We start from the raw sequence: 57,671 nt of genomic DNA, 5'->3' as shown, positions 1-57,671 counted from the left end.
AACTTCCTATTGTAATTGGTGCTTTTGAAGCGCAATCTATTGCTATTGCTTTAGAGAAAGAAATTAAACCTCCAAGACCACTTACACATGATTTATTCAAAAACTTTGCCGACCGATTTGACATTGTAGTAAAGCAAGTTATCATTCATAAATTAGTAGATGGTGTTTTCTACTCGAGTGTTATTTGCGAAAGAGATAAAATCGAAGAAATTATAGATGCTCGTACTTCTGATGCTATTGCATTAGCTTTGCGATTTAATGCACCTATTTTTACCTACAAAAACATTTTAGATAAAGCCGGAATTTATTTAAGCATCAATCCGTCGGAAACTACAAATGAAAATCAGGATAGTGACAATATTTTAACTCCAACAGACGCTTACGAGGAAGATGTTGTGGTTCCTGCGGATAACTATTCGGGTTATTCATTAAAAGAATTGTATCAAAAATTAGACGAAGCGGTTCAAAACGAAGACTACGAAAGAGCCGCAAAAATCAGAGACGAAATTTCAAAAAAAGAATCATAAACTTCAGACTTATATATGTATAAATATATTTTTTATGTATTGGCTTTATTTTTAAGCTTTACAACTTCAGCTCAAGAAATTGAGAAAAAATGGCAACTTTCATCTTCAAATAAAGATTATTTAGAGTTAAAAGGTGGCAGCTACGAACTTCACATTTCGTCAGACAGCTTAAAACAAAAAGGAGACTATTTAGTTCAAGATAATTTTATTTTCTTATTTGAAAATGGTTCGGATTCTCCAACAAAACGTTTCGTAATTGAAACCAAAACCGATTCTACCCTTACTTTAAAAAACAGAGGTAAAGCCTATTCTTTTTTCGCATCAAACAAAGCTACCAAAGCCGAAGTAATCAATGGCGAAATCAAACCAAACGAAGGTTTTTCACTAAACAGTTTGTTTAGAGGAATATTAGGAATGTTAGCCTTATTAGGAATCGCTTACATTTTCAGTTCTAACAGAAAAGCCATCAACTGGAAAACCATTGGAATTGGATTAGGCGTACAGTTAATCTTAGCAATTGGTGTTTTAAAAGTAGGATTTGTAAAAACGGCATTTGAATTTGTAGGAAGTTTGTTCGTAAAAGTGTTAGATTTTACCAGAGCAGGAAGCGAATTCTTACTTGGAGGCATGATGAATGTGGATAATTTCGGATTCATTTTCTTATTTCAAGTATTACCCACTATTATTTTCTTTTCTGCATTGACTTCTTTATTATTCTATTTGGGAATCATTCAGATTGTCGTAAAAGGAATGGCGACAGTGTTAACCAAATTAATGAACATTTCAGGAGCAGAAGGTTTATCAACAGCTGGAAATATTTTCTTAGGACAAACCGAAGCACCTTTGATGATTAAAGCCTATTTAGAAAAAATGAACCGAAGCGAAATCTTCTTAGTAATGACGGGAGGAATGGCAACAGTGGCTGGAGGAGTTTTAGCGGCTTACATCAGTTTTTTAGGCGGAAACGATCCTGTATTGCGATTAGAATTTGCGAAACACTTATTAGCTGCATCTGTAATGGCGGCTCCTGGTGCGATTATTATTTCAAAAATATTATGTCCACAAACGGAGTCTGTAAACACAGATGTTGAAGTTACCAAAGAAAAAATTGGTTCTAACATATTAGATGCCATTGCAACAGGAACAACCGAAGGTTTAAAATTAGCAGCAAACGTAGCCGCAATGTTATTAGTTTTCATTGCTTTCATTGCGATGATTAACTACACTTTTGGGAAAATCGGCCTTTGGACAGGCTTAAATGATGTTATTGCAGCAAATACACCTTATAAATCATTCTCATTAGAAACTATTTTAGGAATCATTTTCTCACCATTAATGTGGTTAATTGGAATTGCTAAAGAAGACATGATGTTAATGGGACAATTATTAGGAATCAAATTAGCCGCATCAGAATTTGTAGGTTATATACAATTAGCAGAATTGAAAAACGTAGCTAACGAAGTCCATTTCACTTTCAACAAATCGGTAATTATGGCAACTTATATGTTGTGTGGATTTGCGAACTTTGCTTCTATCGGAATTCAAATTGGCGGAATTGGTTCATTAGCACCAAACCAAAGAAAAACTTTATCAGAATTCGGTTTGAAAGCCGTTTTAGGAGGAAGTTTAGCTTCATTACTATCAGCAACTATTGCAGGAATGATTATAGGCTAATTTGTAACTTCTGACTTCTGACTTCTAACTTCTAACTTCTGACTTAAATATGAAACAATATCACGATTTAGTAAAACACGTATTAAAAAACGGCAACCAAAAAGGCGACCGTACCGGAACTGGAACACTTAGTGTTTTTGGATACCAAATGCGTTTTGATTTAAGCGAAGGTTTCCCAATGGTAACCACTAAGAAATTACACTTAAAATCGATTATTTACGAATTGTTGTGGTTTTTAAAAGGCGATACCAATATCAAATATCTACAAGAAAATGGTGTGAAAATCTGGGACGAATGGGCCGATGAAAATGGTGATTTGGGACCAGTTTATGGCCACCAATGGCGCAATTGGAACAGCGAAGAAATTGACCAAATTACCGAATTAATTGAAACGCTAAAAACCAACCCTAACAGTAGAAGAATGTTAGTTTCCGCTTGGAATCCTAGTGTTTTGCCAGATACTTCGGTTTCGTTTGCGGAAAATGTAGCGAATGGAAAAGCCGCTTTACCTCCGTGTCATGCTTTTTTTCAGTTTTATGTGGCGGACGGAAAATTAAGTTGCCAGTTGTACCAACGCAGTGCTGATATTTTCTTAGGCGTTCCGTTTAATATTGCGTCTTATGCTTTGTTTACAATGATGATTGCCCAAGTTTGTGATTTACAAGTAGGCGAATTCATCCACACCTTTGGTGATGCACACATTTACAACAACCATATCGAACAATTACAATTACAATTATCGCGCGAGTGCCGACCTTTACCAACGATGAAATTAAACCCAGAAATCAAAAATATTTTCGATTTCAAATTTGAAGATTTTACGTTAGAAGGTTATGACCCACATCCTCATATTAAAGGTGTTGTGGCCGTTTAAAAGATATTATGAAAAAAATAGCATTAGCCCTTTTATTTATTAGTTTTTATACCACAAAAACAACAGCACAAGAGTATTCCGAATTATATTCTGACTTAGACAGTATTTCTAAAACAAATGTTGGTTCTAATTTTTACAGAATCTTAAGAATGTTTAATTACGAATACAACCAAATAAATGATTCGTTAACTCAAGAAGAAAGAGTTATTGTTGGGATAATTAAAATTAACAGCAATAAGAAATTTCAATTTGTAACAATTAATGAAGAAAATAAAGACATAAAAGAATTATTAAATAATTTATTTTTAAAAGCTCCACCTTTTCCAATTGAAAATTTTGAAAAAGGTAAAGATTTGGAATACTTAACTGTAAAATTTGATTTAAAAAAATACAATTACGAAGGAATAAAATTTAATGATATTTTAATTCGACAAAGAGAAGAAAACAAAACCAATAGAATTGAGGAATTAGATCTTTATCCTTCATTTGGTAGAAAACCAGAAAAATTTGCAGATAAAGAAAAAGCAATTGAAAGTATTAATGATATAATTAATAAAGTTGTAAGGAAAAATTTTAAGTATCCAGAATATGCAATGGAGAATGATATTCAAGGAAGAACCATTACAAATTTTGTAATTAATAAAGAAGGTGAAATAAGAACTATAATAGTTTATTTTTCACATCCAGTACTTCAAAATCAGGCTTTAAAAATCGCAGAATTTCTACCAACATTTAACCCAGGCATCAAAGAAGGCAAACCAGTATCTGTAAATTACCAATTCCCATTAACTTTTAGATTACAATAACATGAAAAAAACAACCATTTTCTTGTTTATTACATTTCATCTCATAATATTCAGTCAAGAAAAAAATTACGATAGAATCTTTGATGACTGTAAAAAAACTTCCTCTCCTAATTCTTGCATTATGGAATTAATTAGAACTGAAGTTCAATCAGAATATGAAAAATACAGAGAAGAAGCATCGATTTTATATGATTTACAACTTTTGAGAATAAAGTATACAGTTACCAAAGAAGGCAATATGATAATTGAATCTATTGATGGGAAAATTGAAAATTTCAAACATAAAATTATTGAACTATTCAAAAAATTTCCAAAAGTTGAACCCATAACTGAAAACGGAAAACCTCGAGATGCTTTAATGACAACTTCATTTTATTTACACCCAAAAGAAAAATAACATGCTTACCATAATCGCAGCTGCATCCGAAAACAATGCTTTAGGAAAAGACAATCAATTGGTTTGGCATTTGCCAGATGATTTTAAGCGTTTTAAAGCCATCACTTCTGGTCATTATATTGTAATGGGAAGAAAAACTTTTGAAAGTTTCCCGAAACCATTACCAAATCGTACACATATTATTATTACGCGACAAAAAGATTACAAAGTTCCTGAAGGTTGCATAATAGCGAGCAGTTTACATAAAGCAATTGATTTGTGTCCAAAAAATGAAGAAGTTTTCATCATTGGTGGAGGCGAAATCTACCAGCAATCTATCGAAATTGCCGATAAAATCGATTTAACTCGCGTGCACACGACCATTGAAGCCGATACTTTTTTTCCAGAAATCGATACTGACAAATGGGAATTAATCTTCGAAGAATTTCATGCAAAAGACGAAAAGCACGATTATGATTTTACTTTTTTAACGTACGTTAGAAAATAATTTTTTTAGGAACACAGATGACACAGATTTTAAAAATTTTCACAGATTTTTTATATTCCTTTGTGAAACTTCGTGTGAAACTTTGAGATACTTTGTGTAACTAAAACAGATTTTTCAAATTTATTAAATCTGTGTTTCAAAAAATATTTCTTTAATTTGAATTTTGAAGTTGAAATTGAATTTTGAAGTTGTATTTGATTTTTTATCAGTACTTTTGTGTTCCAAAAAATTGCAAGATGTCAAAAAATATTACGCCATATCAAGATTCTGAATTAGGAAAAAAAGAACAGGTTGCTCAAATGTTTGACACCATTTCTGAAAATTATGATGGGTTAAACCGAGTTATTTCTTTTGGAACAGATGCCAAATGGAAAAAGAAAATCTTGAAAATGGTTGCAGCACGTGAGCCAAAAACAATCTTAGATATTGCTACTGGAACTGGTGATTTAGCCATTTTATTTGCCAATTCTTCGGCTACCGAAATCATTGGATTAGATATTTCACAAGGCATGTTAGACATAGGGAAGAAAAAAATAGCAGCACAAAACTTGGATTCCAGAATTCAAATGGTTTTAGGTGATGGCGAAAATGTTCCATATCCTGATAATTATTTTGACACAATTACTGTTGCTTACGGAGTTCGTAATTTTGAAAACTTAGAAAAAGGATTGTCAGAAATTTTAAGAACACTAAAGCCAAACGGACAATTAATTATTTTAGAAACTTCTGTCCCAACAAAATTTCCATTCAAACAAGGCTATGCTTTTCATTCAAAAGTACTATTGCCTTTAATCGGAAAATTGTTTTCAAAAGACAAAACTGCGTACTCATATCTTTCAGATTCTGCAAACGAATTTCCTTTTGGTGAAGCTTTAAACAATATTTTGAGAAAAATTGGGTTTATAGATGTGAAACATCTACCTCAAACATTTGGAGTAGCTACAATTTATCAAGCATCTAAAAAATAATATGAAAAAGTTACTGTTTTTTTTACTTTTTTCACCAATACTTTTGGCTCAGGAAGGCATTTTTAGCAAAGACCCAATTATCAATAAAGAAAATTGGAACAAGCAACGCGTGCACTGGGGATATTATCTTGGATTCAATAGTTTGGATTTTAAATTTGACTACCTTTCCGTAACTGAAGATATTGAAGTTGGCGCTACAACAGGTTTTAATGTTGGGTTAATCGGAAACCTTCGATTAGCAGAATATTTTGATTTGCGTTTTGAACCAGGATTGTACATTACACAACGAAACTTAACTTTCCCTAATATTACTGATAACGTAGACCGATTAAGAGAAGTAAAATCGACTTATATCTTTTTCCCTCTTTTATTAAAATATTCGGCATTACGAACAGGAAACGTTAGACCATATTTAGTTGGTGGAGTTTCTACAGCATTAAATTTAAGTAGTAATGAAGTGGCTCCAGATGACAATTATAACAACCGTTTTAGAATGACCAAATGGACTAATTTTTACGAAGTTGGTTTTGGAATCGATATTTATTTGGAATATTTCATCTTTTCACCTTCAATCAGAGGTGTATTTAGTATGGACGATGAATTAATTCGCGATAACGACCCAAATAGTCCTTGGACAGGAAATGTTCAATCAATGAGAACAAGAGGATTTTTCGTGAATTTCTCTTTCCATTAAGACAATTACCCTCGTTTAAATTCGCTTAAGATAATTGCGGTTGCGGTTGCTACATTCAAGCTTTCCGTAAGTTGTAGATTTCCAAATCTAGGAATTGCAATTCGTTCGGAAACTAATTTTTCTACAGCAACAGAAATCCCATTGGCTTCGTTACCCATTACAATAATTCCTTCTTTTGGAAGTTTCTCTTGATAAATGTTTTTACCATCCATAAAAGTTCCAAAAACCGGTAATTTTGTTTTAGACAATAATGTTTCTAAATTTCCATATACAATATTCACTCGGCTTATAGAGCCCATAGTTGCTTGCACTACTTTTGGATTATAAATGTCAACCGATTCTTCTGAACAGTACAAAGTTTCAATTCCAAACCAATCACAAAGACGAATAATCGTTCCTAAATTTCCAGGATCACGAACATCATCTAAAGCCACAATCAATCCTTTTTCAACAAATGGTTTTGCTTCCGGAATTCTAAAAAGCGCCAAACATGAATTTGGTGTAGACAATGCACTTATTTTTTTTAATTCGGCATCTGTAATGGCATAGATTTTGTCTTTAGAAACGTCAGAAAAATCTTCTTTAGTTGTAAACAAATACACCAACTCAAAGTTAGAATTTAACAATTCTTGAACTACTTTTACGCCTTCAGCAAAGAAAAGTTGTTCTTGTTTTCTATATTTTTTTTGTTGTAAACTCGTTATTAGTTTAATTTGGTTTTTACTAACCATAAAAATTGTATTTTTGACTAACTTTTAAAAAGTGCTTTGAGAAATAATTTATCAAAAATAACATTATTATTTGTAATCGGAACAATAATTTATTCGTGTTCGTTAGTAAAACGAGTACCCGAAAATGAAAAATTATTGACCAAAAACGAAATTTTTGTCAATGATAAATTGATAAAAGAAGAGCGCATCAACAATCTTGTTGTGCAACAACCGAATACAAAATTCTTGAATTATCCGTTTGGGTTAACGCTTTACAATGCTGCAAAACCAAATCCAGATTCCTCATATCAAGCTTGGTTAGAAAGAAAACCGAACAGAATAAAAAGACTAAATCGCTTATTATCTGCTAAACAAGTACAACGACTTGGAAAATCATTTTTTGTTAGTGGTTTGTCGAATTTCATGAAAGAAACTGGAGAAGCACCCGTAATAATAGATGAGAAAAAAGCAACCAAATCAAAAGAGCGCTTAAGCGGATATTACTACAACAATGGTTTTATCAGAAATACAGCCACAATGTCTATCGATTCAACAGGACAAAAAAAAGGAAAAGTTACCTACAAAGTAACTACTGGTAAACCTTACTTTATAGATTCTATCTACAAAAAAACCGAATCTCCAATAATTGATAGTTTGTATTCTACAATGGCTAGCAAATCGTTGATTAAAACCGGAGATCAGTACAATTACGACAATTTTAGCAACGAAAGAAAAAGAATTACGCAACATCTTAGAAACAACGGTGTTTATCATTTTCAAGAAAGTAACGTAAAATACGATGCTATTATTGACGATTCAATTCAAAAACTTAATGTAAATATTAAAATTGAAAATCGTTATGTTAAAGATGGTGATACACTTGCGAAAAAACCGTTTTCTATTTATAAAATTAGTCGCGTAAATATTTTCACAAACAATACTTCTAAAAAGGAACGCAATCAGTTTAATGATAGTACAGCTTACAGAAACTTTAATATTTACAGTGCAGGTAAATTAAAATACAAGCCAAAGGCAATTACCAATGCCATTTTTATTGAAAAAGGAAAGCTTTTTAGTGATAATGACAGAACTCTTACATCAAAATCATTAAGTAATTTAAAGGTATTCAACTATCCAAATATTGAATATATTGAAGACCCAAGCGATAGCACTAACACATCTTTAATTGCCAATATTTATTTAATGAGTAAGCCAAAATTCATTTGGCAACCTTCTATTGATGTCACTACTTCTGATGTACAAGAATTTGGTATTAGTGGTAGAATGGCATTTACATGGAGAAACTTATTTAAAAGAGCAGAAACTTTTGAATTAGCAGCTAAAGGAAATATTGGTTCTTCAAAAGATTTGGCCAACCCAAACAATGTGTTTTTCAACATTTCAGAATACGGTTTTGAAGGCAAACTTAGTTTTCCAAGAATTGTATTTCCTGTTAATACAAGAAAAATTATCAGAAAAGAAATGTTACCAACAACCAACATCAATATTGGTTTAACGAGTCAACGAAACATAGGTCTTGACAAAGAAAACTTAACTGGAGTTATTAATTACAATTGGACACCAAAACAAAAGAATAATTTTCGTTTTGATTTAATCAACATTCAGTTTATTAAAAACTTAAATCCAGAAAATTATTTTAACGTTTACTCTTCTTCATATAACACATTAAACAATTTAGCTCAGATTTACAATGTTGATCCTTCAAATATTGAAAATGGTAATTTAACACCACAAGGAGCAGTTAATTTTATTCAAGATGTAGAAAATGGTTCTACTTCTTTATCTCCAAATGATAACGATTATAATATTGTAAGAAGTATTGGCGAAAGAAGAGAACGTTTAATTGAAAACAATTTAATTGTATCGTCGGGGATTACTTTTTTCAGAAACACTAAAGAAAATTTACTAGATAACAACTTCTATTCTATTAGAACAAAATTCGAATCTTCTGGAAATGTGTTATCACTATTAGCCGACACTAAAAACGAGCAATTAAGTGCTAATGGAAACAAAACTATGTTTGGTATTGAATATTCTCAATACATAAAAGGAGAAATCGATTTTATCAAACACTGGGATTTTGGTAAAAAAAACACACTAGCTATGCGAGCATTTGCTGGTTTAGCAGTTCCTTATGGAAACGCACAATCGATTCCTTTTTCACGAAGTTATTTTTCTGGAGGTTCAAACGACAACAGAGGTTGGCAAGCATATAGTTTAGGACCTGGAAGAAGTGGTGGAGTTAACGATTTTAATGAAGCAAATTTTAAATTAGCATACAGCATTGAGTATCGTTTTAGAGTTGGAGGTAATTTTTACAGCGCAATTTTTGGAGATGTTGGTAACATTTGGAATCTTTTTGATAATATTACAGATGAAAGATATACTTTTAACGGCTTTAGATCTCTAGAAGATCTTGCTTTAGGTTCTGGTATAGGATTACGATACGATTTTGATTTCTTTGTATTCCGTTTTGACTTAGGTTATAAAGCTTATGATCCAGCAAGAGAAATCGGAGATAGATGGTTAAAAGGAGTCAACTTTAGCAAAACGGTGCTAAATTTTGGAATTAATTATCCATTCTAATTTTTTAAATTATTATTTTTGCACATCTATATTAAAAACAATCAACTATGAGTCACAATATTAAACCTGGTGTTGCTACCGGAGACCAAGTACAGGAAATATTCAATTACGCAAAACAAAAAGGATTTGCATTACCTGCAGTAAATGTTGTGGGATCTAGTACTATAAATGGTGTTTTAGAAACTGCTGCTAAATTAAACGCACCAGTTATCATTCAATTTTCGAATGGTGGAGCACAATTTAATGCTGGAAAAGGATTATCAAATGAAAATCAAAAATCAGCTATTTTAGGAGCTGTTGCAGGAGCAAAACACATTCATACTTTAGCAGAAGCTTATGGTGCTACTGTAATTTTACATACTGACCACTGTGCTAAAAACTTATTACCATGGATTGATGGTTTATTAGATGCTTCTGAAAAACATTTTGCAGAAACAGGAAAATCATTATTCAGTTCTCACATGATTGATTTATCTGAAGAGCCAATTGAAGAAAACTTAGAAATTTCTAAAAAATATTTAGAAAGAATGAGTAAAATGGGCATGACTTTAGAAATTGAATTAGGAATTACTGGTGGAGAAGAAGATGGTGTTGACAACTCTGATGTTGACAGTTCTAAATTATACACACAACCTGATGAAGTTGCTTATGCTTACGAAGAGTTAATGAAAGTAAGTCCAAGATTTACAATTGCTGCTTCTTTCGGAAACGTGCATGGTGTTTACAAACCAGGAAATGTAAAATTAACTCCAAAAATCCTTAAAAACTCTCAAGAATACGTTCAAAATAAATTCAACACAGGAAATAACCCAGTTGATTTTGTATTCCACGGAGGTTCAGGTTCTACATTAGAAGAAATTCGCGAAGCTATTTCTTATGGTGTAATCAAAATGAATATCGATACTGACTTACAATTTGCTTTCACAGAAGGAATCAGAGATTATATGACTTCTAAAATTGATTATTTAAGAACTCAAATCGGAAGTCCTGATGGAGCAGATAGTCCAAATAAAAAACATTACGATCCAAGAAAATGGGTTCGTGAAGGAGAAGTTACGTTCAACAACCGTTTAGAACAAGCTTTTGCTGACTTAAATAACGTAAACACACTTTAATTAACAATTGATAATTGATAATTATTAAATTGTCAATTATCCATTATCCATTAAATATATGGCTTGGTTTAAAAGAAAAGAAAAAGGGATTACAACCCCAACAGAAGCTAAAAAAGATGTACCAAAAGGTTTATGGTATAAATCTCCAACAGGAAAAATTGTTGATCAAGACGAATTAGCAAGAAACCTATGGGTTAGCCCTGAAGATGATTATCACGTACGTATTGGTAGTAAAGAATATTTTGAAATTTTATTCGACGATAACGAATTTAAGGAGCTGGACGCTAACTTAACATCTAAAGACCCTTTAAAATTTGAAGACACCAAAAAATATAGTGATCGTTTAAAAGAAGTTATGGATAAAACCAAACTTAAAGATGCTATTCGTACTGGAGTTGGAAAATCAAAAGGAAAAGATTTAGTAGTTTCTTGTATGGATTTTGCTTTTATTGGAGGTTCTATGGGAGCAGTAGTAGGAGAAAAAATTGCTAGAGCAATTGATTATTCTATCAAACACAAAATTCCATTTGTATTAATTTCAAAATCAGGTGGAGCTCGTATGATGGAAGCTGCTTATTCATTAATGCAATTAGCAAAAACATCAGCAAAATTAGCGCAATTAGCAGAAGAAAAAATTCCATACATTTCATTATGTACAGATCCTACAACAGGAGGAACAACAGCTTCTTACGCTATGTTAGGAGATATTAATATTGGTGAGCCAGGAGCTTTAATTGGATTTGCAGGTCCACGTGTTGTAAAAGACACAACTGGTAAAGATTTACCTGAAGGATTCCAAACATCTGAATTCTTATTAGAGCATGGTTTCTTGGATTTTATTTCTCACAGAAAAGAATTAAAAAACAAAATCAACTTATATTTAGATTTGATTCAAAATCAAGAAGTAAGATAAAAACAAAAAATCCCGATTTACATCGGGATTTTTTTTATGATTAAACTTTAACTTAGAAATTATATTTTATTCCTCCATAAATATTTCTACCAGGAGCGTTAATTCCAGATGCAAATACTCTGTATTGTGTATCTAAAATATTTTCAACTCCAGCGAAAAGCGTTCCGCCTTTTATTACTTGGTAACCCAATTTCAAATTATACGTTTCCCATGCTGGCATTCCATTAGCTGGCGCATATTGTGCATTATCCTCACCACTTGTAGAATAATCGCTAATATCTTTCTTGCCATTATACAACATATAACCTTCTAAATTAAGTTTGTTATAAGTATAAGCCAATCCTACTTTTCCAAAATAAGGCGCAATATGATCCATTGGTCTTTGAGAACCATCTTCCACTACCCTACCTAAAGTGTAATTGAAATTAGCACTGAATAATAAATCCGAAACAATAAAAGCACTAAAATTGGTTGAAAAACCAGTAACAAATGCTTTCCCTTTATTTTGATTCGCTTTTACTTGCGCATCAAATCCGTTATAGTTAACAATGCTCTGTCCGTTATAAGTAAAATCATCAGTAACAATGGCATCATACATTCTTGTATAGAAATAAGTACTTTCTAATTTCACTTTTCTGGAATCTGATTGAATTACAATTCCTAAATCTCCAGTAATTGTTTTTTCAGGTTTTAAATCTTCATTTGGAACAACCAAAGTTCCTAATGAACTCGAAGAACCTGGAACCGATTCAAAAACTTTAGCTAAATCATCAATATTAGGCGATCTAAATCCAGTTGCAACATTCGCTTTTAAAGCAAAGTTTTTAGAAGTATTGTGTGTAATTCCTAAAGTTCCACTGTACGTAAAATTGCCTTGAGAAATTTCATCAAATGGTAGTGCAAAAACAGAATTATCAGCAATAGTACTTTTCAATGTTGTATAACCTGCTCTTGCTCCAATATTCCAAAAAGTCTTGTTTGACATTTTTTCATTATACGAAACATAGAAATCGTTACGCATCATATTGTTATCACCATTTGGATAACGTGTATTTATACTAGTTTCAACTCCAGTATTGATGTTCTTAGCATAAGCAGTTGACTTCAACGTTTCGTAATACGATTCAAAACCATAAAACAATTCTCCTTTTGTAAACTTTTTATCCAAATCTAAAGACACCGAAAACATATCTACATTTTCTTCATTATGTTGCAGATTGTAATTATTGAATCTTCTGTTATGACGACTCTCTTTTACATTCTGATATGCAACATTCACTTCTACATCGCTATTTAAAAATGCTTTGTCTTTTTGTAACGAATAAATTGCTAATAATCTCTTTTGAGGACCATAATACCATTCTGCAAACTTCAAACCTGAACTTGTAGTTTCAGTTAATCTGTCATAACGATTGATATCAGAAGTTGTAGAATACTGAAGATTTAATCCGTGTGTAAATCCTGAATTGGTTTTATAAGCCAATTTTTGCATAAAGTTATACTGCTTGTAAGCCGAACCTACTTGCGTATACTTATCGCTATTTACATTTAATTGGTCAATACCATTAACAGTAGAAACGTAGTTTGGTCTTTCGCCAAAATAATCACCATTATGATTTTTCTCTTTACCCATTTTTAAATCACCAAAATCATTGTAGGAGAAAAAAGTTAACGAAGCAAAATTTGAAGTCGCATAGTTCAAATGAAAAGCAAGTGATTTTTCCTCATTTACACTTCCGTATCTTGTATTAACTCCACCAGTAAACTTTTTACCAGCATCATTTAAAAACTTAGCATTTTTGGTTGTCATTGCTACCGCTCCACCAAGAGCATCACTACCAAATAATGTTGATGAAGGTCCGTAAAAAATCCCCACATTTTCCAACATGTTTTCGTCAACTGTAATCACATTTTGTAAGTGTCCTGCTCTAAATATCAGATTATTCATTCTAACTCCGTCAACAGTAAGCAATACTCGGCTTGCTTCAAAACCTCTAATTACTGGACTTCCTCCTCCTTGTTGTGATTTTTGTACAAATAAATTTCCTGAATTTGACAACATTTCAGCTGTGCTTTGAAAATTCTGAAAATCGATTTGTTTTGCAGTAATTACCTCTACTTGATTTGGTAATTGTGTGTACTTTTTAGGTACTTTAGGAGAGATAATTACCTCATTCAATTCAGTAGTTGTAGTATCTTGAGCTATTTGTGAAAAACCTAAAAAAGGCAATAACACAACAGCGTAAAAAATAATTTTATTCATTTTTGAAATATTTCTTTTAAACTTGATTCAATAACAAAATCATTACTATCTAACTCAATAGTAATAAATTATACAAATTTAAGAAAGAAAATTGGGAGGTGGGACTTCGGAATTTGAATATAGACTTTGATAAAAATCGAAATGACTTGAAACTTTAGTATTACGATATTTATCTATAAAAGGGAACCATGAAAAAACAGATTCAAAATAAATCGACTTATAAAATTTGTTTACTAAATCTTGTTTTTCTTTTGACTCAGAATCGTTTTCATAAACCCCCGCTAAAAGTTTATCTAATTTTTTATTTAGTTGTGTTTCTTTATAATCCCACCAACACCATAAATAAATCGAATCGTTTACAACCTTCTTTTCTACTACATCATACATTTCATGATTGTATTCAAATTCTTTAGCATGTTCCCATTCTAACTTTGATTCAGCATCCGATTTAGAAAACTTGAAGAATACCAATTCGCTTTTATCAATACTGGCAATCATGTTCCATTTTACTTCTCTTTTAACTGCACGCTTTTTTTGTTGTAGCCAAGAAAAGGTTACAACTGCGGGTGCTATCAACATAAATAGCAGAAATATACTAATGATTTGCTTTTTCAATTGGGATAATAATCGCCAAATATAGTAAAAATTACATCCCGCTACGGATTGCTTCAACTGGATCTAATTTAGAAGCAGAAATTGCAGGAATAATTCCAGAAACCAAACCAATGAAAGCCGCCAATCCGGAACCTAACAACATATTAGCTGTACTTAATACAAATTCAAAATCCAATGCAGAAGAAAGTATTAATGCAATTACCCAAACCAAAAACATTCCAATTACTCCTCCAATTAAAGAAAGAATAACTGCTTCAAATAAAAATTGAAACAAAATGAATTTATTTTTAGCTCCAAGTGCTTTTTGAATTCCAATTAAATTGGTTCTTTCTTTTACCGATACGAACATAATGTTAGCGATACCAAATCCTCCAACTAAAAGTGAAAACGCACTAATAATCCAACCTATCATGTTCATTTGACCAATAATATTATCAATAAAATCGGTAAAACCAGACAATACATTCATAAAGAAATTATTAATTTCTCCCGTTTTTACACCTCTATGCGAACGTAATTTTTGAGCCAATTCTGCTTTAAATTCTTCGATATCAACTCCTTTTTGTGGTTTAATTAAAATAGCTGGTGTTAATGCTTTATTGTTATCACCATACAATCTTCTTAAAAAATTAACCGGAAAAAAAACGGCAACATCGCCACTATCGCCAAACATTCCTTGACCTTGTTTTTTTAAAACTCCAATAACTGTAAAACGTTGCCCGTATAAACGTACTTTTTTCCCAATAGGATCACTGTTTTCAAACAAACCAGTTGCCACTTCACTACCAATTACGATTACCGGACTTCCAGAATTGGATTCCGCTTCATTGAACAAACGCCCTTTATCTATTTTAACGGGTTCAATATCAAAAAAGTCAGAAGTTGATGGTTTTACACGAATAGAATTAACCGTTTTAGAATCATATTTTATGTTTTCATTTCGAGTAAAAAGGTTGAAAGAAATTTTATCAATATCGTTTACATTTCGCTTAATGTATTCGTACTCTTCATAGGTTACATTTGGAAATTGCTCTCTTTTCCAGCGAGGCACTTCAGAAGGCCCAAATGAAAAACGCATTAAATACACAGTATTCATATCCATATCACTCAAATCTTCCTTGATTTTTTTATCCATAGAATCTACTGCTGCTAACACTGCAATAATGGAAAAAATACCAATAGTAACGCCTAACAACGACAAAAGCGTACGCAATTTATTATTGCGCAATGCATTGAGGGCAAAACTGAAACTTTCTGAAAGTAATCGTAAATATAAAAGCATAATACTGAGCTATTACTAATAAGTAGAGCATTGAGGGAAAATGTTACAGTTGGAGGGAATTTATTTATATTTGAGAAAAAATAATGATTCAAAATGAAGACCTTGTATACAGTATCCTATTTGGAATCATAGGAGTTCTATATTTTGTTATTCATAAATTCTGGAAATCATATAGGGACAAAAACCCAATTTTCCCCAAAATTGAGACAAATACAAAATCAATTGAAAACTGGATGGTTATAATCTTTTTAGCAATTGCTTCAATTTTCTTTTTTATAAAATCTATTATCTAATTTAAAAAATATAAAACAATAAAGTTTGACTTTTTTAAGAAGTATAACTACTTTTGCACCACAAAACAACAACATCTATCTGAGCGCATTTCAGATACAACAACACAACACCATGAACACAACAAAAAAAATTGCTTCGGCATTGATTTCTGTATTTGACAAAAACGGTTTAGAACCTATTGTTAAAGCCCTTCACCAAAACAATGTAACTATTTATTCTACTGGCGGAACTGAAACTTTTATTAAAGATTTAGGCATTCCTGTAGTAGCTGTAGAAGATATTACAGCTTTCCCAGAAATTTTAGGAGGAAGAGTAAAAACGTTACATCCAAAAATTTTTGGTGGTATTTTAAACCGTCAAGACCATGCTGGTGATGTGGAACAAATGAAAGAATTCAACATTCCGCAAATCGATTTAGTGATTGTGGATTTGTATCCGTTTGAAAAAACAGTTGCTTCAGGTGCTGGAGAACAAGATATTATCGAAAAAATCGATATTGGTGGAATTTCATTAATTAGAGCGGCTGCAAAAAACTTCAAAGACACAGTAATTGTAGCTTCTGTTGACCAATATGCGCCATTCTTAAATTTCTATACAGAAAACAATGGTGCAACAACTTTAGAAAACAGAAAATTATTAGCAACTCGCGCTTTTAACGTTTCTTCTCATTATGATTCAGCTATTTTTAACTACTTCAACCAAACACATGAAGAACCAGTTTTAAAAATTAGCGAGCAAAACGGAAACGTATTGCGTTATGGAGAAAACCCACATCAAAAAGGATTCTTCTTTGGTGATTTTGACAAAATGTTTACTAAAGTTCACGGAAAAGAATTGTCTTACAACAATTTATTAGATGTTGATGCTGCTGTAAATTTAATGAACGAATTCAAAAACGACAATCCAACTTTTGCTATCTTAAAACACAATAACGCTTGTGGTTTAGCTACAAGAAACACTATGGTAGCTGCTTATTTAGATGCTCTAGCTGGTGACCCAACTTCTGCTTTTGGTGGTGTTTTAATTGCAAACGGGAAAATTGATGTTGCTACTGCAAACGAAATCAACAAATTGTTCTGCGAAGTAGTAATTGCTCCATCTTACAATCAAGAAGCAATTGACATTTTAGAAGAAAAGAAAAATCGTATCATTTTAATTTTAAACGATATCGAATTACCTCAAACTACCGTAAGAACTTGTTTAAACGGTGTTTTGGTTCAAGATAAAGACAATGTAACTGATACTAAAGAACATTTAAAAACAGTTACTAATGCGGTTCCTACTGCTGAAGAAATTGAAGATTTATTGTTTGCATCTAAAATTTGTAAACACACAAAATCAAACACAATTGTTTTTGCTAAAAACAAACAACTTTGTGCTTCAGGAACAGGACAAACTTCAAGAGTTGACGCATTAAGACAAGCAATTGAAAAAGCAACTTCATTTGAATTTGATTTAACTGGAGCAGTTATGGCAAGTGATGCCTTTTTCCCTTTCCCAGACTGTGTTGAAATTGCTAACAAAGCGGGTATCACTGCTGTTATTCAACCAGGTGGATCAATAAAAGACGAATTAAGTATTAATTATTGTAACGATAATAACATGGCAATGGTATTCACAGGAATTCGCCATTTCAAGCATTAATATTTATTTAACATAAAATAATTCAAACGCATTAAAATAATATTTTTTTTAATGCGTTTTTATTTTAAATTATATCAGATTATTTTCATAATTTTGCTGGTTGAATACTATTATACAAAAAAACGCTAAACCCTTCTTTAATTTATGGGATTTTTTGATTTCATGACCGAGGATATCGCAATCGACCTTGGTACCGCAAACACGCTAATTATTCACAACGATAAAGTCGTTGTAGATAGCCCTTCTATTGTTGCTCGTGACCGCATTACAGGTAAAATTATAGCTGTAGGAAAAGAAGCCAACATGATGCAGGGTAAAACTCATGAAAACATCAAAACCATTCGACCATTAAAAGATGGAGTTATCGCTGACTTTGACGCGTCAGAGCAGATGATTAAAATGTTTATTAAAAGTATTCCTGCTTTAAAGAAAAAATTATTTACTCCTGCACTTCGTATGGTAATTTGTATTCCATCTGGAATTACAGAGGTAGAGATGCGAGCGGTAAAAGAATCGGCTGAGCGTGTAAATGGTAAAGAAGTTTACTTAATTCATGAGCCTATGGCTGCAGCAATTGGTATTGGATTAGATATCATGCAACCAAAAGGAAACATGATTGTAGATATCGGAGGTGGTACAACAGAAATTGCTGTTATTGCATTAGGCGGTATTGTTTGTGACAAATCGGTTAAAATTGCCGGAGACGTTTTCACAAACGACATCGTTTACTACATGAGAACACAACACAATTTATTTGTTGGAGAAACTACAGCTGAAAAAGTAAAAATTCAAATTGGTGCTGCAACTGAAGATTTAGACAGCCCACCAGAAGATATGGCAGTTGACGGAAGAGACTTATTAACTGGAAAACCAAAACGTGTTGATGTATCGTACCGTGAAATTGCAAAAGCATTAGACAAATCGATTCAACGTATTGAAGATGCCGTTATGGAAACTTTATCTCAAACGCCACCAGAATTATCAGCAGATATTTACAATACTGGTATTTATCTTGCAGGTGGAGGTTCGATGTTAAGAGGTTTGGACAAACGAATTTCAATGAAAACCGACTTACCTGTTTATATTGCAGAAGATCCGTTAAGAGCGGTTGTAAGAGGAACAGGAATGACATTAAAGAACATCAACAAATACAAAGGAATTCTGATTAAATAAAAAATAATCCATGCAGCAAATAATTAATTTTATCATAAAAAACAGCTATCGATTGCTGTTTTTGCTGCTTTTGGGTATTTCATTTTCTTTGGTAATTAAATCGCATTCATATCATCGTAGTGAATATGTGAATTCTGCTAACGCTGTTACTGGTGCTTATTACGAAAAAGTAAATGAGGTAAACGAATATTTTAGTCTGAAACAAAAAAACAAAGACTTAGCATCAGAAAACGCATTGTTGAAACAATTGCTTTTCAATAAAAAAGACACCATTTTAACTTCTAAAACACTTTTTAGAAACGACTTAAACAACTACAATGTTGTGGTAGCAAAAGTGGTAAAAAACTCTTTTAATACTCGTGAGAATTACATCACTATCAATTCAGGTAAAAATTCAGGAATTGAAGTGGATATGGGTGTTGTAAACGACAAAGGAATTGTTGGATTAATTGAAAAAACTTCTAATAATTATTCAACGATACAAAGTGTTTTGAATACGAAGTCAAAAATCAACGCTAAGATTAAAAACTCAAATCATTTTGGTTCTTTAATTTGGGACGGAAGTAATGTAGGTTATGCACAATTAATCGACGTTCCTCGATTGGCTTCTTTAAAACATGGCGATTCGATCGTAACAGGAGGAAACTCAGATATTTTTCCTGAGAATATTCCAATAGGAAAAATTGATAAAATTTTCATCGACAAGAAAACAAATTATTATACAATCAATATTCGTTTGTTTAACGACATGACATCACTTGGATATGTTTACGTTATTGAAAACAAAAGAAAAAAAGAAAAAAGACAACTAGAATTAGAAACCACAGCACCAAAACAATAAGTGAACAATAGCATATTAAATAGTATACGATTTGTCGTTTTTTTATTCTTGCAAATTTTAATATTTAACAATATTAATTTGTTCGGATACTTAAATCCGTATCCGTATGTTTTGTTCATTTTGTTATATCCTGTTAACAGCAACAAAAGTGTATTACTATTAGGAAGTTTTGCAATGGGAATTCTATTAGACATGTTTTGTAATTCAGGAGGAATTCACACTATGGCTTCTTTAGTTTTAGCATACATACGTCCTTCGCTATTTAAATTTGCATTTGGATTGAGTTACGAATATCAAACGGTTAAAATTGCAGATAAAATAACACCTGAGAGAATTACACTGCTTTTATTGGCAATTTTTATTCATCATTTTGTTTTATTCTTCTTCGAATATTTCCGATTTGATTTAATTTTCACTATCTTAACTCGCACACTATTCAGTACGATATTTACGTTTATAATAAGTATGCTAATCCTTTTCTTAATCAAGCCAAATAAACGATGAGAAAAATTCTGTTGCCATCCGTAATCATAATTACTTCAATTATTCTGATTGCTAGAATTTTTTATCTTCAGGTAATTGACGAAAATTTAAAACTACAATCCGAAAATAATGCTATTAAAAAAGTATTCGATTTTCCGGAAAGAGGCTACATATACGATCGTAATGGCAAACTTTTAGTTGCCAACCAACCATCTTATGATATCATGGTGGTTCCGCGAGAAATTAAAAATATCGACACTACCGAATTTTGTTCACTTTTACATATTTCGAAAGCTGATTTTATTAAAAAAGTAGAAAAAGCAAAAGTATACAGTCCTATGTTGCCTTCTGTATTCTTATCGCAATTGAACAAGGCAGAATATGCTGCTTTTCAAGAAAAGGAAAGAAAATTTGAAGGTTTCTATACTCAAAAACGTTCACTTCGTGACTATCAAGTTAAAGACGGTGCTAATATTTTTGGTTTTATCACCCAAGTAAACGAAGGTATTTTAAAGAAAAACAAATACTACAACAGTGGAGATTTAATTGGAAAACAAGGAGTAGAACAACAATACGAGGAAATTTTAAGAGGTGTAAAAGGAGTAAAATATTTACTTCGCGATAAGCACAATAAAATTATTGGTCCTTACAAAGAAGGAAAGTTTGACACCATTGCACAACAAGGAAAAGACTTAACCTTAACTATCGATCACGCTCTTCAACAATACGGTACCGAGTTGATGATTAATAAACGTGGAGGAATTGTGGCTATTGAACCAAAAACAGGAGAAATTTTAGCTTTGGTTTCAGCGCCAACTTATGATCCTGCTCTTTTAGTTGGAAGACAACGTTCTAAAAACTACACAGCACTTTATAACGATTCGATTGCAAAACCTTTATACGATAGAGGTTTGCAAGCAACATACCCTCCAGGTTCGCCATTTAAAATTGTAACAGGATTAATTGGCTTACAGGAAGAAGTTATTGACGAACAAACTACTTTTTATTGTAATCACGGATTTAATTTTGGTCGATTCATGAAATGTCACTGTGGTTTGCACACATTACAATTGAACAATGGAACTTATAAATCGTGTAACACCTACTTTGGAAACACGTACAAAAGAACTATTGAGAAATATAAAGATTCGTATTACAGTGTTGATAATTGGGCTAATCACGTAAAAAGTTTTGGATTAGGACAATTTTTAGGAACCGACATGCCTATTGGAGCAAAAGGTTTAGTTCCGGATTCAAAATTGTACAAACGAGCTTATAATGGAGCTAAAATTAGAAGTTCATATATCATTTCAAACTCTATTGGACAAGGAGAAGTTTTAACTTCGCCAATACAATTAGCAAATATGATGGCAGCTGTAGCTAATGAAGGTTATTATTACACTCCTCATATCGTTAAAAAGATTAAAGGACAAAGTTTAGACAAAAAGTACACAACAAAACATTACACTACGATTGATAAACAATATTTCCAACCTATTATCCAAGGTATGGAAGATGTATATAATTTTGGTACTGCATCTGGATTAAAAGTCGAAGGAATTAAAATTTGTGGAAAAACTGGAACAGCTGAAAACAAGATTAGAGTTGCTGGAAAAACGTATCAATTAAAAGACCACTCTATTTTCGTTGCTTTTGCACCTCGCGAGAATCCAAAAATTGCTTTGGCTGTATTTATCGAAAATGGTTATTGGGGAAGCAGATGGGCTGGTCCTATTGCTACTTTAATGATTGAAAAATATTTAAATGGTAAAATAAGCCGAAAAGACTTGGAAACAAGAATGCTAAATGGCAGTATTGAAGACGAATATAGAAAAATTGAAAATATTATTTATCAACGCAAAGTTGATCCAACAAGACTTCAAGATTCACTTAACAAAGTAAGCATAGAAATTAGCGACGCCAAAAAAGAAGAAGAGGAAAATTAGATGAAAAATCAAAGCGTAGGAAATAGAATTGATTATATCAGCATTCTAATATATATTGTATTAGTAATTATGGGCTGGATGACCATATATTCTGCGTCATTACCCTTAGAAGAAACTTCTATATTTGATATGTCTCAAACATATGGAAGACAAATGCTTTTCATTGGACTTACTATTCCACTTATTCTAATTATATTATTTTCCGATGCCAAAATATTTGAGCGATTTTCTTTTATTTTCTATGGAATCGGAATCTTTTTACTACTTGGTTTATTTGCATTTGGTGTTACCAAAAAAGGACAAACCAACTGGTATCAGTTTGGTGGATTTGGTTTTCAGCCCTCTGAGTTTGTTAAAACAGCTACCGCCCTATTATTAGCTAAATATCTGAGTTATTCTCAAATTAATTTAAAATATACCAAACATCAAATCATAGGATTAGCAATAGTAGGTCTACCAGTATTACTAATTTTAATGCAACCCGATGCAGGAAGTGCTATGATTTTTATATCATTGATATTTGTATTAAACAGAGAAGGTTTGCCAAGTTGGTATTTTTTCTCAGGGATCATTGCAATTGTACTTTTCTTTCTTTCTTTATTAGTTCAGCCAATATACCTAATCGCAGTTGTTTTTGTGATAATGTTAATTCACTATATTTTTAACAGAAAAATATCTCGTAATCCAATTGTATACGGATTACTTTATTTGGTCATGGCTGGCTTTTGTTTCTCGGTGAGTTATGTATATGACAGTGTTTTAGAACCGCATCAAAAAGATCGTATTAATGTTCTTATTGGTGATGATGTTGACATGAAGAGAGAAGGCTACAACTTGAATCAATCGATGATTGCAATTGGTTCAGGTGGTTTACTTGGAAAAGGATATTTAGAAGGAACACAAACCAAAGGAGGCTTCGTACCTGAACAACACACCGATTATATTTTTACAACTGTAGGTGAAGAATGGGGATTTGTCGGAAGTGTTGTTGTTATACTTTTGTTTGTTGCGTTATTTCTTCGAATTATTTACTTAGCTGAAAATCAGAAAACAAAATTTAGCAGGGTTTACGGTTACTGTGTTGCAACTTATTTATTCACACACTTTTTTGTAAACATTGCCATGCTGATAAAACTATTCCCAACAATTGGGGTACCACTACCCTTCTTTTCTTATGGAGGATCAAGTTTATGGTCGTTTACAATTTTACTTTTTATTTTCATCAAATTAGATGCAAACAAAGTTAACGAATGGTAGTTTAAAAACTCCAGCCTTTGTAATCTGATTTACTTTCTAATTTTGTTTCGAAGCTATCGTCTAGACTTGGATAAAAATCAATCCCTGTCATCTTTTCAATTTCATCAACTGAAACAACAAATTCATACAATGCTTTATCGGAATTTTTATGTGGAACTAAAAACCCAATCATCTTAGAACCATCTTTTGATAACAACACTTTGTAAAAGTAGTTAGGAACTGCAACATTTTCTTTACCAATAGTTTTTAAATTATCACTTAAAACGCCTCCTGTAACAACATATAAACCATCATTTTTTGTTGCCCAATATCTTGTTTTTTCTTCTAATCGGTTCCAAATACCTGAATTAAATTCATGTTCTTGAGGACTAATATTTGAGGTAAAGAATGTTTCTGAATAATCTTCAAAAGATTCTTTTCTATCTCCAGCCGGACATAAATGTCCTTTATCGTAACCCGAATTTTTATAATTTCTCCAATCAGCAGACTTTGTTTTAACTAAAGGATCTTGCTCAAAAAAAGGCCTGTCATAATTTGCATTTGTAACATCATCTTTGTCCAAGTAATAAGCAACCCATTCGCTTTGTTCATATTCCTCTGAATAAGAAAAAGAATACGTTTTGTGTTTGTAAATTTCCTTTGTAGTTGATGTTGGCAAAAAATCAAAATCACTTGAAATGACTTCTTCTTGATTAACGACTTCTTTTTTTTTCATCTGATTTGAATCATTAACTTCAAATTCTTTACATGAACTTAATAAAGCAAAAGGAATGATATATAATAAACTTTTCATCTATTGGCGCAGTTTTTGTTACCTTTGTAAAGGTAATTTTTAAAACCCATATCATGAAAATAAAATTTTTAATTATTGTAGGTTTATTTAGCTTACAAAGTTCATTTTCGCAAGAAACAGTAATTGATAGTGCAAAAGCAAAACAAGAAACTTTAAAACTAGAACAACAAAAAGCAGAAAAAGAAAGATTAAAAGCTGAAGAGAAACAGATAAAAGAGAATCAAAAAGCAGAAAAAGAACGTCAGAAGGCTATAGACAAAGCAGAGAAAGCTCAAAAAGAAGCTGAAAAAGCAAGAAAAAAAGCAGAAAAAGAATTAAAGAAAGCTCAAAAAGCAATTGCTGAAAGAGAAAGAGCTAAAAAAAATGTAGATAAAGCAAAAGACAAAATTGCTGATAATAAAAAAGATCTTGAAAAAGATAAAGACAAATTAGAAAAGCTTAAAAGAAAAGGAAAACTTACAGCGGAAGAAGAATTAAAATGGAGAGAAAAGATTCTTAAAAAAGAAAACAAGGCTTTACAATTACAAATAGATTTAGAAAAAGCTGAGAATAAACTTAGAAAATTAGATTAAAAAAAATCCCGATTCGTTTGAATCGGGATTTTTTTATGCAAGCTATAATTTAATTCATGCTTAATTTTTGTGTTAGACTTTTTCCTTTAGTTAAGGCTTTTAAGTCATCAATTACATTTAAAGTTTCTGCAATGTAAATGTCTTTTTGCATGTCTTCGTGCCAACGCTCTCTTTTTTGTTTTAATAAAGTATCTTTTTCAAACAAAGCAGTTTCATCTGGTAGAGAATTAAATACATATTTATTATTGTATTCAGAAATGGCTTTGAATTTTTTAATCTTAGCATCTGCAACGCTAATCTCTTTATTAAAATCATTCAAGTTTAAGCTAAAGTCATTTTCATCTTTACGCTCAAAAATCCATTTTGCATTTTCATCAATTAATTTAAATGTAGGATTAGCAGCAATTCTCTTTTTACTGTTTGCTATAATATTATCATAATTGATGTTTATAGACTGGTATTTAGCAGGAGCGATTTTATCCCATGGCAATGCGCTTTCTTCATCTCGCTCACCCATATCTAAATACGCAAAACGATCTGGAAAAACGATATCACTTTTTACACCTTCACGTTGCGTAGAACCACCATTAATTCTATAGAATTTTTGAATAGTCGTTTTTAATGCTCCTAAATCTCCAAAAGAATTTCCTCTAATAAAGTTGTTTAAATCAACCATATTTTGAACGGTTCCTTTTCCATAAGAATGCTTACTACCAACAATAATTCCTCTCTTATAATCTTGGATTGCTGCAGCAAAAATTTCTGAAGCCGAAGCCGAAAAATTGTTAATCATTACTACAAGTGGCCCATCATATTGAACTCTCTTATCTGGATCAGGTAAAATTTCTGGATCTCTTCCAGGTGCTTTTACTTGTACAACTGGACCTTCAGGAATAAACAATCCAACCATTTTAACAACAGTTTCTAAAGAACCTCCTCCATTATCACGTAAATCCATGATAAGTCCGTCGATGTTTTGTGCTTTTAATTTTTCAATTTCAGCAGCAACATCTTTAAAAGCATCGCGGTTTTCTTTGTTTTCAAAACTGATATAGAATTTAGGTAAATAGATAATTCCGTATTTTTTACCATCTTTATTGACAATACTCGACTTAGCGAACGTTTCTTCTGTTTCAACTTCGTCTCTAATAATCGTAATTACCTTAATTGTTCCGTCAACTTTTTTAACTGTCAAACGAACTTCTGTTCCTTTTGGACCTTTGATTTTCTTAACAACATCATCCAAACGCATTCCTGCAATATCAAGTGGTTCTTCTTTTCCTTGACCAACTTTCAAAATCAAGTCTCCAGCTTCTAATTCTTTTCCTCTCCAAGCTGGACCACCAGAAATCAATTCAGAAACTTCAACACCTGTTTCTTTCTTTTGTAAACGAGCACCAATTCCTTGGAAAGTTCCACTCATACTAACATCAAATTTTTCTTTATCATCTGGAGAAAAATAGAACGTATGTGGATCAAAACGCTCAACAATTGAATTTAAATATATAGCAAACCAATCGTCTCTTTCTAATTCTTTCTCTATAAAATCAAAGTATTCATTTAATGATTTTAATGAGCTTTCACGAACTTCTTTTTCAATAGTCGCAAAAGATTTTTCAACGTATTTTGGATCGTCTTTCTTTTTATCTGCTTCTAATTTTTGTTTATCAGTAATAGAAGAAAGCGCAGACAACTTTAATTGTTTTCTCCATCTGTCTTTTAAATCTGATTTGCTTTTACTGTAAGGAAGATTCTCATAGTCAACATTAATATTTTCTTTAATATTAAAATCGAAAGGCTTTGACAAAACTTCCGCGTAAATATCTCTAGATTCCTTCATTCTTTTTAACAAACGATCATTTGTTAAATTAAAAAATATCAAATTCTTGTCTCTAATCATATCATCAATTGATGACTCGTATTTACTAAAATCATCAATATCTGATTGAATGAAAAAACGCTTCGTAGGATCGATATTTTCAAGATATTTTTTATACACTTTCTTTGAAAAAGCATCATCAATTGCAACTGGACTATAATGCGCTCTTTCAAGCACCATAGTTAATAAGTCCAAAAGCAATTTATCTTTTTCTGGATCTTCTTTTTTCTGATTAGGAATAAAACTCCACAGTATTGCTGATAAAGCAGTTACCAACAATATAATCTTATAATTTCTTTTCATAAATTCCACTATTCGTTTCATTGAAAAATTTTCAACTAAATTACACAAAAAATCATGCCATAAGTGTGCAAATTACTATAATTTTTTGTTAAACCAACAAAAACTACACTACAAAAAAAGGGTTTCGTCAGAAATTAATTAATTTAGCAAAAAATGTAAAAAATGACACGACCACTGATACTGGTAACAAATGATGATAGTATTGTTGCGCCTGGAATTAGAGCACTTATAGAAGTTATGAAAGAACTGGGTGATGTTGTTGTAGTGGCTCCTGATAGTCCGCAAAGCGCTATGGGACATGCAATCACAATCAACAACACATTGAAACTTGAAAAAGTACATATCGATAAAGAGTTAGAAAACGAGTATAGTTGTAGTGGTACACCGGTTGATTGTGTTAAAATTGCCGTGAATGAAATTCTAAAACGCAAACCCGATTTATGTGTTTCGGGCATTAATCATGGTTCTAATTCTTCTATCAATGTCATCTATTCGGGTACAATGAGTGCTGCTGTTGAAGCTGGTATTGAAGGAATTCCGGCAATTGGTTTTTCGTTGTTAGACTATAGCTGGGATGCCGATTTTGAACCAATTAAAACTCATGTAAAACAAATTGCAACTGAAGTTTTAAAAAATGGTCTTCCTGAAGGTGTTATTTTAAACGTGAATTTCCCAAAACTGCCACAAAACGAGATAAAAGGAACTAAAATTTGTCGTCAAGCGAAAGCAATGTGGCAAGAAGAATTTGACAAAAGAACCAATCCGCAAGGAAAAGAATACTATTGGTTAACAGGTAAATTTGTTAATTTAGACAAAGGGACCGATACCGATGAATGGGCATTAGCTAACGGATATATTTCGATTGTTCCGGTACAATTTGATTTAACAGCTCATCACGCAATCCAACAATTAAATTCTTGGGAATTATAAAGAAAAAACAAATGAAATACTATATCATAGCAGGAGAAGCCTCTGGCGATTTACACGGTGCTAACTTAATGAAAGCTTTGTATGAAAAAGATCCAACTGCCGAAATTCGTTTTTGGGGTGGCGATTTGATGCAAAATGTAGGCGGAACTTTAGTAAAGCACTATCGCGATTTGGCTTTTATGGGTTTTATCGAAGTGGTTATGAACTTAAAAACCATTTTGAACAACATCAAAATTTGTAAAAAAGACATTGAAGCATTTCAACCTGATGCTATAATTTTCATTGATTATCCAGGATTTAATATGCGAATTGCAACTTGGGCAAAAGAGCGTAATATTCCGACTCATTATTATATTTCTCCGCAAATTTGGGCTTGGAAAGAAAATCGTATTAAAGCGATTAAACGTGATGTTGATCATATGTATGTAATTCTTCCGTTTGAGAAAGATTTTTACGAGAAAAAACATGCTTTTCCGGTTCACTTTGTTGGTCATCCCCTAATTGATGCAATTGCAAGTAGAACAGAAATCTCAGATGAAATTTTTAGAAAAGAAAACAATTTATCAAACAAACCAATCATAGCATTATTACCAGGAAGTAGAAAGCAAGAAATTTCCAAAATGTTATCGATTATGCTTTCTGTTGTGAATGATTTTCCAGAATATCAGTTTGTAATTGCGGGAGCGCCAAGTCAGGAATATGAGTTTTACAAAACCTTTTTAACGAATGACAATGTAAAATTCATTTCTAACAAAACCTATGATTTGCTTAGTCATTCGCATGCAGCTTTAGTAACTTCTGGAACTGCAACTTTAGAAACGGCATTGTTTAATATTCCAGAAGTAGTTTGTTATAAAGGAAGTTGGGTTTCTTACCAAATTGCCAAACGAATCATTACGTTAAAATACATTTCATTGGTAAATTTAATAATGGACAAAGAAGTGGTAAAAGAGTTGATTCAAGACGAATTAAATACGAAGAATTTGAAATTTGAACTCAACAAAATCTTGAATTCTGAAAGCCGTTCTGTTTTATTGCAAAATTATGCTGATTTGAAAGAGAAACTAGGTGGCGAAGGTGCTAGTAAAAAAACAGCAGAATTGATTGTAAATTCATTAAAAAAATAACAAATATTCTTACGCTTTAAAATACAAGCATATTGTATTTTTCCTATTTTTGAGACTAAGAAGTCCCAACTACTTAAACTGAAACACTACTTCAAAAACAATGTGATTGAAAGTATTTAAGTTTCCTTTACTTACCATTACCATCAGTTTTGCAATAGGAATTATTGCAGAATACTATTTGCATTGGTCGTTGAAAAGTTTGATCGCATTTCTAACTAGCAGCAGTATTCTTTTCTGTTATTTGTTTTGGAAAAGCAAAAAGAAACTTACACAAAACGCTGCTTTTGGTATTACTTCCTATTTGATGGCTTTTGCAATAGGAATGATTTGTTTTTATGTACATTCCGATTCAAATTATTCGACTCATTACTCAAAAAAAGAAATTAACGAAAGAAATTCAATTAGAGGTTTTATTACCACAACACTAAAACCAAATGAAAAATACAATAAATATTTTATAGAGCTAACGCATTTTAATGATTCAATAGCCACTGGTAAAATATTACTTTATAATCCAAAAACAAATGAAAATAAATTACACGCTGGAGATGAAATTTGGCTAAATGCTTCTGTATATCCAATTCCAAAAGCTTTTAATCCATATCAATTTGATTATTCAAAATATTTAGAAAAGCAAAATGTAACACATCAAATCTATGCAAATGAAAATCAAATTAGAGTTATTCAAACACGAAAAAACATGGATTTTTACATTGAAAATTTACGGAATAATTTAAGCGAAAGTTTCAGCATACATCATTTTGAACCCAAAACAAAAGCAATCATTGACGCTTTAATTTTAGGACAACGATTGGAATTGGATAAAGACACCATAGCTGATTATTCAAACGCTGGTGTAATTCATATTTTAGCGATTTCAGGATTGCATATTTCCATCATATATTTCTTCATCATATTCTTATTAAAACCTTTAAAAAGAATACGATTTGGAGCAGAAATTCAATTACTACTTGTTTTGGCTATTTTATGGTTGTTTGCATTACTAACAGGTTTACCTGCATCGGTAACTAGAGCGGTAACTTTGTTTAGTTTTATTAGTATTGGAAATTATTTTAATCAACCAAAAGCGATATATAACGCTTTGGCAGTTTCTGCTTTACTCATTTTATTGATTAAACCCAATTCTATTTTCGACATAGGATTTCAGTTGAGTTATGCCGCTGTTTTATCGATTGTTTTATTTCAGCCCTACTACAAAAAGTTGTATTTCACTGAAAATAAAATTGGAGTTTATTTTACCGATATTGTTTTAGTTTCTTTAGCAGCTCAAATTGGTGTTTTACCTTTGAGTTTGTATTATTTCAATCAATTGCCATTGTTATTTTTATTAGCCAATTTGGTGATAATTCCGCTTTCAAGTTTGGTTTTGATAGTTGGAATTATAATACTTCCTTTAAATTATGCTTTCCCAACTCTAGCTGTTTTCATAGGCAAAATACTAAAATACATTATTCTATTCATGAACGATTATATTCATTGGATTGCACAATTTAAAAGCGGTATAATTACAAATATTTCATTTTCGGCTTGGTTGACCATTTCAATGTATTTGGTGATTATTACTTTTATTTATTGGTTATATCATCAAAAAAATCAAAATATTAAGTGTGTTTTAATTTCTATTCTCGTTTTACAATTCAGTTATATTTCAATTAAGTGGAAGGAAAATAACGATAGCGAATTGGTCGTTTTTAATGAAAAAGTTACTTTAATTGGCATTAAAAAAAAGAATAACATTATTGCTTTTAGTAACGAACCTGAAAATCATAGCACAACATTGAATCATTATAAAAGAGGCACATTTTCAGATTCCTTACGAATCTTTCCAATTCAAAATGCCATTTCATATAAAAATCATAAAATATTGGTTATCGATAGTTTAGGGATTTACAAAACTTCAATTCGACCTGAAATAATTATTCTGACTCAAAATCCAAAAATCAATTTAGCACGATTGATAGAAGAAATGCAACCAAAAGAAATTATTGCCGATAAGAGTAACTATAAAAACAATTGCAAACTTTGGGAAGCCACTTGCAGAAAAGAAAAAATCCCTTTTCATGCTATTGCCGAAAAGGGATTCTATAAATTGAAATAAGATATTACTTCTTAATAATTTGATTTGCGCCATCAATCCACACTTTTGGACCACCTGCTACATATCCTGTACTTCCTAAAGCAGTTAAATTTACTTTAGCTTCAGCCGTTTTAGTTGCACTAACAAACCAAACAGTAGGATAACCTCTTACTTGTAATTGTTGTTGTAATTGAGCATTTTGAGACTTCACAGCATCCGTTTGGTTGTTTTTTCTAGGAAAATCCAATTCAACTAACACTACATTATCCTTTGCCCATTTAACAAATTCAGGTGTTTTGAATACTTCTTTTTGTAAACGGATACACCATCCACACCAATCAGAACCTGTAAAGAATAAGAATAACGGTTTTTTCTCTTTTATTGAAATATCTGTAGCAGCAGACATATCAGTATGCCATGTTAATTCTTCTTGCGCTTGCATTGACAAACTTGTCAATGTTAAAAAAGCGATTAGTAAAAAATTCTTCATATTATAAATTTATAAAAACAAAAGTAATCAAATTGAGTGCCAAAAATGTTATCTACTTAACTTCTTGCATTAATTTTTTAACTAAAGGTGAAATAACAATAAGTACAACACCTAAAATAAAAGCATAAATCGCTAGCTGTTTGTAACCGTCTGCATACAAAACAAGCTTCTCCATATTGGTTGCATTTTCAGAAGCTTCTGCAATATTGGCACCTAAAATTCCTGCAAAATATTGACCATATGCACTTGCTAAAAACCACATTCCCATCATAACGGCTTGTGTTTTTTGTGGTGATAATTTAGTCATAGCACTCATTCCAATAGGAGATAAACACAATTCACCAAATGTAATTACTAACCAACCTAAAGTGAAAACTCCTAAAGATGTTTTTCCATTTAAATCTGCGAAAAATTGTGTGTAGTAGAACACCCAAAAACCACCCGCTAAAAACAAAAAGGCTAAACCAAATTTAATAATAGTGTTAGGCTCCATTTTTTTCTTTGCCATCCACAACCAAACTAAACCAACTAAAGCTGCAAATCCAATTACAAACAATGAGTTAGCGGAATTATTAACTCCATTTGGGCTCAATTCAACTCCTGCAATTGTATTATTTAAATTATTAGCAGCAAACAAACTTAATGACCCACCACTTTGTTCAAAAAATGCCCAAAAGAAAATTGAGAAAATAATAAATACCAAAGCAGCCAAAAGTTTTTTGTTTTCAGAAATTGAAAAATTCTTCATTTCATAGAACAAATATAAAATTGAAGCTGGTCCTATAAACATCATAAAATAATCGGTATACTTCGTATTTGCTACCATTATAATAATGACAGGAATTACTAATAATGAACCTAAATAAGTTGAAATTTCCAAAACTCTTTTTTTAGAATCAACAACTTCTTTTAATGGAGAAAGACCAATTGTACTTAATGTTTTTTGAGTTTGTGTAAAAGTTAACAAACTAATTATCATTACGATTGCAGCAAATCCAAAACCGACATTCCATCTCAGATTTTCAGGAACAATTGATTGCCACATAGAACCCTCAGCAACAGCAATACAAACGTACCCCCCTAACAATGCTCCCAAATTCACACCCATATAAAAGAAAGAAAATCCAGCATCTCGCCTAGGATCACCATCTTTATACAACTGTCCAACCATTGAGGAAATATTAGGCTTAAAAAAACCTGTTCCAACTATTGTAAAACTAATTCCTATAAAAAATAAGTTTTTAGGATCAATTGCAAGAATAATACTTCCCAGAATCATAAGAATACCACCCCAAAAAAGCGACTTTCTTAATCCTAAAATCTTATCAGCAAATAAACCTCCTATAAATGTAAAAGCGTATACCCATGCCTGAGTAGCTCCATATTGAAGATTAGCTGTTTTTTCATCCATAGCTAAGTGATTAACCATAAAAACAACTAGCATACCACGCATTCCGTAAAAACAGAAACGCTCCCACATTTCACTAAAGAATAAATACCAAAGCTGTTTAGGATATTTACCTTTAAAATCTTGAATTTGTTCTAATGTTTGCATATTAATGAATTCCTTTTTCTTGCATTACTTTATTTAGTTGCTTTAATAAAACAAACATTAATAAAGTAGCAAACATTAATAATCCAAAGTTCACCCAAAAGAAGTCTTGTTTGTTATCATAAGTATCCCAAAGACTTGCTAATACTCCACTCAATTTATTTCCGATTGAAGTTGACAAGAACCAACCACCCATCATTAATGAAGTTATATTCGTTGGACTTAGTTTTGATACAACGGACAATCCCATTGGACTCAAAAATAGCTCTCCAATAGTAATTACACCATAATTGGCTACTAACCACCAAACACTTACTTTTTCTGAACCGTTAGCTCCCATATTTACTGCAGCTATCATAACTAAAACTGACAAAGCAGAAATTAACAATCCAAATGCAATTTTTGTTGGAGTTGAAGGTTCTTTCTTTCTGCTTCTTAAAAACGTAAAGAAAGCAACAACTAAAGGTGTTAAAAGAATAACCCATCCTGGATTGATAGATTGACTTAAATTGGTTGCCCAAAGTGATACTTTAGAACCTTCTTCAGGTAATTTATCTTTAGCTACATTTCTGAAATATATTGGATAATCAACTGTCTTTTGAACTTCACCATCCACTTTTTGAATACGGAAACTAGCATCGTAAAGCTCTACCGTGTCTTTTTTGTATTCAACTTCTTTGGCTAACTTTAATCCATTAAAAACAGTTTGTGTTGTACCTTTAATTTCTCTATCTGTATAACGATCTGCCCAAGTGTTTAATGCAGAACCGTTTAATTTGAAAACAGCCCAGAATAAAATTACAACTGCAAAAATGGTCAACAAAGCACCAATTGGTCTTTTGTCGTCTGATTTTGCTTTGAAATACAAACTCCCGTAGAAGAAAATAACTGGAATACATGCAAAAATAAAAGCATCTGTACTGTCAGAACCAAAGATATAACCATTCGGATTTGCTTCATTAGTAATCCCTTTAATTAACCAACCAATAACTCCAAAAACTGCAGAAGGAACTAAGATGAACATTACAATTTTCCAGAAAGGCATATCGCCAGGTTGTACTCCTTTTTTCTCTGTTTTATCTCCATAGTGTTTTGTTCCTAACAAGAAAACAATAACTCCAACAAACATTCCTACTCCAGCCGCCATAAAAGCATACTGCCAACCTAATAAAATTTGTAAGGCTGCACCAAAGAAATTACAGATAAAAGCTCCAACGTTTATCCCCATATAGAAGATGTTGTATCCTTCGTCTTTTTTATCTTTAAACTTATCTTCAGTATAAAAATTACCTAAAAGTGTTGAAATATTTGGTTTAAAAAACCCATTACCTACAATAACTAATGTCATTGCAATATAAAGCATAGTAATATCATGAATTCCCATCATGAAATACCCTGCTCCCATCATTAAACCACCTATTACGATGGATTTTTTATAACCCCAATATCTATCGGCAACTAATCCTCCAATAAAAGGAGTTAAAAATACTAAAGCAATAAAAGTTCCGTATAAATCGGAAGCTTCTTTCTCCGTCATGGCGAATCCGGCTTTAACATCTTTAAGATATAAGGTAAAAATACCAATCATTAAATAGTAACCGAAACGTTCCCACATTTCAGATAAAAACAAGTAAGGCAATGCTTTAGGATGACTTTTCCACATAATTTATTCGTATTAAAAAAACAAACCTACAAGGGTTTCTTGTAGGTTTGAAAGATATAAAAAATATTTTTATTGTTTACTAGGTAATACCGTTCATCATTTTTTTCAATTTAGGTGATAAAACCGCTAAAATAACAGCAGCAATTCCACATAAAACAACAAACACCATGAAAAACTCGTATAGGTTATGAATTTCAAAACCTGCAAAAGAAGTATATTCTAATGGCAACTGTTCTTTTTCAAATGAAGCAATTTGCTCAGCAGTTAAAGTCACTTTTTTATCTAAAACATCTTGAAGATTAACTCCTAAAGCTTCAGCTTTTTGGAATTTATCACCTGTTGCAGGAATAATAGCTCCTAAAGATCCAGCTAATGCATAACCAGCAGCATTTGAAATAAAGAAAACTCCATACAATAAAGAAGCAAAACGTTTAGGTGCTAATTTACCAACCAATGACAATCCGATTGGCGATAAACATAATTCACCCATTGTTTGAATAAAATACAACAATACCAACCATTTAATAGCTAATAACCCTGAATTCCCTAAATCTTTTACATTGTGAGCAATAATAAAATAACTTAATGCAATTAATGCCAATCCCATTGCTTGTTTTAAAGGCGATACCGGCTCTTTACCTTTTGCTCTTAACTTATCCCACATCAAACTGAATGGAACAGCTAAAATTACAACAAATAGTCCATTAAAAATCTGCACCATTGAAGCAGGCATTTCCCAATCAAATAAAAAATGTCTATCTGTTTGATTAGACGCAATAAAAGTTAACGAAGAACCTGCTTGCTCAAAAGCTGCCCAAAAGAAAATAATAAAGAAAGATACAATATAAATTACCCAAATTCTTTGTCTTTCAACCATATTTTCTGCAGAACTCATAATAAGAAATGCAAGTGAAATACCAGCTGCATAGATAATAGGATAAATTATTCCTTTTACTAAAGTTCCAATTTCAAAATTACTAAATCCAATTTCAGAAACTAGAAAATATCTAAATGCAAAAAATAAAACCACAAATAATATTGATGCTATACCAATTGATTTTGACGAAAAATTTGCTTGTTCTTCAACTGCACCATTTGCTTTATCTTTATTTGGTTTACCTCCAATTGGTTCTCCTTCTGGAGTAATAACATATTTGTTTTTCAAAAAGAAAAACACCAATGTCCCTAACACCATAGCTATACAAGCCATTAGATAACCCCATTTAAAAACGGTTGGATCTTGAACATTATTCACTTTAACATCAGCAATAAGCGGAACAAAATATTGACTCAATAATGCCCCAATATTTATTCCCATATAAAAAATTGTAAAAGCAGAATCTAACTTTGTTTTTTCTTGTGGAGGATATAAACTTCCAACCATTGAAGAAATATTTGGTTTAAAAAACCCATTACCAAAAATGATAACAAATAATCCTAGCCAAAAAATACCTTTTGACAATCCTAAATTGCTATCATAAATTGTTGCACTATAAAACAATGAAAATTGACCAATAGCCATAAGAGTACCACCAAGCATGATACAGCTTCTATTGCCTAAATACTTATCTGAAATAAAACCCCCTAAAAGAGGTGTTAAATAACACAATGCTAAAAATCCACCATAAATAATTGATGCATTTGACTCTCCAAGCATTAATGCATTTACCATAAATAATGTAAGTATTGCTCGCATTCCGTAGAAATTGAAGCGCTCCCACATCTCTGTTCCAAATAAAACCCACAATCCTTTTGGGTGGCTTTGTTTAGCTGCTACTTCACTCATATAATTTGTTTTAGTTTATTGATTTATTATAATTTCTCTTTGATAAAATTTGTCATTTTAGTGTACAATTGTAAGCGTGTTTTTCCACCATAAATTCCGTGGTTTTTATCTGGATAAATAGCCCAATCGAATTGTTTGTTTGCTTGCACTAAAGCCTCAACCATTTTCATAGTGTTTTGAACGTGAACGTTGTCATCAGCTGTTCCGTGAATTAACAAAAAGTTACCTTTTAATTTACTTACGTGATTAATTGGCGAATTGTTATCGTAACCACTTGCATTTTCTTGCGGAGTTTGCATGTAGCGTTCTGTGTAAATACTATCGTAATATCTCCAAGAAGTTACTGGAGCCACAGCGATTGCCATTTTGAACACATCAGCACCTTGAAACAAACAGTTTGACGACATGAAACCTCCATAACTCCATCCGAAAATACCAATTCTTGAAGCATCAACATAATTGTATTTTCCAATTACTTTAGCAGCATCGATTTGATCTTCTACTTCGTATTTTCCTAATTCTTTTTGCGTACATTTTTTAAATGCTGCACCTTTTAAACCAGTTCCTCTTCCGTCAACACAAGCTACAATATATCCTTGTTGAGCTAACATCATGAACCAATAATCATTTGCGCTATTCCACTGATTTGCCACTTGTTGCGAACCTGGCCCTGAATATTGATACATAAATACTGGATATTTTTTTGTTGCATCAAAATTCTTTGGCTTAATCATCCAAGCATTCAATTGGTTACCTTTTTCAGTAGTTAACACAAAGAATTCTTTTTGACCTACATCGTATTTTGCTAATTTTTGTTCAACAGCTTCGTTAGAAACAATTGTTTTTACTACAGCTCCATTTTTTGAATCGTTTAAAGTATACGTTGGTGCTGTACTTACACTTGAATATGTGTTGATGAAGTATTGGAAATTTGGACTAAAAGTAGCCGAATTTGTACCTGTTTTTGATGATAATCTAACTTTTGATTTTCCATCAACTTTAATAGCATAAACATCTCTGTTTATTGAACCATTTTCTACAGATTGATAATAAATCATTCCTGATTTTTCATCAAAACCATAGTAATTTGTTACTTCCCATTTACCTGAAGTAATTTGTTTTTTCAATTTTCCAGATTTATCGTAGTGATAGATATGATTAAATCCGTCTTTTTCTGATGTCCAAATAAAACTGTTATCCTTTAAAAACGTTAAGTTATCAGTAACATCAACATAAGCATTGTCTTTTTCGTTTAAAACAATTTTTGTTGTTCCAGCATTAGCATCAACAAAATGCAAGTCTAAATTGTTTTGGTGTCGGTTCATTACCTGAACGCTCAAAACCGCTGCATCGTTTGTCCATTTTATTCTTGGGATATAAAAATCTTTATAATCTCCTAGATTAATTTTTTTAGTTGTTCCAGATTTTAAATCAAAAATATGTAACGAAACTATTGCATTTTTTTCACCTGCTTTTGGATATTTAAAAACTGTTTGGGTTGGGTATAAACCTTCGTTATACATATCCATAGAAAACTCAGGAACTTCTGTTTCGTCGAATTTAATATAAGCCACTTTTGTTCCAGTAACATTCCAATCGTAAGCTTTTACAAAAGCAAACTCTTCTTCATAAACCCAATCCGTAATACCGTTAATAATTTTATTTTTTTGCCCATCTTGTGTTAATTGAATTTTCGCACCAGAAACCAAATCGTGAACATATAAATTGTTTTCAAAAGCATAAGCGATTTTTGTTCCGTCTGCACTAAAAGTTGGTTCTTGAATCGCATTTGAAGTAAAACTACTTACTGTTTTTGAAGGAATATCATAAATGAAATATTCTGCAGTAAAAGAATGGCGGAAAATTGGATTCGAATTCGTAGCAATTAATATCTTTTTTTCATATTTATCGAAAGTGTAACTATCGATTGTCTTTACTTCAGGATGATTTTTAGTATCAAAAAGAGTACTTACTTTTTCTAAAGTTGCAAAATCGTACAAATCGATTTGGAAACTTTTGGTAGCTCTATCAAAATTTAATACCGTGTATTGGTTAGTATTCTTCATTGCGCTTAGGGCATCCATTCCTTTTGTTCTAAAAGCGCCTCCCCAAATTTCTTCTAAAGTAATTTTTTGCTGAGCCATTACTGATACTGAGCTCATTACAAAAAGCATTACTGCTAAACTGTATTTTTTCATATTATTATGTTCTTAAAAAACCCCCAATTTTAGTGAAAATATATGAATTATCCACAATTTTAACTCGATTTAATAAAGTTTTTGATTATTAAAAATTATTTAATTACATTTATAAGAGAAAAGGTTAGGTTAATAAATGGCGTTAATTTTACAAAATGGATACTGTTTTTATTCCAACACTCTAGTTGTTGCTAACTTTTATGTTTTCTTCTATCTGTTTTTGCTTTTTGCAATTTTTGGTTTGTTTTTTAAATTCCAATTAAAATCGGCCAACATAAGTTTAACAACAGTTAAAAACACAAAAAACTACTATTCGAGTTTACAGTTTCGTTATTATTTTCTCTATTTAGGTTTAATTTTCCCCGTAGCCGAAGCTTTCAATTTATTTTTTAACGATTCTAATATTGTAAATTTTTATATTGAATTAATAATTGGGGTTCTTTGTATTTTGATATTTATAATAACTTCAAAAAAAGAATTTTCAAATTATAGTTTTACAATTTTTAGACTTTGTGTTTTTATCTTCTTAATAACAACGCTATATAAATATTTAACAGAGGATATTAATTTAGTTCTTTTTTCAAAATACCTATTGTTAATGCTTTTTAACTTAACTCTTTTTAGAAGATTTACGTCTTATATAGTGTTTATGGGTGTTAATTTCATCTTACTGGTGCTTCTAACAATAGTTAGAAATGATGAAATTTCAAGTATAATTATTCTTATCAATTCGTTGTTTGTAATTCTTGTTATTCATTTAGGACAAATGTTACGTTTTTTAAAATCAAACGAAAGATTACTATTTACTCAAGATATCATAAACAATACTAATTCTATTATTATTGCAACCGATAATTATGGAAATTTACAATACTGCAATGATTCTATTACTAAAATATTAGGATATAAGCCAGAAGAAGTTTTAGGAAAAGAATTTTGGGCATTAACACAAGATCCAGAATTTGAACCTGGTGATTATACAGATAAGTTTAAACCAAACTCGGTTTATTTCCGAAAATTAAAATGTAAAAATGGTGAATACAAATTTATTCAATGGACCGATTTTAAATACACCAACAATGTATATGTTGCCACCGGTCAAGACATAACATCAAAAATCAACCTAGAAACCAAGTATGCCGATTTAATTCAAAATGCAAAAGATATAATTTACGAGAGCGACAGATATGGTAATATTGTTTACGCAAATAAGTTTTCAATTAAAACATTAGGATATGAATTAGAAGAAATATTAGGCAAACATTTTACAGAATTTATAAGAGACGATTTTAAAAAAACTGTTGCAAAATTTTACATGGATTCCATATTTGAAACAGATGAATTTGAAACTTTAGAATTTCCAATTATCAAAAAAAATGGAGAAGAAATTTGGGCGTCTCAAAAAGTTACAATCAAAAGAGACCAAAATAACGCAATTGTAGGTTTTTCATGTATTATTAGAGACATTACTACAACAAAACAAATTGAAATTGAAGAACAAAAAAGAATTACTGAGATTAGTAGATTGAATAATGTTTCTAATAAACTTTCAACTTTAAACTTTTTAACTTTCCCAAATTTAGAAACCTTAATTCAACACATTTGTAAAGAAACAGCAATAGGATTAAGAATTGATCGTGTTGCATTGTGGGAATATAAAAAAGATCACATTGAACTAAAAAACATATATGTTCATAGTGAAGATAAGCATTATTCCGATTTAAGTTTACAAAAAAAAGACATTAGTATTTACATTAAAAATATCGAATCAGAACAACTTATTATAGCTTCAGATGTTTATAAAAGCAATTCACTTGCTGAATTTTCAAAAGAATATTTTCCAAAATACAACATCAAATCTTTATTAGATCTTCCGATTTATATTGGTGGAGAACTGAAAAATATTTTATGTCTTGAAGCAACAAATGAACCTAGATATTGGACAAATGAAGACATCAATTTTAGTAGAACTGTAGCCGACATTATAGCACTAGCAATAGAAACTACAAAAAGAAAAAATGCAGAAAATCAAATCATCTATAAAAACGAAATTTTAACTGCAATAGCACATTTGACAAGCGATTTATTAGTTCGAAAAGACAAAAACAACATATTCGATTCTTCTATAGAACAAATTGGTCGCGTATTAAATGTAGACCGATTGTACTATTTTGAAAATGACCCAAAAACGAATTTAATAAGTCAACGATTTGAATGGGTTTCTGAAACTGATTTAGCAGAAATTGACAATCCAGAATTGCAAAATTTTCCACATGATTTGTTTTCAGATTTTATGAAAGTAGTTTTGAAGAAAAAACATTATTTCAGTCTTACAAAGGATATTCCTGAAGGTAATTTCAAATCAATACTTATAGAGCAGCAAATATTATCAATCTTGATAATTCCATTGTTTGACAAAGATGTTTTCTTAGGCTTTATTGGCTTTGATGATTGCAAAAAAGAACGCATTTGGACAGAAGAAGAAATTAATATTTTACTTACTCTAGCAAATAATATTTCGTCTACAATAATTAGAATTAACAATGAAAAAGCAATTGCAGAAAGCGAGGAGAAATTCCGATTATTAGCAAACAATATTCCAGCTTCTGTATTTTTAGTAAAATATAATGAAGCTAGAACAAAAGTTTATTTAAATGATGAAATTGAAAAACTTACAGGTTATCATCGAGATGAATTCATGTATAATAAAATTTCATTAGTAGATCTTTATCATCCTGATGAAAAAGAAAATCTTAGAAAACTAATAGAAAATGCATTAAAAAACAGAGAACCATATAAAGTTACGTGTCGTATAAGGAACAAAAACGGTAATTATGTTTGGGTTGAAGAATATGGAGAAGGAATTATTGTAAATAATAAAATTGAATACATTGAAGGAGTTTTAATTGATATTACAGAAAGAAAAATTGCTGAAGAAGCCATAATAGCAAAAGAATTAGCAGAATCTTCAAACAAAGCTAAGTCGGAGTTTTTGGCCAACATGAGTCACGAAATTAGAACGCCATTAAATGGAATTATAGGTTTTAGCAATTTATTATTGGGCACAGAGTTAACCGAAATTCAAAAACAACATTTAGAAACTGTTAATCAATCTGCTTCAACATTGCTAGATGTTGTAAATGACATATTAGATATTTCAAAAATTGAAGCAGGTAAATTAACCATCAATTCCGATATTTCAAGTTTACACGGAATCATCAATCAATGCGTTGATATGATGAAATTCATGGCGCATCAAAAAAAATTAGAACTTATTGTTAATATTCACGAAGATGTTCATTGTGCTATTTGGGTTGATGAAATTCGTTTGAAACAAATTTTACAAAACATACTTAACAACGCTATAAAATTTACAACATCAGGGTTTATTGAGATTGAAGTATCTTCAGTATTATTAAAAGATAATCTGTCAAAAATAAAATTCAGCATAAAAGACACTGGAATTGGAATTAAACAAGAAAACAAAGAAAAAATTCTAGAAGCCTTTACTCAAGAAGACAGTTCAACAACTAGAAATTATGGCGGAACTGGTCTTGGATTAACTATTACCAATAGTTTGCTTAAATTAATGAAAAGCAAATTAGAAATTGAAAGCGAGCCAAACAAAGGTTCTACTTTTAGTTTTGAATTAGTTGTAAAATCGGAATCTTGTAACAAACACATTCAAATTGAAAATCAAAATTTCACTAATATTTTAATAATTGAAGACAATAGCAAAGTAGCTGAAATTATCATCCATATGTTAGATAGCTTTGGGATGAAAGCTGAAAATTATAATGGCAAAATCGAATCTCTTAAAACTTATATTTCTGAAAAGAATTTTGATTTATTACTACTTGACTTGGAGTTTTTAACTGAAGCTACAACTAATGAAATAATTAATCAATTAACCGAATTTGATAAATTATCTATTATTGTAATGCAAAATTCGAATTCTAATTTCAATAAAATCCTATCAAATAAAAATATTCAAAGCATTATAAAACCAATAAAACACGAATCTTTAAAAAATTATTTCAACAACAATATTCCTAAAAAACAAAACAAAGAAATACTTCAAAACGAAACATTAAGTAATAACCATAAAATTTTAATTGTAGACGACAATAAAATAAACATGTTGTTGACCAGAACGTTAATTCTAAACAAACTACCAAGAACTATAATTTATGAAGCAAAAAATGGTTTAGAAGCTGTAGAAATTACACAAGAGCATCATCCTGATATTATATTTATGGACATACAAATGCCTGTAATGAATGGATATGAAGCTACAACTGAAATCAGAAAAACCAATCCAAATACAATTATAATTGCAATTACAGCAGGAATCATAACAGGTGAAAAAGAAAAATGCTTTAATATAGGAATGAATGATTTCATCATTAAACCAGTTGATAAAATTTTATTTGAAACTATCTTATTTAAGTGGGTAAATAGCATTCCTAATAAATCCAATTAGTATCTTTGCTTTTTAATTTGAAATTAATTCAATTGATATGACTCAAAACGTTAAAGGCTTTTCAAAACTTTCTAAAGAAGAGAAAATAAATTGGATAACAAATACCTATTTTTCTAATCCTGAAGAAGCAAAACAAAGCATTCTTAAATACTGGAATTCAGATGAAAATTTGCAAAAATTACACGATGAATTCATTGAAAACACTTTAACAAATTTCTATCTTCCTTATGGCGTAGCACCAAATTTCATTATCAATGGCAAAAGCTACACAATTCCAATGGCTATTGAAGAAAGTTCTGTAGTTGCAGCGGCTTCAAAAGCAGCAAAATTTTGGGGAGAACGTGGCGGATTTAAAACATCAATTATCAATACCGAAAAAATTGGACAAGTTCATTTCTTGTTCAATGGTAACTCAGACAAATTAGTAGCTTTTTTCAATAAAGTAAAGCCTATTTTCTTTGCAGAAACGGAAGAAGTTACCAAAAATATGAGAAAACGTGGTGGCGGAATTCTTGATATAGAATTAAGAAACAAAACACACGAAATTGCAAACTATTACCAATTGCATGCAACTTTTAACACAAAAGACAGCATGGGAGCAAATTTCATAAATACTTGTTTAGAACAATTTGCCAAAACTCTAGAAAATCAAGCTCAAGAATACACTGATTTTAATCAAGAAGAAAAAAATATTCAAATCATAATGAGTATTTTGAGTAATTATGTTCCAAATTGCTTAGTGCGAGTTGAAGTTTCTTGTCCAATTGATCAAATTTCAGAAGATAAAAATATAGACGCAACTGAATTTGCCCAGAAATTTGCAACTGCTGTTCGCATTGCAGAAATGGAACCTTATAGAGCGGTTACCCACAACAAAGGAATTATGAACGGAATTGATGCGGTAGTTTTAGCAACAGGAAACGATTTCAGAGCTATCGAAGCCGGAATTCATGCTTTTGCTAGTAAATCGGGTCAATATTCAAGTTTATCTCATGTAAAAATAGAAAATGATATTTTTACTTTTTGGATGGAAATTCCTTTAGCTTTAGGAACTGTTGGTGGTTTAACTTCGTTACATCCATTAGTGAAATTTTCAATGGAATTATTAGGTAAACCTTCTGCTGAAGAATTGATGCAAATTGTTGCCGCTGCTGGATTAGCTCAAAACTTTGCAGCTCTACGTTCACTTACAACAACTGGAATTCAACAAGGACACATGAAAATGCACCTAATGAATATCTTAAATCAACATCACGCTACAAAAGAAGAAAAACAAAAAGTACTTGACTATTTTAAAGACACGACTGTTTCGCATAGTTTGGTTGTTGATTATTTAGAAAAAATTAGAAGTTAATGGAAATCCAAACCTTTTACAGTAACGGAAAATTACTCATTACAGGAGAATATGTGGTTTTAGATGGCGCTAAAGCATTGGCTTTACCTACTAAGTTTGGGCAAAAATTAGTTGTAAAAGAAGGCGACAACAAAATCATAAAATGGACAAGTTATGATTCTGATGGAAGTGTTTGGTTTAACGATTACATTTTATTTGAAGAAGTAAGAAATAAAACTGTTCGAGATACAAATTCATCTGTTAAAAACACTTTGATTGAAATCTTACATCAAGCTTTTATTCAAAACCCAACCTTTTTAGACAAAAACGGATTCGAAATTGAAACCTTTTTAACCTTTCCACGTCTTTGGGGATTAGGCACTTCTTCAACTCTAATAAATAGTATAGGTGATTGGCTTCAAATTGATGCTTTTGAGTTATTACAAAAAAGTTTTGGCGGAAGCGGATATGACATTGCATGTGCCAAAGCAGATAGTCCTATTATTTATCAACTAGAAAATGAACAACCACATTATAAACCAATTCATTTTAATCCAAGCTTTAAAGAAAACATCCATTTTGTTTATTTGAATCAAAAACAAAGTAGTAAACTCGCCATTGCAAATTATATGAGCAAACATCATCATGTTAACGCAATAATTTCAAAAATCAATACAATATCTTACGAAGCAATAGATTGCAAAGAAGGTAAAGAGTTTGCCAAACTTATGGAAAAGCATGAAATCATCATGAGCGATGTATTAGAATTGCAAACCGTTAAAGAAAAACTTTTCCCAGACTTCAAAGGCGTAATTAAAAGCTTAGGCGCTTGGGGCGGAGACTTTGTAATGGCTGTTTCTAAAGAAAATCCGAAAGATTACTTCATTGAAAAAGGGTACAATATTGTGCTTTCTTATGAAGAAATGATTTTATAATTTTAAATAACAAAACAATATAAAACAAAAAAACCACTCATTTGAGTGGTTTTTGTGGTACCTCCAGTACAAAATATATATTTTCTACAATCCCTTACAAACACACGCCAAACCCCTTTATATATAAGACTTTAAAAGGTTTTGCCAAAATTAAAACATATCAAAATATATCAAAAAAAGGTATATTTTAACACTTTTTTCGTTACCATATTCGTTACCTTAATTATATTTGCAAGGAATCGAATAAGGAATCGAACTATGAAAAAGCCAAAAATTAAATACTATCTTAAAGCAAAAGATAAAAACCCAAACAATAGAACCAAAGAGGAACTTATACAAGCACGCATACACAACAACTTTATAGAGGAAATAGATAACACCAAAAAATACTATTCATTCTTTGTAAGTCTTCAAGCCACCATTAAGCCTAAAAATTTTGGACTACTAAAAGACAACTTTATTTTTAATGAGGATATTTTTAATAATTTCTCTAAACAAAATAAGGGGGTTAAAACCGCAATGCAGTTATTTGAAAAAAAAGTAGATGAGCTATTCACTTACTATCAAATGAATGATATAAAACCCACAACAAACCAATTTAAGAATGACTTACTTGTTAAGTTAGACCGCAAACAAAGAGAAACACAAAAGCAAATCTCTTTATTGAATTACATTACAACTAAAGTTACTGAATTTGAAAGTCTTAAAGGTTCGGGGCGAAAAAACGCAATAGATGAGAATAGTATCAAAGTTTATAGAACCCTTAGAACTTATATTGATAAATACGAGCGTATAACATCGACTAAATTAACATTTCAAAACTTTAATGAGGCTACCTATTGGGACTTTTGGGACAAATTAGACCAACTATTAAAAGGCAAAATTACAATAGAACAAAAAGAGGGCGAACGTAAACAAAATATTAAGCCTAATAGCTTTTTAATGACTTCTATACGCAAGTATCAAAAGGCTTTAATTAGAGTGTTTAAATTAGCTATAAGTGACAAAATAACCACCAATTTAAACATAAACGATATTAACCTAATTTTAGACGATAAGCCAGCAAGCAAAGACATTTACATTAATGAAGACAACCTTCTAAAATTGTACAATCACAAACCAACTAATAAGGGTTTAGAATTAGCCAAAGATTACGTTCTTTTAGCCAGTCTAACTGGAATGCGTTTTGAATCTATGGAAATAGCCCACGAAACAAATATAGCCTATTACAGCCACGATAATTACAACTTCAAGTATTTACATAGTTACCAAAATAAAACGCATACAGAGTGTTATATTCCGTTATTTGAGCCAGTACAAAAGATACTATCTAAACACAATAATAGGTTTCCGAAATTTCCAGTAAATCAAATACTAAATAGAGAATTAAAAGAACTATTTAAGGAGGCTAATATAATAGCCACTTCAATAGTTGAAACACACACTTATAAATCGGGCGTGATTAAAGAAACAAAAAACATAAGTGACTTAATTAGTTCGCACGATTGCCGAAAAAGTTTTGTTACCAATTTAGGATTAAAAAACGCAAGTGAAAATATTGTATTATCGGTAACCCACCCCGATAAAAAACCCTCAAATGTTATGATAAATGTTTATGACAAAGCCAGTCTAATGGATAAGGCTAAACAATTTGTAGATGAGGTAAATAAAGTTAACAAACAAAAGCAAAGCCAACTTTATTACTTCTAATTTAGAAGGTGCATTAAGATAATTTTAATTGGTAAAATCAATACCGATTCTATATTTATAAGAAAAAAGTATCGCTATAAGTACTTTTTTGAACGCTATAAGTTCACTAAATAAAATTACAATAAATTGTTTATCAATTACTTATATTTTTTTTCCAATAAAAACAAACCAAAACCCAAAAATTGCATTAGTACACTTTTTTAAAATCGTACTATATATTATATGTACGTGCCACCTATTATATAATATTAATAGATATACCTAAATAGGTATAACAATAATGTAGTAGTGGGGTGCTATTTCCTCAAAGGAAATTAGCCCCACATAATAAGAGAATAAAAGAGTGTTAAAAGAGTATTACAACCTAAATGAAATATTGGTAAATCATTTAACTAATTTAGAATTAAGACAACTTAAAAAGAGAGTTAAACAAGTATCACAAACAATAAAAGATATTAACCTAATATCAAAAGTTAAAAACAAATGGAAAATCCACCATTCCATTATTAACCTATTCCAAAGAGAGCGCAAGCGAGGGCAAAAATACCAAACTGAAGTAACCATACATTTAGAAACTGGTTATGATAAAAACTATTACTACCAATTAGCAAAGGATATTTATAACGACAAACCCAATAATAACTTTTGCTTTTCAATCGAAAAAGACATAAACAATAGCGAACACTTACATATAGCAACGCAAAGAACCACCAAACAAATTACCTCATCTATCAAACGAATAGAGAGAAAATATAACGTTACTATACTAAAAAATAAACACACCCACATAGCCCCTATTTATGATTTAGAAGACTATCTAAATTATATCTCAAAGCAAATGCAACCAATAACGTTACATTAATTTATAGTGGTGCTATTTCCTTTTAGGAAATTAGCCACTATTTATTAATAAAAAAATGAATACAACTAAAAAAATGAGAGTTAACGAAATTATTAAAGAATACTATCCAGTATTTGAAACCGAAAAAGAAATAAACATAGATAACGAAGCCGAACTAACGGACTTACTACTACAACTGGAAGAGGGTTACGAAAAAATGGTAGATGAGTATTTGAAAAAATACGATAAGCAACTTAAAAGATTTATACATTTAGAAGCACCGCAAAGCACGAAAGCTAAAACAGACTTACAAGACAAATTTGTAATTGATAATTTGAGAAAAAGTTTATTAGCGCACAAAAAACCATCTAAAGAGTTGATATATAATTACTTATGGGCTTTTAAGCGTAATAATACAGATACTTCACACTATTATGATTAATGTAAATAACTGATTATCAATATTTTATTTTACCTATAAAAAGATATTCTCAAAAAATAGTCTTATATTTTAAATTATTGTCAATAAAATACTTAAAATATTGAATATTTTATTTTGTTTTATGGTGTTATTAAAGTATTTTTGAGATATAAGGTTATAATATGTTAATAAATGGAAATGAAAACAGCTATGTAAATAGCAAACAAGCGATGAGTATTTTAGGATTTAAGAGTATGACTACTCTAATGAAGTACGAGAATGAGGGTAAAATTAATCCAATCCGAATTTTAGGAAGTAATCGAAAGCGATATAAGGTTAAGGATTTAGAAAAAATTTTAAGAGGTAACTAATAAAAAGGTTACCTCTTTTTTATTGAGGTTGCATTTTATTCGTTATCTTTTTCGTTACCTAAACAAAAAACCCTTGCTAATCTGTTGATTTACAAGGGTTTATGAATTAAAAGGTGGTACCTCCAGGAATCGAACCAGGGACACATGGATTTTCAGTCCATTGCTCTACCAACTGAGCTAAGGTACCATTACAATTTAGAGCATTACTGCTTGTTGATTGCGGGTGCAAATATAGAACGATTTTTATATTTTCCAAAACAAATAATAAAAAAAATCAATTTGTATATTTGTCTCCACAAAAACTAAATCATGCTTTTAACAATTGATGTTGGTAATTCAAGAATTAAAGTTGCTGTATTTGAACACAATAAGCAATTGGACTTTTTTATTTTTGAAACTAAAGAGGCTTTAAAAAAATTTGAAAATATTTTTAAAAAATATTCAAATATTGAAAAAATCACACTTTCATCGGTTGGTAAACTCGAAGAAAATGTTTTGAATTACATTAAAAATAGTTTCCCAACAGAAATTATTAGTCATAAATCAGCTTTTCCATTTATAAATCTTTATAGCACTCCTGAAACTTTAGGTATCGACAGAATGGTATTAGCAGCTGGAGCAACATTAATGTATCCAAATCAAAACAGACTAATAATAGATGCAGGAACATGCATTACCTATGACTTTGTTAATTCTAAAAACGAATATTTAGGTGGCGCTATTTCTCCTGGAATAAAAATTAGATATAAAAGCCTAAACGATTACACTTCAAAACTCCCATTATTAGAATTAGACGAAACCAATTATCTAATTGGAGACAGTACAAAAAATGCAATTCATAGTGGCGTTGTGAATGGCGTAATCTTTGAAATCGAGGGGTTTATTTCCCAATATTCTCTTAAAAATCAAGATTTAACAATAATTTTAACAGGTGGAGACGCCATTTTTTTGGCTAAAAGATTAAAAAGCACCATATTTGCCAATTCAAATTTCTTACTGGAAAGTTTGAACCTATTATCACTATACACACATCAAAAATGATTAAAAAACTTATAGTACTTGCTAGTATCTTTTTATCCATAACTTCTTGGGCACAAGATAACACAGCTTCTCCTTATTCCTATTATGGTCTTGGCGAAGTAAAATTTAGAGGAACGCAAGACTCAAGATCCATGGGTGGATTATCTATTGTAGGAGATAGTATTCAACTTAGTCTTATGAATCCAGCTTCTTACTCAAAATTAAAACTTACAACATTTGCCGTTGGTGGTACAAATACTTCAACAACTTTTAAAACTGAAGCCGAAAAAGAAAAGGCTCAAAGAACAAGTTTTGATTATCTAGCGGTTGGATTACCTTTAGGGAAGTTTGGTATGTCATTTGGTTTAATGCCATACTCAGCAGTTGGGTATAGAAATGAAAATTCTGAAGTTGTAACTGGAGAAACAAGAGATTATAAAAAACAAGGAAATGGATATATAAACAAAGTTTTTGTTGGAGGTTCCTATGCTTTCAATTCAAATTTAAGCCTTGGTCTTGATTTTTCTTATCATTTCGGAGACTTTACTAACGACTTTACGGAAACTGTAACAGCACCAGACTATACGCAATATATTTCAAGAGAAAGAAACATAGCTAAAATGACAGGTGTTTCATTAAATTTCGGATTATTATATAACCGAAAAATAAGCTCAAAACTTACTTTTCATTCTAGTTTAACATATAGTCCAGAAAGCAAATTAACTACAGAAAATTCAAGAAATATTGCAACTGTATTTTACACAAGCAACGGTGCAGAATTTGCAAATGATAACGAAGACATTGACGTTCCTAATAAAGACTTAATAATTCCAAGTAAATTAAGCTTTGGATTTGGATTAGGCGAAAACAGAAAATGGTTATTAGGTACTGAAATTACATTTACACAAAACAAAAACCTTGTAAATCGATTTGAAGATTTTACAAATTTATCTTACGAAAATTCAACAAGATTTGCATTAGGAGGATACTATGTTCCTAAATACGATTCTTTTACAAGTTATTTTGAAAGAATTGTTTACAGAGCAGGTTTCAAATACGAAAACACTGGTTTAGTTCTAAAAAATGAAAGCATTAATGATTATGGCATGAATTTTGGACTAGGACTACCACTAGGTTTCTCTAGAGTAGATTTAGGTTTTGAATTTGGAAAAAGAGGAACTACAGCAAACGGCTTAATCGAAGAAAATTATTTCAATCTTAGTATAGGATTGAATCTTGGAGCAAAGTGGTTTGAAAAACGAAAAATAGATTAATAATAATTTACAAGCAGAAAAATGAAAACGAAATTAACTTTATTATTGGTAGCTGCTGCTAGCTTTTTTGTTCAAGCCCAAAACACAGAGGCTTGCACTGAGACTTTAAGCTTAATGTCAACTTCAGTAAAAGCGAAAGATGTTACTAGTTACGATTATTTAACAACACTTAGAAAAGACTGCCCTTCTTTTCACAAGAGTATTTATACTTTAGGAGAATTTGCTGTTAAATTAAAAATTGAAAAAGCAACAACTCCTCAAGACAAGGAAAAATATGTTCGTGATTTGTTAAAATTATACGACGAACACGATAAATATTTCCCAGATAATGGTGCTGGAAATAAAATGAAAAAAGGGTTGGCATTATTTGACAACAAAGTTGGAACTACTGATGAAGTTTTCCAATTATTAGACAATGCTTTCAAAACTGATTACGCAAACTTTAAATATGCTAAAGCTATGTACGTTTACTTTGAAATCTTAGTAAACAAACACAAAGCAAATCAAGGCGTAGAATTACAACAAGTTTTTGATAAATACGACGATTTAGCTAATAAATTAGACGAAGAAGAAGAAGAACTTACAAATGAGAAAGATGCTTTAATTAGCAAAGAAGATTCTGGCGTTGCTCTTTCTGATAGAGAAGTAAAAAGAAAAGCAAGATTAGAAGAAAACTTAGAAATTTTCTCAGGTGTTAGAAATGATATGGGAAATATTATTCTTGAACTTTCTACATGTGCTAAGTTAATTCCTTTCTATCAAAAAAGCTTTGAAGCCAACAAAACTAACGAAGAGTGGTTAAAAAGAGCTGCTAACCGTTTAGAAGCTAAAGAATGTGATACAGATCCATTATTCTCTAAAATTTCAGAAGCACTTTACAAATTAAACCCAAGTGCTGATGCAGCTGAAAAATTAGGAGTTGTTGAATATCAAAGAAAAAACATAACAAAAGCTATGGATTATTTTAATCAAGCAGCTGAGTTATACAAAGACAACACTAAAAAAGCTAATGTTTATTACAAAATGGCTAGTATTTACAGCAAATCAAATAAAGTTCAATCTCGTAACTATGCAAGAAAAGCTTTAGCTGTTAAACCATCTTACGGAAAAGCATATTTATTAATTGCTTCTCTTTATGGATCAAGCATCAACGATTGTGGTAACGATCAGTTTGAAAAAAGAGCAATGTATTGGTTAGCTGCACAATATTGTGATAAAGCTGCTGCTGTAGATTCTTCTTTAAGATCTCAAGCAAGTAGTAATGCAGCTAAATATAGAGCTGCTGCTCCTTCTAAAACAGAAATTTTCCAATCAGGAAAAGCTGGTCAAAGAATCGCTTTCAACTGTTGGGTTGGAGAAAGTATAGCTGTTCCAAGTTTATAAAATGAAGATATTCATTAAAAATAATATTCTAAACATGGTCACGATTTTTATCGTGACTATGTTTTTTTCATGTGAAAGCGACATCAAAAAAGTACAACAACTAAGTGAAACTAGTTTTATTCCTACTGGTGAAGCCGACACATTAAATTTAAAATACACCGATTCTGGCAGAATCAAATCGATATTAAAAAGCCCTAAAATGCTTGATTATAGTAATATCGTAAATCCATTTACCGAATTCCCTAAAGGAATTCATGTAACCCTTTTTGACGATAAAGGAAACACTACAACCATTGTGGCTAATTATGCCGTTTCTTATAAAAAAACCGATATTATCGACTTACAAGGTAATGTTACTATTAGTTCCCAAAATGGAAAAAAACTAGAAACGTCGCAATTGTATTTTGACCAAAAAAACGAATGGTTTTTTACAGAAAAACATTTTAAATACTCAGATGAAGCTGGTGGTTATCTTGAAGGCCCTGGTGTAGATTTTAGTAAAGATTTTAAAATCTTTAACATGCAAAAAAGTAGTGGAGAAGTAAACACCACTGAATAAATAATTGTTTTACATTTCCCTTTTTATTACATTTGATAAAATTATTTCACAATGACTTATTTAAAATTCATCCAATATATCTATTTGATTTTCGCAGGTTTCTTCGTTTATGATGCTTTTAAAAAGTATCAAGAAGGAAGACCTTTCAATGATATTTTATTAAGTTTAATTATAGCTCTTGTGGCTGTAGGTATGTTCTTTTTCAGAAGACATTTTCAAAACAAATACCAAAACAGAAAATAAATAAATGGATATAGCCATTATAGTAATTTGCCTATTACTTTCTGCTTTTTTTTCCGGAATGGAAATCGCTTATGTATCATCAAACAAAGTATACTTATCGATAGAAAAAAGGCAAAACAACTTTAATGCTTCTATTTTAAACAAACTAACCGAAAAACCTTCTCAGTTTATAACCGCAATGCTCGTTGGTAACAATGTAGTATTAGTTGTTTATGGTTTTTATTCCGGAGATTTAATTATTGATTTTTTCAACAACTACCTTCATCTTTCCGCATTTGTTGGATTGTTACTTCAAACTTTAATCTCTACTGCAATTATTTTGTTAACGGCTGAATTTTTACCAAAAGTATTTTTTCAAATTTATGCCAATTCATTTATCAAATTTTTTGCAGTACCAAGCTATTTCTTTTATCAATTATTCTTTTGGCCAACAAAATTTATTATTTGGATTTCGGACATCATCCTTCGAAAATTCTTTAAAACACCTGGAGACCAAGTACAAGAATATTTTAGTAAAGTTGAATTAGGCAACTATATTACTGAACAAATGAGCAATGTATCAGATGAAAACGAAATAGATTCAGAAATTCAAATTTTTCAAAATGCTTTAGAATTTTCGGATTTAAAAGCTAGAGATATCATGACACCAAGAACCGAAATTAGTGGTGTTGATATTTTAGATTCAGTTTCTGAATTAAAAGACACTTTCGTTAAAACAGGCTATTCTAAATTGCTTATTTATCAGAATTCGATTGATGACATTTTAGGTTATGTTCACTCTTTTGAACTTTTCAAAAAACCAAAAACTATTAAAAGCGTAATGATTCCAGTTGAATACATTCCTGAAACTATTTTCATAAAAGATGCGTTGGATTTATTAACCAAAAAAAGAAAAAGTATCGCAGTTGTATTAGACGAATATGGTGGAACTTCTGGTATTATTACAGTAGAAGATATTATCGAACAACTTTTCGGAGAAATTGAAGACGAACATGATTTAGACGAAGAATTAATCGATGAAATCTTAGAAGAAAATGTTTATTTGTTTTCTGCTCGATTAGAAGTAGAATTCTTAAATGAAAAATATAATTTACAGATTCCCGAATCAGATTCATATACAACTTTAGGCGGTTTTATTGTAAATCATACTAAAGAAATACCTACGAATGAAGAAAAAATTATCATTGAAAATTTCGAAATAATCATTCATTCCGCAAGTAATAAAAAAATTGAATTAGTTCGTTTTTCTGTAAAAGAAGAAAAAAGATAAAAATCTTTAAAAAATTCAAGTAAAATATAACTTTACTATTTTATTATTAAATAGATAATTGTATTTTCGCCCTCTGAAAAAAATTAAACACGAATAAAAATGGCAGTTTTATCTAAAATTAGACAACGTTCATTCTTCTTAATCATTATCATTGCTTTAGCATTGTTTTCATTTGTACTTGCAGATGTAATTCAAAGTGGAACTTTTGGAGCAGGAGCAAATGATGTAGGTTCTGTAAACGGAACAGACATTGAAGCACAACAATTTATGCAAAATGTTGCAATGATTGAAAAGCAAGGACAAGGTACTAGTTCAACTCAAGCTTTAAATAGTGCTTGGGATCAAGAAGTTAGAAGAATTATCCTTACAGAAGAGTTTGAAAAATTAGGTTTAAAAATTGGTAGCGAGCAATTAATTAACGTTATCAAACAAAATCCTAACTTAGCTCAAAATCCTCAATTTTTGAATGCTGCTGGTCAGTTTGACGAAAACAAATTCAAAGAGTCTTTAAAAGGAATCAAAAACGCTCCAGACCAAACACAATGGTTACAATGGAAAGAATTTGAGAAAAACATTGAAAGATATGCCCTTGAGCAAATGTATAACACAATGATTAAATCTGGTGTTTATACAACTAAAGCTGAAGGTAAATATTTATACAAGTTAGAAAATGATAAAGCTGATTTTGACTATGTAACTGTAGCTTTCTCAACTGTTGCTGATGATCAAGTAAAAGTTTCAGATGCTGAAATCATCGACTTCATGAAAAAATCTCCTAAAAAATACAAATCAGATAACACAACTAGTGTCGATTTTGTTTTAGTAGAAAACAAACCATCTAAAGAAGATGAGCAAGCTATGCTATCTTCTATTGGCGATGTAAAAGTAAAATTTGATTCTGTTGCTAATGTTGGTGAGTTTGTAAATGCAAATTCAGATATCAAATTTGATTCTACATACGTAACTAAAAAAGATTTACCTATCGACTATCAAGAAGAGTTGTTCAACTTGCCAGTTGGTGGTGTTTATGGTCCTTATGTTTTCAATGGTCACCAATGTATTTCAAGAATGGTTGCTAAAAAAGGAAACGCAAGTGCAAAAGCTAGTCACATTTTATTAGCTTACAAAGGAGCTCCTCAATCAACTGCTACAAGAACTAAAGAAGAAGCTCAAGCATTAGCTAACGATTTATTAGCTCAAGCTAAAGCTAATCCTGGAAATTTTGCAATGTTAGCAATGACAAATTCTGACGATCCAGGTTCTAAAAATAATGGTGGTGAGTATGACAACATTACTCCAGGACAAATGGTTCCTCAGTTTAATGATTTCGTATTCAACAATGCAGTTGGAACTATTGGAGTTGTAGAAACAGATTATGGTTTCCACGTTATTAAAGTAATGGATAAATACAACGCTGTTTTATTAGGGACTGTTGCTCAAAAAATCCAACCATCTGAAGCTACAATCGATGCTATTTATACAAAAGCAAGTCAATTAGAGGCTGATGCTAATGAAAATGCTGATTTTGCTGCTTTAGCTAAAAAAGCTGGATTAGAAGTTATTCCTGCAACAAACTTAAAAGGTTCTGACGAGTATGTTCAAGGTGTAGGTTCTCAAAGAGAAATTGTAAGATGGTCATTCAATAAAGATACAGAAATTGGAGATGTAAGACGTTTTGAAGTTCCTCAAGGTTTTGTTATTGCAAAATTAAAAGACAGAAACGAAAGCGGTTTATTACCAATCGATATTGCTAAACAATCTGTTGAACCAATCATCAAAAATCAGAAAAAAGCTGAAATCATTAAGAAAAAAATGAGCGGAGCTTCATTAGAAGAAGCTGCTAAAAAATCTGGAGCTACAGTACAAACTGCTACTGGAGTTTCATTAAAAGCACCAGTTGTTCCAAATATCGGAAACGAGCCAAAAGTTGTTGGTAAAGCATTTGGTTTAGCTGCGGGTAAAACTTCTGAAATCATTGAAGGAAATACAGGAATGTTTATGGTTAGAGCTAAAGCTGTAACTAAAGCCCCTGAAGTTCCAAGTTATGAGACTTATATTACTCAAGATAGATCTCAAAACAGATCTTACGCGGTTTCTATGAGTTATATAGCTTTAAAAGAGAAAGCAGAAATTAAAGACAATAGAGCTAACTTCTAATATCAATAATATATAGATAAAAAAGAGGCTGATTAAAATCAGCCTCTTTTTTTATTTCATTTTCTTAATTACATAAGTTACAATTCCCCAAATTATCAATTCATTCTCCTCTTCTACTTTAATTGGTTTGTATTGTGAATTTTCAGGCATTAAATACAATTCTTCGCCATCTTTCTTAATGCGTTTTACAGTAAACTCCCCATCAATCAAACAAACTGAAATAGCATTATTATGAGGTTCCAAACTTCTATCAATTACCATAATGTCGCCATCATCTATTCCTGCTTCTATCATTGAATTTCCGCTTGCTTTTGCATAAAAAGTAGCTTCTCTATTCTTAATCAACAAATGATCTAAACTCAGTTTTAACTCTTCAAAATCTGCTGCCGGAGAAGGAAAACCAGCCTTTATTTCACCTGAAACAAAAGGAACCATTATCGGGTTATCCGAATCTGGAACAAAGAAGGTAATTTTAGATTTCACTGACATTTCACTTCTATTAATTCGTTAAAATTTGTGGTATAACGTTTCGACAAATGATTTTGTTTCATTTTCCAAGTACGCTTTAAATCTTGACTAGCCAATCGGATTTTACGCTCCCCTACTTTCTCGTGATAAGCATCCATAACTTCCATTAATTTTTGGAATTTTGGATTTTCATCATCAAACAAATGGAATTGCTTCTGATTCGCTGGAATTATATCAGTTAC

47 protein-coding genes and 1 tRNA gene (2 of these 48 running past the window's edge) are annotated in these 57,671 nt (G+C 31.0%); 34 read left to right on the top strand and 14 right to left on the bottom strand.

The window, feature by feature from the left end; all coding sequences use genetic code 11:
* The 8 genes from LOS89_RS01640 to porT all read left to right on the top strand — a co-directional run.
* Positions 1 to 527 carry the 3' portion of a bifunctional nuclease family protein gene (locus LOS89_RS01640; RefSeq protein WP_231835992.1) on the top strand. It extends 97 nt beyond the left edge of the window, so only the last 527 of its 624 coding nucleotides appear in the window; its start codon lies beyond the left edge, outside the window; the stop codon is at positions 525 to 527.
* 15 nt (positions 528 to 542) lie between these two features.
* A complete protein-coding gene (locus LOS89_RS01635) occupies positions 543 to 2,201 on the top strand; it encodes a NupC/NupG family nucleoside CNT transporter (protein ID WP_231835991.1) in 1,659 nt (552 codons plus the stop codon).
* 49 nt (positions 2,202 to 2,250) lie between these two features.
* Positions 2,251 to 3,075, top strand: coding sequence for a thymidylate synthase (locus LOS89_RS01630; protein WP_231835990.1), 825 nt, complete (start codon positions 2,251 to 2,253; stop codon positions 3,073 to 3,075).
* An 8-nt stretch (positions 3,076 to 3,083) separates the two neighbouring features.
* Complete coding sequence (locus LOS89_RS01625; protein ID WP_231835989.1) at positions 3,084 to 3,881, top strand: energy transducer TonB; 798 nt, start codon at positions 3,084 to 3,086, stop codon at positions 3,879 to 3,881.
* Between the two features lie 121 nt (positions 3,882 to 4,002).
* Complete coding sequence (locus LOS89_RS01620) at positions 4,003 to 4,278, top strand: hypothetical protein (RefSeq protein ID WP_231835988.1); 276 nt, start codon at positions 4,003 to 4,005, stop codon at positions 4,276 to 4,278.
* A 1-nt stretch (position 4,279) separates the two neighbouring features.
* A complete protein-coding gene (locus LOS89_RS01615; RefSeq protein ID WP_231835987.1) occupies positions 4,280 to 4,765 on the top strand; it encodes a dihydrofolate reductase in 486 nt (161 codons plus the stop codon).
* A gap of 236 nt (positions 4,766 to 5,001) precedes the next feature.
* Positions 5,002 to 5,733, top strand: a complete 732-nt coding sequence (gene ubiE, locus LOS89_RS01610; RefSeq protein ID WP_231835986.1) for a bifunctional demethylmenaquinone methyltransferase/2-methoxy-6-polyprenyl-1,4-benzoquinol methylase UbiE — start codon at positions 5,002 to 5,004, stop codon at positions 5,731 to 5,733.
* Position 5,734: 1 nt separating this feature from the next.
* Positions 5,735 to 6,427, top strand: a complete 693-nt coding sequence (gene porT / locus LOS89_RS01605) for a type IX secretion/gliding motility protein PorT/SprT (RefSeq protein ID WP_231835985.1) — start codon at positions 5,735 to 5,737, stop codon at positions 6,425 to 6,427.
* A gap of 5 nt (positions 6,428 to 6,432) precedes the next feature.
* Here the strand turns inward: porT and LOS89_RS01600 are convergent, their stop codons facing one another.
* Complete coding sequence (locus LOS89_RS01600) at positions 6,433 to 7,158, bottom strand: TrmH family RNA methyltransferase (RefSeq protein ID WP_231835984.1); 726 nt, start codon at positions 7,156 to 7,158, stop codon at positions 6,433 to 6,435.
* 36 nt (positions 7,159 to 7,194) lie between these two features.
* Here LOS89_RS01600 and tamL point away from each other — a divergent pair, with 36 nt between their 5' ends.
* The 3 genes from tamL to accD are packed head-to-tail and all read left to right on the top strand — an operon-like array spanning position 7,195 to position 11,772.
* Positions 7,195 to 9,744 (top strand): translocation and assembly module lipoprotein TamL, encoded by a 2,550-nt coding sequence (gene tamL, locus LOS89_RS01595; RefSeq protein ID WP_231835983.1) that lies wholly within the window; start codon positions 7,195 to 7,197, stop codon positions 9,742 to 9,744.
* Between the two features lie 47 nt (positions 9,745 to 9,791).
* Positions 9,792 to 10,859, top strand: a complete 1,068-nt coding sequence (gene fbaA / locus LOS89_RS01590) for a class II fructose-bisphosphate aldolase (RefSeq protein WP_231835982.1) — start codon at positions 9,792 to 9,794, stop codon at positions 10,857 to 10,859.
* A 58-nt stretch (positions 10,860 to 10,917) separates the two neighbouring features.
* Positions 10,918 to 11,772, top strand: coding sequence for an acetyl-CoA carboxylase, carboxyltransferase subunit beta (gene accD, locus LOS89_RS01585; RefSeq protein WP_231835981.1), 855 nt, complete (start codon positions 10,918 to 10,920; stop codon positions 11,770 to 11,772).
* 52 nt (positions 11,773 to 11,824) lie between these two features.
* Here accD and LOS89_RS01580 read toward each other — a convergent pair whose 3' ends face one another.
* The 3 genes from LOS89_RS01580 to LOS89_RS01570 form a co-directional block, all read right to left on the bottom strand.
* Positions 11,825 to 14,035: a TonB-dependent receptor plug domain-containing protein gene (locus tag LOS89_RS01580; RefSeq protein WP_231835980.1), complete on the bottom strand. Its 2,211-nt coding sequence runs from the start codon at positions 14,033 to 14,035 to the stop codon at positions 11,825 to 11,827.
* Between the two features lie 78 nt (positions 14,036 to 14,113).
* Positions 14,114 to 14,614, bottom strand: a complete 501-nt coding sequence (locus LOS89_RS01575) for a hypothetical protein (RefSeq protein ID WP_231835979.1) — start codon at positions 14,612 to 14,614, stop codon at positions 14,114 to 14,116.
* A gap of 67 nt (positions 14,615 to 14,681) precedes the next feature.
* Positions 14,682 to 15,932, bottom strand: a complete 1,251-nt coding sequence (locus LOS89_RS01570; protein ID WP_231835978.1) for an ABC transporter permease — start codon at positions 15,930 to 15,932, stop codon at positions 14,682 to 14,684.
* A gap of 405 nt (positions 15,933 to 16,337) precedes the next feature.
* Here LOS89_RS01570 and purH point away from each other — a divergent pair, with 405 nt between their 5' ends.
* The 6 genes from purH (at position 16,338) to rodA (ending at position 23,570) form a co-directional block, all read left to right on the top strand.
* Positions 16,338 to 17,870, top strand: coding sequence for a bifunctional phosphoribosylaminoimidazolecarboxamide formyltransferase/IMP cyclohydrolase (gene purH / locus LOS89_RS01565; protein WP_231835977.1), 1,533 nt, complete (start codon positions 16,338 to 16,340; stop codon positions 17,868 to 17,870).
* A gap of 144 nt (positions 17,871 to 18,014) precedes the next feature.
* A complete protein-coding gene (locus tag LOS89_RS01560) occupies positions 18,015 to 19,043 on the top strand; it encodes a rod shape-determining protein (protein WP_231835976.1) in 1,029 nt (342 codons plus the stop codon).
* A 10-nt stretch (positions 19,044 to 19,053) separates the two neighbouring features.
* Positions 19,054 to 19,884, top strand: a complete 831-nt coding sequence (gene mreC, locus LOS89_RS01555) for a rod shape-determining protein MreC (protein WP_231835975.1) — start codon at positions 19,054 to 19,056, stop codon at positions 19,882 to 19,884.
* On the top strand, positions 19,885 to 20,388 hold the full coding sequence (locus LOS89_RS01550) for a rod shape-determining protein MreD (protein ID WP_231835974.1): 504 nt from the start codon (positions 19,885 to 19,887) through the stop codon (positions 20,386 to 20,388).
* The gene (gene mrdA / locus LOS89_RS01545; RefSeq protein WP_231835973.1) at positions 20,385 to 22,313 is read left to right on the top strand and encodes a penicillin-binding protein 2; all 1,929 of its coding nucleotides are present in this window, start codon (positions 20,385 to 20,387) and stop codon (positions 22,311 to 22,313) included. Before LOS89_RS01550 ends, mrdA begins: the two co-directional genes overlap by 4 nt.
* Complete coding sequence (gene rodA / locus LOS89_RS01540; protein ID WP_231835972.1) at positions 22,314 to 23,570, top strand: rod shape-determining protein RodA; 1,257 nt, start codon at positions 22,314 to 22,316, stop codon at positions 23,568 to 23,570.
* 1 nt (position 23,571) lies between these two features.
* On the opposite strand, the gene LOS89_RS01535 is transcribed toward rodA, so the two are convergent.
* Positions 23,572 to 24,363 (bottom strand): DNA/RNA non-specific endonuclease, encoded by a 792-nt coding sequence (locus tag LOS89_RS01535; RefSeq protein ID WP_374107726.1) that lies wholly within the window; start codon positions 24,361 to 24,363, stop codon positions 23,572 to 23,574.
* A gap of 53 nt (positions 24,364 to 24,416) precedes the next feature.
* Here LOS89_RS01535 and LOS89_RS01530 point away from each other — a divergent pair, with 53 nt between their 5' ends.
* A complete protein-coding gene (locus tag LOS89_RS01530; protein ID WP_231835971.1) occupies positions 24,417 to 24,935 on the top strand; it encodes a hypothetical protein in 519 nt (172 codons plus the stop codon).
* Between the two features lie 49 nt (positions 24,936 to 24,984).
* On the opposite strand, the gene LOS89_RS01525 is transcribed toward LOS89_RS01530, so the two are convergent.
* On the bottom strand, positions 24,985 to 27,138 hold the full coding sequence (locus tag LOS89_RS01525) for a carboxy terminal-processing peptidase (protein ID WP_231835970.1): 2,154 nt from the start codon (positions 27,136 to 27,138) through the stop codon (positions 24,985 to 24,987).
* Between the two features lie 141 nt (positions 27,139 to 27,279).
* On the opposite strand from LOS89_RS01525, the gene surE reads away from it, so the two are divergent.
* The 3 genes from surE to LOS89_RS01510 all read left to right on the top strand — a co-directional run bounded on the left by surE (position 27,280) and on the right by LOS89_RS01510 (position 31,293).
* Positions 27,280 to 28,047: a 5'/3'-nucleotidase SurE gene (gene surE, locus LOS89_RS01520; RefSeq protein ID WP_231835969.1), complete on the top strand. Its 768-nt coding sequence runs from the start codon at positions 27,280 to 27,282 to the stop codon at positions 28,045 to 28,047.
* An 11-nt stretch (positions 28,048 to 28,058) separates the two neighbouring features.
* The gene (lpxB, locus tag LOS89_RS01515; RefSeq protein WP_231835968.1) at positions 28,059 to 29,174 is read left to right on the top strand and encodes a lipid-A-disaccharide synthase; all 1,116 of its coding nucleotides are present in this window, start codon (positions 28,059 to 28,061) and stop codon (positions 29,172 to 29,174) included.
* 106 nt (positions 29,175 to 29,280) lie between these two features.
* On the top strand, positions 29,281 to 31,293 hold the full coding sequence (locus tag LOS89_RS01510; RefSeq protein WP_231835967.1) for a ComEC/Rec2 family competence protein: 2,013 nt from the start codon (positions 29,281 to 29,283) through the stop codon (positions 31,291 to 31,293).
* Positions 31,294 to 31,297: 4 nt separating this feature from the next.
* Here the strand turns inward: LOS89_RS01510 and LOS89_RS01505 are convergent, their stop codons facing one another.
* From LOS89_RS01505 to LOS89_RS01485, 5 genes are all read right to left on the bottom strand, one after another.
* On the bottom strand, positions 31,298 to 31,762 hold the full coding sequence (locus LOS89_RS01505) for a thioredoxin family protein (protein WP_231835966.1): 465 nt from the start codon (positions 31,760 to 31,762) through the stop codon (positions 31,298 to 31,300).
* A gap of 52 nt (positions 31,763 to 31,814) precedes the next feature.
* Positions 31,815 to 33,317, bottom strand: coding sequence for a peptide MFS transporter (locus LOS89_RS01500; protein ID WP_231835965.1), 1,503 nt, complete (start codon positions 33,315 to 33,317; stop codon positions 31,815 to 31,817).
* A 1-nt stretch (position 33,318) separates the two neighbouring features.
* The gene (locus LOS89_RS01495) at positions 33,319 to 34,977 is read right to left on the bottom strand and encodes a peptide MFS transporter (RefSeq protein ID WP_231835964.1); all 1,659 of its coding nucleotides are present in this window, start codon (positions 34,975 to 34,977) and stop codon (positions 33,319 to 33,321) included.
* A gap of 79 nt (positions 34,978 to 35,056) precedes the next feature.
* Complete coding sequence (locus LOS89_RS01490; RefSeq protein WP_231835963.1) at positions 35,057 to 36,763, bottom strand: peptide MFS transporter; 1,707 nt, start codon at positions 36,761 to 36,763, stop codon at positions 35,057 to 35,059.
* Between the two features lie 26 nt (positions 36,764 to 36,789).
* The gene (locus LOS89_RS01485; RefSeq protein WP_231835962.1) at positions 36,790 to 38,961 is read right to left on the bottom strand and encodes a S9 family peptidase; all 2,172 of its coding nucleotides are present in this window, start codon (positions 38,959 to 38,961) and stop codon (positions 36,790 to 36,792) included.
* 598 nt (positions 38,962 to 39,559) lie between these two features.
* Between LOS89_RS01485 and LOS89_RS01480 the strand changes: the two genes are divergently transcribed.
* From LOS89_RS01480 to LOS89_RS01455, 6 genes are all read left to right on the top strand, one after another.
* Positions 39,560 to 43,444 (top strand): PAS domain S-box protein, encoded by a 3,885-nt coding sequence (locus LOS89_RS01480; RefSeq protein WP_231835961.1) that lies wholly within the window; start codon positions 39,560 to 39,562, stop codon positions 43,442 to 43,444.
* Between the two features lie 37 nt (positions 43,445 to 43,481).
* Positions 43,482 to 44,798: a hydroxymethylglutaryl-CoA reductase, degradative gene (locus LOS89_RS01475; RefSeq protein WP_231835960.1), complete on the top strand. Its 1,317-nt coding sequence runs from the start codon at positions 43,482 to 43,484 to the stop codon at positions 44,796 to 44,798.
* Positions 44,798 to 45,712: a GYDIA family GHMP kinase gene (locus tag LOS89_RS01470; RefSeq protein WP_231835959.1), complete on the top strand. Its 915-nt coding sequence runs from the start codon at positions 44,798 to 44,800 to the stop codon at positions 45,710 to 45,712. Before LOS89_RS01475 ends, LOS89_RS01470 begins: the two co-directional genes overlap by 1 nt.
* 258 nt (positions 45,713 to 45,970) lie before the next feature.
* Positions 45,971 to 47,422 carry a site-specific integrase gene (locus LOS89_RS01465; protein WP_231835958.1) on the top strand — a complete coding sequence of 484 codons (1,452 nt, stop codon included), beginning with the start codon at positions 45,971 to 45,973 and terminating at the stop codon, positions 47,420 to 47,422.
* 343 nt (positions 47,423 to 47,765) lie between these two features.
* Positions 47,766 to 48,284, top strand: a complete 519-nt coding sequence (locus LOS89_RS01460) for a hypothetical protein (RefSeq protein ID WP_231835957.1) — start codon at positions 47,766 to 47,768, stop codon at positions 48,282 to 48,284.
* A gap of 55 nt (positions 48,285 to 48,339) precedes the next feature.
* Positions 48,340 to 48,705, top strand: a complete 366-nt coding sequence (locus LOS89_RS01455) for a hypothetical protein (protein ID WP_231835956.1) — start codon at positions 48,340 to 48,342, stop codon at positions 48,703 to 48,705.
* Positions 48,706 to 49,169: 464 nt separating this feature from the next.
* Here the strand turns inward: LOS89_RS01455 and LOS89_RS01450 are convergent.
* Positions 49,170 to 49,242: transfer RNA gene (locus LOS89_RS01450), tRNA-Phe, on the bottom strand.
* A gap of 122 nt (positions 49,243 to 49,364) precedes the next feature.
* Between LOS89_RS01450 and LOS89_RS01445 the strand changes: the two genes are divergently transcribed.
* From LOS89_RS01445 to LOS89_RS01415, 7 genes are all read left to right on the top strand, one after another.
* Positions 49,365 to 50,096, top strand: a complete 732-nt coding sequence (locus LOS89_RS01445; RefSeq protein ID WP_231835955.1) for a type III pantothenate kinase — start codon at positions 49,365 to 49,367, stop codon at positions 50,094 to 50,096.
* Complete coding sequence (gene bamG / locus LOS89_RS01440) at positions 50,093 to 51,349, top strand: BamG family beta-barrel-assembly machinery protein (protein ID WP_231835954.1); 1,257 nt, start codon at positions 50,093 to 50,095, stop codon at positions 51,347 to 51,349. The genes LOS89_RS01445 and bamG overlap by 4 nt, the downstream gene beginning before the upstream one ends.
* Before the next feature lie 21 nt (positions 51,350 to 51,370).
* Positions 51,371 to 52,732: a tetratricopeptide repeat protein gene (locus LOS89_RS01435; protein ID WP_231835953.1), complete on the top strand. Its 1,362-nt coding sequence runs from the start codon at positions 51,371 to 51,373 to the stop codon at positions 52,730 to 52,732.
* A 1-nt stretch (position 52,733) separates the two neighbouring features.
* Positions 52,734 to 53,291, top strand: a complete 558-nt coding sequence (gene lptC, locus LOS89_RS01430; RefSeq protein WP_231835952.1) for an LPS export ABC transporter periplasmic protein LptC — start codon at positions 52,734 to 52,736, stop codon at positions 53,289 to 53,291.
* A gap of 51 nt (positions 53,292 to 53,342) precedes the next feature.
* Positions 53,343 to 53,534 (top strand): hypothetical protein, encoded by a 192-nt coding sequence (locus LOS89_RS01425; RefSeq protein ID WP_231835951.1) that lies wholly within the window; start codon positions 53,343 to 53,345, stop codon positions 53,532 to 53,534.
* A gap of 4 nt (positions 53,535 to 53,538) precedes the next feature.
* Entirely contained in the window at positions 53,539 to 54,804 is a 1,266-nt protein-coding gene (locus tag LOS89_RS01420; RefSeq protein WP_231835950.1) for a hemolysin family protein, read from the top strand.
* 99 nt (positions 54,805 to 54,903) lie between these two features.
* Positions 54,904 to 56,961: a peptidylprolyl isomerase gene (locus LOS89_RS01415; protein ID WP_231835949.1), complete on the top strand. Its 2,058-nt coding sequence runs from the start codon at positions 54,904 to 54,906 to the stop codon at positions 56,959 to 56,961.
* Between the two features lie 51 nt (positions 56,962 to 57,012).
* On the opposite strand, the gene LOS89_RS01410 is transcribed toward LOS89_RS01415, so the two are convergent.
* Both LOS89_RS01410 and LOS89_RS01405 read right to left on the bottom strand, forming a co-directional pair.
* Positions 57,013 to 57,450 (bottom strand): LexA family protein, encoded by a 438-nt coding sequence (locus tag LOS89_RS01410; protein WP_231835948.1) that lies wholly within the window; start codon positions 57,448 to 57,450, stop codon positions 57,013 to 57,015.
* Positions 57,441 to 57,671, bottom strand: partial view of a Y-family DNA polymerase gene (locus tag LOS89_RS01405; RefSeq protein ID WP_231835947.1) — the final stretch only. 1,035 nt of this gene lie beyond the right edge of the window; 231 of the gene's 1,266 nt are visible here — the last part of the coding sequence; the start codon falls outside the window, past its right edge; its stop codon occupies positions 57,441 to 57,443. The genes LOS89_RS01410 and LOS89_RS01405 overlap by 10 nt, the downstream gene beginning before the upstream one ends.

The organism is Flavobacterium channae (assembly GCF_021172165.1).
Taxonomy (GTDB): Bacteria; Bacteroidota; Bacteroidia; order Flavobacteriales; family Flavobacteriaceae; genus Flavobacterium; species Flavobacterium channae.
Note: the sequence above shows the minus strand (reverse complement) of the source record. Positions and strands in the feature narration are given on the sequence as shown.

Excerpts from the sequence above, each read along its gene's own strand:
- LOS89_RS01635 (WP_231835991.1), top strand. The coding sequence starts at position 543 with ATGTATAAATATATTTTTTATGTATTGGCTTTATTTTTAAGCTTTACA.
- LOS89_RS01630 (WP_231835990.1), top strand. The coding sequence starts at position 2,251 with ATGAAACAATATCACGATTTAGTAAAACACGTATTAAAAAACGGCAAC.
- LOS89_RS01625 (WP_231835989.1), top strand. The coding sequence starts at position 3,084 with ATGAAAAAAATAGCATTAGCCCTTTTATTTATTAGTTTTTATACCACA.
- LOS89_RS01620 (WP_231835988.1), top strand. The coding sequence starts at position 4,003 with ATGGAATTAATTAGAACTGAAGTTCAATCAGAATATGAAAAATACAGA.
- LOS89_RS01615 (WP_231835987.1), top strand. The coding sequence starts at position 4,280 with ATGCTTACCATAATCGCAGCTGCATCCGAAAACAATGCTTTAGGAAAA.
- ubiE (WP_231835986.1), top strand. The coding sequence starts at position 5,002 with ATGTCAAAAAATATTACGCCATATCAAGATTCTGAATTAGGAAAAAAA.
- porT (WP_231835985.1), top strand. The coding sequence starts at position 5,735 with ATGAAAAAGTTACTGTTTTTTTTACTTTTTTCACCAATACTTTTGGCT.
- LOS89_RS01600 (WP_231835984.1), bottom strand. The coding sequence starts at position 7,158 with ATGGTTAGTAAAAACCAAATTAAACTAATAACGAGTTTACAACAAAAA.
- fbaA (WP_231835982.1), top strand. The coding sequence starts at position 9,792 with ATGAGTCACAATATTAAACCTGGTGTTGCTACCGGAGACCAAGTACAG.
- accD (WP_231835981.1), top strand. The coding sequence starts at position 10,918 with ATGGCTTGGTTTAAAAGAAAAGAAAAAGGGATTACAACCCCAACAGAA.
- LOS89_RS01580 (WP_231835980.1), bottom strand. The coding sequence starts at position 14,035 with ATGAATAAAATTATTTTTTACGCTGTTGTGTTATTGCCTTTTTTAGGT.
- LOS89_RS01575 (WP_231835979.1), bottom strand. The coding sequence starts at position 14,614 with ATGTTGATAGCACCCGCAGTTGTAACCTTTTCTTGGCTACAACAAAAA.
- LOS89_RS01570 (WP_231835978.1), bottom strand. The coding sequence starts at position 15,932 with ATGCTTTTATATTTACGATTACTTTCAGAAAGTTTCAGTTTTGCCCTC.
- purH (WP_231835977.1), top strand. The coding sequence starts at position 16,338 with ATGAACACAACAAAAAAAATTGCTTCGGCATTGATTTCTGTATTTGAC.
- LOS89_RS01560 (WP_231835976.1), top strand. The coding sequence starts at position 18,015 with ATGGGATTTTTTGATTTCATGACCGAGGATATCGCAATCGACCTTGGT.
- mreC (WP_231835975.1), top strand. The coding sequence starts at position 19,054 with ATGCAGCAAATAATTAATTTTATCATAAAAAACAGCTATCGATTGCTG.
- mrdA (WP_231835973.1), top strand. The coding sequence starts at position 20,385 with ATGAGAAAAATTCTGTTGCCATCCGTAATCATAATTACTTCAATTATT.
- rodA (WP_231835972.1), top strand. The coding sequence starts at position 22,314 with ATGAAAAATCAAAGCGTAGGAAATAGAATTGATTATATCAGCATTCTA.
- LOS89_RS01535 (WP_374107726.1), bottom strand. The coding sequence starts at position 24,363 with ATGAAAAGTTTATTATATATCATTCCTTTTGCTTTATTAAGTTCATGT.
- LOS89_RS01530 (WP_231835971.1), top strand. The coding sequence starts at position 24,417 with ATGAAAATAAAATTTTTAATTATTGTAGGTTTATTTAGCTTACAAAGT.
- LOS89_RS01525 (WP_231835970.1), bottom strand. The coding sequence starts at position 27,138 with ATGAAACGAATAGTGGAATTTATGAAAAGAAATTATAAGATTATATTG.
- surE (WP_231835969.1), top strand. The coding sequence starts at position 27,280 with ATGACACGACCACTGATACTGGTAACAAATGATGATAGTATTGTTGCG.
- lpxB (WP_231835968.1), top strand. The coding sequence starts at position 28,059 with ATGAAATACTATATCATAGCAGGAGAAGCCTCTGGCGATTTACACGGT.
- LOS89_RS01505 (WP_231835966.1), bottom strand. The coding sequence starts at position 31,762 with ATGAAGAATTTTTTACTAATCGCTTTTTTAACATTGACAAGTTTGTCA.
- LOS89_RS01500 (WP_231835965.1), bottom strand. The coding sequence starts at position 33,317 with ATGCAAACATTAGAACAAATTCAAGATTTTAAAGGTAAATATCCTAAA.
- LOS89_RS01495 (WP_231835964.1), bottom strand. The coding sequence starts at position 34,977 with ATGTGGAAAAGTCATCCTAAAGCATTGCCTTACTTGTTTTTATCTGAA.
- LOS89_RS01490 (WP_231835963.1), bottom strand. The coding sequence starts at position 36,763 with ATGAGTGAAGTAGCAGCTAAACAAAGCCACCCAAAAGGATTGTGGGTT.
- LOS89_RS01485 (WP_231835962.1), bottom strand. The coding sequence starts at position 38,961 with ATGAAAAAATACAGTTTAGCAGTAATGCTTTTTGTAATGAGCTCAGTA.
- LOS89_RS01480 (WP_231835961.1), top strand. The coding sequence starts at position 39,560 with ATGCTTTTTAACTTAACTCTTTTTAGAAGATTTACGTCTTATATAGTG.
- LOS89_RS01475 (WP_231835960.1), top strand. The coding sequence starts at position 43,482 with ATGACTCAAAACGTTAAAGGCTTTTCAAAACTTTCTAAAGAAGAGAAA.
- LOS89_RS01470 (WP_231835959.1), top strand. The coding sequence starts at position 44,798 with ATGGAAATCCAAACCTTTTACAGTAACGGAAAATTACTCATTACAGGA.
- LOS89_RS01465 (WP_231835958.1), top strand. The coding sequence starts at position 45,971 with ATGAAAAAGCCAAAAATTAAATACTATCTTAAAGCAAAAGATAAAAAC.
- LOS89_RS01455 (WP_231835956.1), top strand. The coding sequence starts at position 48,340 with ATGAATACAACTAAAAAAATGAGAGTTAACGAAATTATTAAAGAATAC.
- LOS89_RS01445 (WP_231835955.1), top strand. The coding sequence starts at position 49,365 with ATGCTTTTAACAATTGATGTTGGTAATTCAAGAATTAAAGTTGCTGTA.
- bamG (WP_231835954.1), top strand. The coding sequence starts at position 50,093 with ATGATTAAAAAACTTATAGTACTTGCTAGTATCTTTTTATCCATAACT.
- LOS89_RS01435 (WP_231835953.1), top strand. The coding sequence starts at position 51,371 with ATGAAAACGAAATTAACTTTATTATTGGTAGCTGCTGCTAGCTTTTTT.
- lptC (WP_231835952.1), top strand. The coding sequence starts at position 52,734 with ATGAAGATATTCATTAAAAATAATATTCTAAACATGGTCACGATTTTT.
- LOS89_RS01425 (WP_231835951.1), top strand. The coding sequence starts at position 53,343 with ATGACTTATTTAAAATTCATCCAATATATCTATTTGATTTTCGCAGGT.
- LOS89_RS01420 (WP_231835950.1), top strand. The coding sequence starts at position 53,539 with ATGGATATAGCCATTATAGTAATTTGCCTATTACTTTCTGCTTTTTTT.
- LOS89_RS01415 (WP_231835949.1), top strand. The coding sequence starts at position 54,904 with ATGGCAGTTTTATCTAAAATTAGACAACGTTCATTCTTCTTAATCATT.
- LOS89_RS01410 (WP_231835948.1), bottom strand. The coding sequence starts at position 57,450 with ATGTCAGTGAAATCTAAAATTACCTTCTTTGTTCCAGATTCGGATAAC.